Source organism: Bacillus hominis (genome assembly GCF_018332515.1).
Lineage (GTDB): Bacteria > Bacillota > Bacilli > Bacillales > Bacillaceae_G > Bacillus_A > Bacillus_A hominis.
Map to the genome: position 1 here is coordinate 1 of NZ_BOQD01000064.1, position 40,978 is coordinate 40,978.

A 40,978-nucleotide genomic window follows, 5' to 3' on the forward strand; every position below is an offset into this window, starting at 1 on the left:
CTGTTGCTCCCGTTGGACCTGTTGCTCCTGTTGGACCTGTTGGACCTGTTGGACCTGTTGGACCGAGCTTAGGAACTGTCCCATCGCAACTAAAACAGCATGAATCAACATGTACACCATTTTGATTATTACACCCGCAATATCCATTTGTGTTATTGCGCCCAAAAGACATGTTGATCCCTTCCTTCTTGTTCAATATTTTAAATACATTCAACTAATTTAAAAGCATCTATCTAATAAAAAATCGCTTTTTATTTCCCCTATCAACTCTATCCGATCTAAGACAAACCTTTTATAAACAAAGGTTTACTCCTGACATTCTAATAATTATTACATGCAATATTTTCTCCTTTCGCTTGTACTTTCGCCTTCTTCATTAAACGAATTTCCTCTCCTTCAATCTTGATACATTCATGTATTTCAATGCAACATATCGAAATCCGTATAAATCGTTATTTTTCGTCTAAATTTTAAAAATATATTGACACTTAAAATATCCTCATAGTATGATTTGGTTGTTGTAATTGATAACGATTTTCAATATCATTTATTGCAAATGAAAATTATCTATTTGGGGGCAGAAGATGAAGAAAATTCTTAGCATTTTCATGGTAGTTCTTCTATTCGTTGTCGGATGCGGGCAACAGAAAGAGGAGAAAAAAGAAACAAAAACGGACAATAAAAATCAAGCTATAACAATTAAACATGCTGAAGGGGAAACAAAGTTAGATAAACCAGCAAAAAAAGTTGTTGTACTTGAGTGGGTATATTCAGAAGACTTATTAGCACTTGGTGTTCAGCCAGTAGGGATGGCAGACATTAAGAATTATAATAAATGGGTAAATACAGAAACAAAACCAAGTAAAGATGTTGTAGATGTAGGAACACGTCAACAACCGAATTTAGAAGAAATTAGCCGTCTAAAACCAGATTTAATTATCACTGCATCATTCCGTGGTAAAGCTATTAAAAATGAATTAGAACAAATTGCACCAACAGTTATGTTTGATCCATCAACAAGCAACAACGATCACTTTGCTGAAATGACAGAAACATTTAAACAAATTGCAAAAGCTGTTGGAAAAGAAGAACAAGGTAAAAAAGTATTAGCTGATATGGATAAAACATTTGCTGATGCAAAAGAAAAAATTGAAAAAGCAGACTTAAAAGATAAAAATATCGCAATGGCACAAGCATTTACTGCTAAAAACGTACCAACATTCCGCATTTTAACTGATAATTCTGTAGCTTTACAAGTTACAAAAAAATTAGGTTTAACAAATACTTTTGAAGCTGGAAAATCTGAGCCAGACGGTTTCAAACAAACAACTGTAGAATCATTACAAAGTGTACAAGATTCAAACTTTATTTACATTGTAGCTGATGAAGATAACGTCTTTGACAGTCAATTAAAAGGTAACCCTGCTTGGGAAGAATTAAAGTTCAAAAAAGAAAACAAAATGTATAAATTAAAAGGTGACACTTGGATCTTCGGTGGCCCTGAATCTGTAAAATCATTAGCAAAACAAGTAGCAGATGTAATGACAGCGAAGAAGTGATTAAGCGATGAATAACTTACAACATACACTTCGAGCAAGTCTTGTATTCGGAGGAGGAGGAGCTCTCTTGCTCCTCCTTTTCTTTATTCATATTGGACAAGGACAAGCAAACATTTCCTATAGTATGATTATCGATGCTCTTATTTCACCGAACCAATCACTAGAGCATCAAACTTTAATCATGCTTCGATTACCTAGAGCTGTGGTCGCCATTTTAGCTGGAGGTGCTCTTGCTGCATCCGGAGTAATTTTACAAACTTTAACGAAAAATCCTCTTGCTGAAGCAAGTACAATGGGAATTCATTCTGGTGCATATTTCTTTCTAGTAACAGCTACTATTTTTTTACCGAAAGGATTACAAATTAACTCTCTTCTGTTCACATTTATCGGTGGTGCAATCACTGCTTTATTTGTGTACCGTATTTCTGGTGGAAAAAAGGGCACTCCACTTCGTATGGCTTTAGCTGGTATGGTCGTTACATTAATGCTTTCAGCTTTTACTGGAACGATGCAACTTTTCTATGAAAATGAAACAGCCGGTTTATTTTTATGGGGAGCTGGATCCCTTATTCAAAATAACTGGAACGGTGTTCAATTCGCATTTCCATTCATTGTTTTTTCTTTCCTAGTTTTACTATTCATGTCACGTAAGCTTAATATCCTCTTACTCGGCGATGATGTAGCTGTTTCACTTGGAGAGAAAACAGCAGTAACACGGTTTATCGCGTTCATCGCTACAATTTTTTTAACAGCAGTAATTGTAACTGTTGTTGGACCGATTGGCTTTGTCGGCTTAGTCGCACCACATTTAGTGCGCCTTATTGGTTATCGTCAACACTTTACACTTCTTCTCTCCTCTTTCTTATGGGGAGCAATATTATTGCTAGGAGCAGACGTTGTTGGTAGATTAATAGATCCAACTGGTGCCGAACTTCCTGTCGGAGCAGTTACAGCAATGATTGGATCACCTTGGCTTATTTATTTAGTGTATCGAATGATGAAATCAAAACAATATATGAATGATAATGGTGCGAATGCAGCTGGAGCTAGTTCCCGCTACTACTCTTATAAAAAGGTAATTATGATATCTATCACACTTTGCATTGTAACGATTGCTCTTGGCGTTACAATCGGTAGTAACTCTTATATCGAAAGTATAACCAACGCCTTAACAGGCCAATTAACACAATTCGATAAAAATATGATGATGAATCTTCGCTTACCAAGAATGCTCGTTGCCGCTATCGCTGGAGCATGTCTTGCGATAAGCGGACTTGTTTTCCAAGGCATATTACGAAACCCACTTGCTGATCCATCTATTATCGGAATTTCGTCTGGAGCGGGTGTAGGAGCTTTAACAATTATGTATGTCTTCCCTACACTTCCTGGTTTCTTCTTACCAATTGGTGCATTTATCGGCGGGCTACTTGCAGTTGGAATTGTCCTCTTTTTCTCATGGAAATCAGGATTTAGTCCAACAGCTCTTGCCTTAATTGGAATCGGAATTTCAGCGCTTGGCTCGGCAATTATTCAACTCTTTATCGTTAGAGCGAATTTGAACGTCGCTGCTGCTTTAACTTGGCTATCAGGAAGCACATACGCAAGAGGTTGGAATCACTTAGAAAATATCATTCTATACCCATCACTCATTCTCGTACCAATTATATTTTTCTTAATGAAACAACTTGATGTTCTTGTGCTTGGCGATGATTTAGCAACAGGACTTGGACAGCCTGTAAATAAAACACGCCTTGCTCTAATTGTTTTAGCGACACTACTTGCATCAGTCAATATCGCTGCTGTCGGTACTATTGCCTTTTTAGGCCTTGTTGCACCGCACTTAGCGCGAATCGTTGTTGGTATGAATCATCAAAGGCTATTCGTTTGTTCAGCTCTATTTGGAGCAATCCTTCTGCCTATTGCAGACTTACTCGGACGAACGATTGCATATCCGAAAGAAATTCCTTCTGGTCTTGTTGTCGCGGTACTTGGAGCGCCATACTTCTTATGGCTGATGAGGAAGAGTGGGAAGAATGTTAATTAAAAACCAGTTTCATTATATGAAGCTGGCTTTTCTATTATGGCATAAAATTAATATAAGCTTTGTACATAAAACATATAAAAAATGAATAGATCGATTTTCTGACACTTTTACAAATATTTTCTAATTATTTTTACATTGTAGCAATATGTAATGAAATTTTTTCTATCAAAAGGGAATAAATCAAGTATCTCGAACTTAACCTATGAACATAACTAGGAGGGATAAACATGTACCAAACAATTGAAGGCTTTTTACAATCATGGAAATACGAGGCTGATTCTACTCAGAAGATGCTAGATGCATTAACAGATGAATCTTTATCACAAGAAATTGCACCTGGGCACTGGACTTTAGGACGAGTTGCTTGGCATATCGTTACGGCAATTCCAGTTATGCTATCTGGAACAGGACTAAAATTTGAAGAAGAAACGAAAGATTATCCTGTGCCAACTTCAGCAAAAACAATTGCAGATGGGTATCGTAAAGTAAATGCTGCTTTTGTTGAAGCACTTCAAAGTGAGTGGACAGATAAAGATTTAGCAACTATTAATGACTTCTTTGGCCGTCCTATGCCGAATTCTGCATTTTTAATGACACTCATTAATCATCAAAATCACCACCGCGGACAAATGACTGTTTTAATGCGACAAGCTGGCTTAACAGTTCCTGGCGTATACGGTCCTGCAAAAGAAGAATGGGCTGCCGCTGGAATGGAAGCTCCTAAAATGTAACGACAGAAAAAGACAAGGTGTTTACGCACCTTGTCTTTTTCTGTAACTTGTTTCATGTGAAACTATTTCTTGCTAAATGGTTGTTTAATGGAAAAAATAAGTTAAAATAAATACATATTATGAGGAGGGCAACCAAATTGAATACAAAAAATAAAAAAATAGCTATGGGAACTGTTTTACTAACTTCTATTATTGGAGTTATCAGTGTATCTATTTATTTCACATATTATGGTACCCCTTGGGGAAAACAAACAGCAATTACAGAATCAAAAAATTATATTACAAAATACTTTAATCTAGACGCGAAAGTCAAAAATACTTCTTACGATTCTAAAATGGATAACTATGCAATCGCCTTTGAAACAAGTGAAGATGGAGAGTTTACTATCGAATATAAAAGTCCTAATAACTTTAACATTTCTCCAGAAGTTCAAGAATATTTAAGTAAACACTACAAATTTAAAGAGTAGTAACGAAGCATACATATGCAAAAAAGAGTTGGTGTAACGCCAACTCTTTTTTCTTATTCTTCTCACACTGTTACATCTTCCCTCTCTATATTTTTAATTCCGTAATAGGCAATCGCAACTCCAATCGCTGCAAATGCTAGTTGAAGGGGAAGAAAGGTCGCTATAGGAAATATTGGTGGGTTATTAATTGCAATTAGTACAACGATAATAGACGAAACAATAGTAGTTGGCACTGAACGTTTACGCATTCCGAAGTATAGAGGAATTAAGCTTATTCCAGCAGTGGCAATGGCTAAAGGAACGAGATTTATCCCTTCTTGAATCAATTGATCTACTGTAAATGGATTAGAAAGAATCGAAAAATAACTATCTATTCCAATGAAAATTCCTACTACAAAAATATTAGATAAAATAACTGTTATGAATGTTACTATTGCTGCAATAGCCAACTTACTAATCATTATTTTCTTTCGATTAATTGGATAAGAAAACATCAATAATATTGTTTTGTTTTTATATTCATCAATTATTAACTTAGCTATTAGTACAGCACCAAAAATAATAAATGTTGCTCTTACTATTGCACTAGCCATTAACAAAATCGCCTGCGGATCCCTTATTTCTGGATCTCCTTCTATTTGAGAAACGATGCTAACAAAGATCAATAATGCCAGTATGACGAGATTTGCAATAACCGCTCTCTTCACATACCATCCGATCTTAAATTTTTTCAGTTCTAGCTTCATAAGACGTAGCATTATGGTCCTCCTCCCGGTTAAGACTTAATCAATATAGATTGCCCCTGTTTCACTTAAAATCTTCACTTCGTTTGTTGCATCACCAATGGTTCCTTCTTGTATCTTTTCTGTATTTTTATCTTTCTTAGCTCGTTGTTTTTTTAAGATTGCTTTACGCCACATCAACCTTGTCGATTTTACGATACGACAGATAACTAATAAAAATCCCTAATAAACAGAGCACTATTGGGATAGCTATAAAATTATAAAAACTTACTTGATTGTTTCCAATGTTACTGTTCATTATCATCCCGATTATTACTGCAGAAGTAATCGTTGTCGGTGTCGATTTCTTTCTCATTCCAAAGAATAAAGGAATTAAACTTATACCAGATATCATAAATGCACTTATAAAAGTAGTCGGAACGGTAGCTATTATTTCGCCCATCGTAACAGGCGTTTCAATTACTCCCATCATTGGATTCATAAAAAATATGAGCAAACTAATAATGAAAGTAGCGATAATCATGCTCACAAAGCAAAAACTAAAAACAATTGTTAATTTCGCCCTCATTAACATTTTCCTTTGCAGTGGGTACATAAACAATAATTGCATTGTTTTGTTCTTATACTCATCAATTACTAAACGTGATAAAATGACCGAACTAAAAATAAGAAATGTCATCCTAATAAAGATGTTTGCTAAGGTCATATATTTTGTAAAATCAGTGAGCGCCGCATCTCCTTCACCTTTCGCTCCCAACCCCATAAGACTTACCGCTGCAAAAATTGCTATAATACAAATTGCTACCCCTTTAAAATAACTAGATAGTTGATGTTTCTTCCATTCGAGCTTCATTAATCTAAGCATATTCTTCCATTCGAGCTTCATTAATCTAAGCATACAAACCACGCCTCCATTACTAATATAACTGTCTCTATGCTACTAACATTCTAATTCCAGCAGTAATTACGCTTAATACCCCTATTACTAGAAAAATTAAAACCCATTTCCGTTCTGGCTTTTTATAATATAAGATGCCGCTTATGAGTATTACGATAAATCCAGCTATAAGATTTAGTATTAATGCATTCATGATCATATCCCCCTCGCTGAAGTTACATTAAGCGTGTATGCCTTCTCCATCCATTACGTTTAAGAAATATTCTTCTAACGAACTATGTTTCTTATTAATACTTTCAATTTCTACATCGTTCATAATCAGTGCTTTTGAAATGGCTTGCTGCGTCACCGCCACTTCATACACACGAATCATGTTTCCACTCATTATTTTGTAATTTTTTATACCGATTTTATCTTCTAAAATATAAGCTGCATGTTTCACATCAGGAACAGTGATTTCAATGTACTCTGTTTGTTTTCCATTAATACTCTTCATTGAAACTTCTTTTATTAGTTTCCCATTTTGAATAACACCAATTGTATCTGCCATTTGTTCCATCTCGCCTAAAATATGACTAGAAACTAATAAAGTAATGCCATATTCTTTGCAAAGCATTTTAAATAAATCTCGTAATTCTTTAATACCAATTGGATCTAAACCGTTAATTGGTTCATCTAAAATAAGTAGCTCTGGCTTTGTCATAATCGCTCTTGCAATACCGAGTCGTTGTTTCATCCCTAATGAAAAATCTTTTACTTTTTTATTGTCTATGCCGTGCAGTTTCACTAAATTTAAAGCATGATTAATTGCGTTCTTATCGTAATACCCCATATATTCACAATGTAAATCCAGATTTTCCTTCGCCGTTAATTTATCATAAAAGATTGGATATTCAATAATTGTCCCCATTCTCTTTAATACTTCATAGGATGTGTCTGTTAACTTCTCACCGAAAATTTCAATATCACCGCTCGTCGGTTTTATTAAATTTGTCATCATTTTCATAATCGTCGTTTTACCCGCACCATTCGGTCCTAAAAAACCATATATCTCTCCTTTTTTCACATGCATATTAACACTAGAAATAACTTCTTTCCCTTTAAACACTTTTGTTAGCTGGTTCGTTTTTAATATATATGTCATGTCACTTTCCCCTTTCGCACCGCTCTATATTTCTATAATAGACAACGGAAATCTCTTTTTTCTTACCCGTTCCTTACAAATTCCTTACGTTCAAAAAAGCTTGTAGAATCTACTTCTCTACAAGCTAAAACTGCATCTTTGTTAATACAACTGTAAAAATTGTTTTTTCATACGGCTTACTAGAAAGATGAATTTCTCCATCCATCGCTTCCACAAGTCTTTTCGTAATCGTTAACCCTAGACCGCTTCCTTGGTACAATCTATTTCTCGAATCTTCAAGTGTGTACATACGCTCAAACACTTTATCAATATGAGATTCATCAATTCCTTTCCCTTTATCCCATACGTCTATATACACACTCGTTTCATCATCTCTTAACGTCATACCGAGTGTCTTTCCATCGTCTCCATATGTAATCGCATTTGATATTAAATTATTCAACACTCTGCCTAATACGTCTACATTTCCAAGTGCATATATATTTCTTTCTGGTATATCGATATGAACATGAAAACCTTTCGTCGTCACTAAATCATAAAAAGATAAAATCTTTTCGCGACAAACTTCATTCATATTTACTTTTGTTATCTCGATTGCCTTGTCACCAGATTCTAATTTTGCCAAATCAAAAAACTTATGAATCAGTTCCATCACTTCTAGTGTTTTTACATGCACTTTTTCAAGTAATATTTGCTGCTCTTCTTCATTTATCGTTTTATCCTTATTTAACATTTCAGTATATCCAAGAATAACGGTTAGTGGTGTTTTTAAATCATGTGAAATATTTGAAAGCATTTTTCTCATCGAAATTTCTACTTTCGCATGATCTGCATTCGTTTTCTGTTTAGCATCTAATAATTGATTAATTGCTACTAATAACTTTTGTAATTCTAGATCATCTGTCATAATTAATAGCTTCTCACCAGTTTGTTCTTTTACAATTCGATTTAACTTCTCATACGTGTAGCGTAAATTCCTACTACTATTTTTCCTAATTTTATATTGCACGTAAATAACGATCAGCAATATAATAATCACCACTGTTAAAAATACAACCATACTACATCACTTCCAACTTATAGCCGATGCCCCATAATGTTTTAATATATTCTGGATTAGATGGATCACTTTCAATTTTCTCACGTAATCTTCTCATATGAACATTAATAACATTATCATCACCATAATATTCTTCATTCCAAACAAGCGTATATATTTGCGCTTTCGTAAAAACACGATTTTGATTCTTCACGAATAGCTTTAAAATCTCAAATTCTTTTAAAGTAAGTTTAAGCTGTCTTCCCTTTTTCTCCACAGTAAAATTAATTGGGTCAATTATTAAATCACCAATCTGAATGGCCTCATCTTTTGATTCCACAGCTGAATACTTTGTAGACCTCCGAATACCCGCTTTTACACGTGCAGCTAGTTCAATCATAGAAAACGGCTTACAAATATAGTCATCTGCTCCAAGTCCTAATCCAACAGCTTTATCAACATCTGTATCTTTTGCCGACATCATTAAAATCGGAACAGCACTCTTCTCACGAATAATTCTTACAACCTCTAATCCATCTAACTTCGGCATCATAATATCAAGAATAATTAAATCAAATGATGATTTTAAAAAGGATGATACGCCTTCTTCACCATCAGATGCGATTGTAATTTGAAAGCCTTCTTTTACCAAGTACTTTTCAACCATCTCTTGAATTGAGATATCGTCTTCAACTAATAAAATATGATGTGACATATATCTATCCCCTTTTTTACAAACATTAACAATTCAATTGTATCGTAACGAATGAATGCTGGAAAGAATTATATGAATTTTCAAACCAACTTCCCTTCCTTCCTTAACAATGATATGATGAAATTCACTACTATTGTTCATAATTAACTTTATATAAAGGAGACTTATCATGTCAGAAAACAAAAAAGTAAGCTTAGCTGATTTAATGCGCGAACAACTTGCGAAGAAAAAGCAAGGAAATGGAAACAGTTCAAATAATGGAAATCAAAGCCAAGCAACGAAAAAATTACAAAACCAACAAACGAAGAAAACAAACAACCAACGTAGACGTACAGGTGTATAAATGAACGGGCAAAAACGATCTAACATCGCATCAGGTCTTGAAGTTGATATTGTGTTAAAACAAGATCAACGAACTGGCAAATTAACACGTGGAATTGTAAAAGATATTTTAACTAACTCACCTTCTCATCCGCACGGTATTAAAGTACGATTGCAGGACGGGCAAGTTGGTAGAGTCCAAAATATCGTTCAATAAGAAAAAGGAGCTCAAGTAAACTCGAGCTCCTTTTTCTTTATTAACCTTTAATTTTCTCGATGAAAACTACTTTTAAATAGTCTCCTTCTTTAAACTGATCAATTGTACGAAAATCTTCCGGTAAAGAATGTTCTTCTAATATTTTATACTTACCGTTCATTTCTTTAAATGCAGTATCGATAAAGCCTTTAAACTTTTTCATATCGAATGCACTGCAATTTGTAGAAGCCACGATAATACCGTTATTTTCTGTAATGGCAATTGTTTCTTTTAATAAATTTTTATAATCTTTCGCTGCACTAAATGTATATTTTTTCGAACGTGCAAAACTCGGTGGATCTAGTACAACCATATCAAATTTCATCTTTTTCTTAGCTGCATATTTAAAGTAAAGAAATACATCTTCTACAATAATATCTTGTGCTTCGTAATCAATTTCATTTACACTAAACTGCTCAATCGTTTTACTTAAACTACGATTTGCAAGGTCAACACTCGTTGTTTTACTTGCGCCGCCAAGCGCTGCAAATACAGAGAAAGCCCCAGTATAAGAGAACATATTTAAAACAGTTCTTCCTTGTGCATACTTATCGCGAATTTGTTTTCGAACGTTACGCTGATCTAAAAATACACCAACCATCGCCCCGTCATTTAAATATACTGCAAAGTTCACACCATTCTCTTTTACGATAAGTGGGAACTCACCGCGCTCTCCTGCTACGAAATCATCACCTTCAATGTATTTCCCTTTCGTATCAAAACGCTTTTTCTCATAAATACCTTTAAAGTTTGCTACTTTTTGAAGCGCCGCTATGATTTCATCTCTAAAAGTATAGATTCCTTCACTATACCAGCTCACTACATAATAACCATCATAATAATCGATGATTAAACCGCCAAGGCCATCACCTTCGCCATTTAGGGCACGGAATGCCGTTGTGTCATTTGACTTATAAAAATGTTTTCGTTTATGTAAAGCAGATTTTATTTTACTTTCAAAGAAATCCTGATTAATTTGCTCTTTCTCTTTTCTCGTTAAAATCCAGCCATACCCTTTATTTTGTTTTCCATAATAGCCTTTTCCGATAAATTGGTTCTTCTCATCTACTACTTTGATGATTGTCCCTTCTTCACGTACATCATTTAAATTTTGAATTGCATCTTTTAAAATAAGTGGATATCCACTTTTAATTTCTTTTATAAACTTCGGTTTTATTTTTATAGTTACTTCAGATCGCATGTAATGTCTTCCTTTCCATTTGAATGCTTTCTATTAATAGGAAGCATTTAAAAAACGAGGCTGAAAAACAGCCTCGTTTCACTATACCATATTATTGCTTTGCTAGTACAACTAGCTCATTTCCTAGCATAACTGCTATTTATTTATATAAAAACTATAATTATAATTGACAACGATAATGAAATTCATTATCATTTAAAGTATATGAAACGATGAAAATAATGGTAGATTTATAGGAGGAATAAAGAAATGATTATTGTTACAAATACATCTAAAATTACGAAGGGTGACGCACATAAATTAATTGAGCGCTTTAATAAAGTAGGTAAAGTTGAAACGATGCCCGGTTTCTTAGGATTAGAAGTTCTTCTAACTGAAAATACAGTTGATTATGACGAAGTGACGATTAGCACTCGTTGGAATGCAAAAGAAGATTTTCAGGGTTGGACGAAGAGCACTGCCTTTAAAGATGCACATTCACACCGCGGTGGATTACCAGACTTTATTATCGATAATAAAATCTCATTCTATGATGTTAAAATTGTCCGCATGCCAATTGCTGCGGCTCAATAAATTCGGTTTTAGTAATTGGTATAGAAGTATGAGAAGTAATACATCTTCTCTACTTCTATACCTTTTCTTTTTTCAACTTCTTTTCACCAACTTCGCATGCACGACTAGTCTACCAGCCTCTGGATCCAGTGCATAATCACACGTTGAAAGTGTTAAAATTTGATCATCCGCTGTCACTTTTGTATCTGGTTTATAGAGTGACCTATCCTTAATTTTTTCTAGAAAAGATGCATAGTCTTCATCGCTTCCAAAATCCGTTTCAATATAATAGAAATCAGTTGTCGTTGTATATACTGAAAATACTTCTACATCGTATCCTTCAAACAAAGTATCGTAATACAATTTACGATGAGACATAAAAAAATCTTCTTCTAGCATTTTTTTAAGACTCCCAAACATAGAACCGTCTTTCATACGATGTCCGTATAAAATCGTATTTCGATTTTGCGATTTCATATCGTTGCGATGATCCATAAAAATACTGCCTGCCCTCATATCCTCGCCTTTATAATTACGATACAAATAGTAATCATTATCTTTCGCTTGAACAATCGGATAATTAATTTGCGTATCATCCATCGTAATCCATCCAACTATTTCTGGATTAATTTTTTGTAAAGCTTGAAACTGCGCACGTACTGCTCCATCTGATGACTTTTCTTCCATCGGACTCCTTTGATAAATATCTTGCGCTTCAGCCATTACTTTTCGATTTTCATAGTAATCCATAAACATCCCGCCTAATTCATATACGGAGTAGAAAAAGATGCCTAAAAAAACAACTGTAAGTATTCTTTGAAAAAAGGAATTCTTTTTCTTTTCTTTCTTGCCGCTCAAATTATCACCTCAAAACGGATTTCCAAAGGGATTTAGCCGCCTATCAAATCCCCATTGGTACCATATACAACCCTGTATCTTCATCGTATTTCACAACGACCTCTACGCCATATATGTTCTTAATCATATCTTCTGTTACAACATCATTTGGCGTACCTTTCGTAACTATTTCTCCATCTTTCATAACGATAATATGATCGCTATAACGGATCGCTTGATTAATGTCATGTAATACCATAACAATCGTTAAACCATGTACTTCATTTAACTCTTTCACTAACTCTAATATTTCAAGCTGATAGTAAATATCTAAATACGTCGTCGGTTCGTCTAAAAACAGCATGGGCGTATTTTGCGCTAAAGTCATCGCAATCCAAACACGTTGCCTTTCTCCACCAGATAATGCATGTATTGGCTTATCACGCTTATCTTGCAGTCTCGTACACGTCAATGCTCTTTCGATTGCTTCGCTATCCTCGTCAGTTTGTGTAGAAAAAATATTTTTATATGGCATACGCCCAAAACTCGTCAATTTTTCAACTGTAATATCTGCTGGCGCCTCATTTTGCTGATGAACGACCGCTAGCTTTCTAGCAAATTCTTTCGGCTTATACTGACTAATAGCTTTCCCATCTAGCATTACTTCTCCACTACGGGGATTATGATTTCGCGACATAACACCTAGTAATGTTGATTTCCCACAACCATTTGGACCAATAATTGTTGTAATTTTTCCAAGCTCTATTTCACTACTAACAGACTTTAAACGATCCGTTACATTATCATAAGAAAAGGTTACATTTTTAATTTCCATGAACTCGATCACTCTTTCTAAGCAAGAATATTAAGAACGGACCACCGATAACTGCCATAATCGTTGCCGCTGGAATTTCATTAGGCGGTACGATAAGCCTGCCAATTGTGTCCGCTGTTAAAATTAATAACGCACCTGCAAGGGCTGAAAATGGAATAAGTACTTTATGATCTGATCCAACCAATTGCCTTGAAATATGCGGGATAAGTAACCCAACAAAAGCGATAACGCCCGCAATTGCAGTTGATACAGCTGCTAAAAGCACAGCAATGGCAGAAATGATAAGGCGTACCCTCGTCACGTGAAGTCCAAGGTTTTTAGCCGTTTTATCTTGTAAAGATAATAAATTACACCATGCCCCTACAAACAGTGCAAGTATAAGGCCAATTGATCCATATGTAACAAGTACTTCCACATCGCTCCATGTCTTCATTGTTATATTAGATGTTGTCGTCTGTTTAATACTTTTAATAAAATATCCGCAAATCGTAACGAAAGATTCATTTAAACCAGTAAACATCGCATTAATCGCAATACCGATTAAAATGATGCGTAGCGGACTTAAACCTGATTTCCAAGAAAACGAATAAACGAGATAACAAGCAAACGCACCGCCTAAAAATGCGAATAGTGGTGTCCAGAAAAAGAACTGAGGAAATAGCGTAATAATAACAAGCGTCATAAAACTGGCCCCCGAAGATATCCCGATAACCCCAGCATCCGCAAGTGGATTTTTCATAACTGCTTGGAAAAGCACACCAGAAACAGCAAGTGCTGCTCCAGTGAAAAGTGCAATAATAATGCGCGGGAAACGTAAATCTTTAATGACTTCAACATCTTCATTTGTCCCTGTAAATATACCTTGTAAAAGATCAATGACACCTATTTCTAAACTACCTTTCACAGCAGATACAGTAGTCATAATAACTAGTAATACTGTGACGATGAAGAAACTCCAAAATTTTTTATTCATCTCAATCTTCCTTTATCTATACATGCATCATGGATACATCATTTTCTTTAATTCATCTAGAGCTTCAAGAGCCGCTAAATTCCCTGTTGTTCCAAATAAACGCTCTTCCAAATCGTAAACTCTATTATTTTTAACTGCGGCAAAATGCTTCCAAATATCATTCGTTTTAAATTCCTTATCAAACATTTTCACAACTTCATCTGGCATACCATGTGCTGCACGTAAAATAATATCTGGGTCAGCTTTTTTTAAATACTCTGTGTTAGAAGCTAAATACTCTACTTTCTCACCTTGCACGATATTTTTACCACCTAGTTGTTTTACTAAATCCCCAATATATGAGTGTTCTGTCGCAACTAAATAACTTCCAGGCACTCCAAGTAAAATAAGGACTGTCGGTTCTTTCTTCCCTTTTACTTGTTTTTGAATGTCTGCAACCTTGTTATCAAACTTTGTTACAACTGCTTCAGCCTGTTTCTCACGCCCATATTTTTTACCGAGTTCTGTAATTGAGTTTTGCATGTTTTTTAAACTCGTTAAATTTAAAAAGTTTGCTTTAATGCCCGCTTCATTAAAAACTGGCTTCAACTCATATTCAAGCGTCGTAACAGATAATACTTCTGATGGTTTCATTGATTTTACTTTTTCCATATCAGGGCTCATCGGATTTCCAACATCCGGTAAGCCTTTATAACGCTTCGGTAATGTTTTATAACTAGTCGGAACACCAATTAAATCTACTTCTAACGCATCCATAATTTCAGTCACGGCGACTGTAGTTGCAATAACACGTTCCTCACTACTACTCTTTACCTTTTTCGCCGTTTCTTTTTTTGGTGATGAGCACCCAGCTATACTAAATAAAAGAATGATAGCCATTAATACACTCGCGATTTTCTTCACTCTCAATCACCACTCCTTTCAGTACAATATGAAACGAGTCTTGATGCATGAAACCATGCATCAAGACTCCAAATTTTACAGTCTACCCGCTCTATATTTACGAACTAATAAAGCAAGTGAACCTAATAGTAGCACCATGTATAAACCAAGTTGTGCTGTATCTGCAGTTTTTGAGTTTTTCTCTTTTTTTACATCATTCTTCACATTTTCATTTTGCTTCTTACCGTCCGCATTTCGGTTAAAATCAGGATTACTGATTGTTTTTACATTGTCTACTTTCGGTGTAATCACTGGATTTTTCGGTTCATTCTTCGGATCGTTTTTCGGATCCTCTTTAATAGTTCCTACTGCACCAATATTATTTGTATCAAATTGAATTTGCACGTCGTAGAAATGATGGTAGTTCATTGAATCGATATCTACTTTTGTTTTCGCATTTAATTTCGCAAATAAATCATCGATTTCAAACTCTACTACTCTCGTATCTGCATTTTTATCTTCACTCACTACTTTTGCATCAACAAATGCACCAGCATTTTCTGTTTGGAACTTCGTAATCCACGCACTATTTTTCAGTGTCATCGCAACATATTTTTTGCCATCTTTCACTGTTAATCTTGCTGGCTTTACAACGTATTGATTCATCATTGAAATCTCATCCGTTTTATCTTTTAACACTTTAAAAGCAACATCATATTGACCGTCTTTTAAATTTTTCGGATCAACTGTTGTGTGTCCATTTTGATTGTTATTTCCACCTTGGTTATTGTTTCCACCTTGGTTGTTGTTTCCGCCTTGGTTGTTGTTTCCGCCTTGGTTGTCATTTCCGCCTGGAATGTTGTTTCCATCTTGATTACCTAAAGCTTTAATACTACCTTTATCAAATGCAAATTGAATATCATAGAAATGATGGTAGTTCATCGCATCGATATCTACTTTCACTTTTGCATTTAGCTTTTTCGATAAATCATCTACTTCCACTTCTACTACTCTTGTATCTTGCTCTTTATTTGTACCTAATACTTTCGCATCGACAAACGAACCATTCTTTTCAAACTCAAACTTTGTAATCCATGAGCTATTCGTTAATGTGAAGGATACATATTTCTTACCATCTTTCACTTTCAATACACCTGGGCTCTTCGTATATGTGTTCATCATTGAAATTTCTTCTGTTTTATCTTTTAGCACTTTAAAACCGATACTGTATTCACCGTCTTTAAGAGCATTGGGATCAATTATTGTGTTATTGTCTTGATTGTTATTTCCGCCCTGGTTGTCATTTCCTCCTTGGTTGTTGTTTCCGCCTTGGTTGTCATTTCCACCTTGGTTGTTGTTTCCGCCCTGGTTGTCATTTCCACCTTGGTTGTTGTTTCCACCTTGGTTATCTACTGGCTGAATGCTACCTTTATCAAATGCAAATTGAATGTCGTAGAAATGATGATAATTCATTGAATCAATATCCACTTTCACTTTTGCATCTAATTTTTTCGATAAATCAGCTACTTCTACTTCCACTACTCTTGTATCAGCCTTCGTATCTGTATTTAATACATTTGCATCAACAAACGCACCATTTTTCTCAAACTCAAACTTTGTAATCCATGAGCTATTCGTTAATGTGAAGGATACATATTTCTTACCATCTTTCACTTTCAATACGCCTGGGCTCTTCGTATATGTGTTCATCATTGAAATTTCTTCTGTTTTATCTTTTAGCACTTTAAAACCGATACTGTATTCACCATCTTTAATTGTGTCAGCATCCGGTTGTTTATCTCCATCCGGTTGTTTCTCTTCATTTTTAATTTGTTCAAGTTTATCTTGTTCAAATACAAGTTGTACGTCATGAGTTTGCTTGTAACCTTGTGATGCCACTTCAATAAATACTTTTGTATTTAGTTTTTTAGATAAATCATCCACTTCAAATTCTACTACTCTTGTATCTTTTTCTTTATCTTCACTCACTACTTTTGCATCAACAAATGCACCATCTTTTTCCGTTTGGAAATTTTTAATTAATGAGCTTCTTTTTAGCGTTACAATTGCTTTTTTCTTACCATTCTCTACTTTCAATACCCCTGGATTTTCCATGTAAGTATTCATTTTAGATTCTTCATCTGTTTTATCTTTTAACACTTTAAATGGAATGCTGTACGCACCATCTTTAATTGTGTTAGAATTTGGTTGTTGATCTGAGTCAGGCTTTTGGTCGGGCTTCTGACTTGGATCCGGATTTTCATTTGGATCTGGCTTATTAGCTGGGTCCTCTTTTTCATCTGGTTTTTCTACATGAATTGGTGTAATGCTATTTTGATCGAATGAAATACGAATGTCATAGTAATGATGATAATTAAAAGCATCAATATCAACTTTTACTTTTGCATTTAATATTTTTTCTAAATCTTCTACATCAAATTCTACTACTCTTGTATCATTTTCTTTATCTTCACTCACTACATTTACATCAACGAATTGGCTACCTTTTTCTGTTTCAAACTTCGTAATCCATGAACTATGTGTTAACGTAAAGGATACTTTCTTTTTCCCATCCTTCACTTTCAAAGTCCCCGGGCTTACAGAATATTGATTCATCATTGATTCTTCATCTGATGTATCTTTCAAAACTTTGAAACCGATTGAATATTCACCGTCAGCTAATTGGGTAGCTGCTTGAACTGCAAGTGGTTGTAGCGTTGATACGAATGTAAAAATCGTTAGAAACATTGCAACAACAATCTTAAGATACCTGTTCAATGGAATGACTCTCCTTTTTAAAATTTATTTACTTAACTTCACTTTACGAACTAAGAAAACACCTGAGATTAAAACTAACGCTGCAAATAATCCAATGCGTGCATCATCACCTGTTTTTGGGTTATCTGTTTTTTCAGCCTTGCCACTCTCATTTGTTCCTTTATTTGCGTCTTTGTTTGTTTCTTTACTCTCTTCTTTCTTTTGCTCTTCTTTTATTTGTCCATCTTTTTTAGTTTGATCATCAGTTTTTGTTACAACAGCTGCATTGTTATCGCCGCCTACAGCTTTTACGTTTGCATCAAATGCAAAACGAATTGTGTAATGATGGTCGTAGTTTGCACTTGGTACAACAACATGAATTTTTACTCCTAACGGTTTAGATAGATCATCAACTTTAAATTCAACTGTTCTTTTATCTGCTGCTTCGTCCTTGCTAATTACTTTTGAATCAACGAAATTACCATTCTCTGGTGCTTTAAATTCTGTAATCCAAGCACTATGATTCATTGGAACTTGTACTCTCATCTCACCATTTTTTACAATTAACTTAGCTGGTTTTTCAAAATAATCATTTGCCATTGAAGCTGAATCATCTTCCGCCTTTTTGATAACGTAGTTAATATCGTAAGTACCGTCAGCTAATTTTGCTGAAGCTTGTCCAGATGGCATTACGAGAAAAGCTAGCATACATACTAACGTTATAATAAATGCGGGTAATACTGAAAACTTTCTCATTTTGCTTACTTCCTCCTTGTTTATCTTTCGTTTTATAATTTGAAAATGATAATTATTCTCAATTTATAAGAAAAAAAATAATCTCTTCTACCTTTATTTAATTGTCATTACTTTATGTAATATAAGTATCTTTGATTATCATTCTCACTAGAGGTCAAAAAATATAATATCCCTCAATATTCCCTATAAAAAGCACTCTAAAATAATTTAATCACTTTACTGATTATCATTCTCAACAGACTACAAAAAAAATAAACTACCTATTCTATTGTTCTATCACCCCTTCTTCCAAAAATGATATAGTCATAGAAAACCTCTTCCCTTGCTCCCGTCACTTCCCTTCCAACATTTCCATAACTAAGTCAATCTTAGCCTACTCATAATTTTTTTGTCAACTATATTACGTATATTTTTTTTAATATCTGAATTTCTCTATGTATGACTTTTTCTACAAAAAAAGAGACTTTCTATTATAGAAAGCCTCTTTTCTCTATTTTTCTACAGCAACTTCTTGTTTCTTGAACATAGAAATTACATAACCAATCGCTACACCAACTATAGCGGGAATTAACCAGCCAATTCCTACACTGTATAATGGTATCTTATCTAAAATAGGTGCTAATGCTGCAATTTGAAGGTTTGCATTATGCAATCCATCAAAGAAACTGATTGCGAACGCTCCTACAATACCGCCTACATACATCGCTAATGGAAGACGAACGTAATTTTCAACAAGTGATAATACGATAAGTACGATACCAATTGGATAAATTGCAATTAAAATTGGTAATGCTAATGCGTTTAACTGAGTTAAACCAAGATTCGCTACCATAAATGCTAATACACAGAAAATAAAAATGACTTTTTGATAAGAAAGCTTCGGTAATAACGAAGAGAAATATTCCCCACAAGCTGCAACAATACCTACAGAAGTTGTTAAACATGCTGCTGTAATCGCGATACCTAGTAATAAAGTTCCGTAACTTCCAAATAAATGATTCACAACGTTTGTTAAAATAATTCCTCCGTTTGCTCCCATTCCAAGTGAAACACTAGAAGCTCCAAGGTAAGCAAGTGCTAAATAAACAAGAAGTAAGCCAAGTGCTGCAATAAATCCTGCAAAGATTGTTACTTTCGCAATACTGTTCTTATTTGTAATCCCTTTTGCTTTTAAAGCATTGATCACAACATTTCCGAATACAAGTGCTGCAAGTCCATCTAAAGTTAAATATCCGTCAATAAAACCTTTAAAAAGAGGAGCACTATACGCTTCTGTAGGAGCACCAAACTCTCCCATGGGAGTCATAATTGCTTTCGCTACAATAATTGCTATAACAGCTAACAAAATTGGTGTTAATACTTTACCAATACGCCCTACTAATTTCGAAGGGTTTAAAGCTAAATAGAAAGTTACTGCGAAGAAAATAAATGTAAAGATAACAAGTGGATATGATTGACCAACTACCTCACTTGGTAAAAACGGTGCAATGCTCATCTCATAAGCAACTGTTCCTGTACGCGGTACACTTACAAATACACCTAAACATAAATAAATTACTGTGATAAACACTAGTGCGAATAATGGATGCACACGTCCAGCTAGCTCATTAATATCTCCTTTTAGAGCTATAACAATAACCCCTAATAAAGGCAGCCCCACACCTGTTACGATAAAACCAAACAACGCGATCCATACATCTGTTCCAGCACCTTGTCCTAACGCTGGTGGGAAAATCATATTACCCGCACCGAAAAATAGTGCAAATAACATTAAACTTATTGCAAACATCTCAGAAAACTTTAAAGATGATTTCATTTCTACTAACCTCCTAATTAATTATTTTATTAACAAAATATTCCGAATTTAAAACCGTCACATATCCTCTTTCAAGCATACTTCCCTATAAAAGAACGCAAAAAACACCCGTCCCTAACAAAGGGACGAGTGCTGAAATCGTGGTTCCACCCTTATTCTAATAAAATGAATTTATAACGAAATAAGCTCATTTTATAGCTCGTGTAAATTGATAACGGTTTTATCCGCCAAGAATTACAATGCATCATGCAGTTCACTCTTGAAGTTTAGAGGTGGTAAGTATATCTTTCCGTATTAGGAAGCTCACAGCCTAAGGCTTCCCTCTCTGAAAATCGTAAAAAATATCTCATGTCCTCATCATTACTTTTATTAAATATCTTGTCGAAACTTGTTGTTTTTTATTATATGGGCTATTTTTAAAAAAATCAATAGTTTTATTTTTTCTGACAAAAAAATATAGGGAGAAAACTTTTCTCCCTATAACTGCCCTATTAATATTTCTAATTCCTCAGTTGTAATGTCTCGCCATTCTCCTACTCCAAGCTCATTTAGCTCTATATTCATAATGCGAACTCGCTTCAACTTTGTTACAGTAAACCCAAAAGCACGGCTCATTCTACGAATTTGTCTATTCATTCCTTGCGTTAAGACGATGCGAAATGTAGATTGATCGACTCTCATCACTTTACATGGCTTCGTCATACCATCTTTAATCTTTACACCGCTGGACATCTCATCAATAAACCAATCAGTAAAAGGCTTATCGACCGTAACAACATATTCCTTCTCATGCTCATGATCACCATGCAAAATCTGATTAGCAATAGAGCCATCATTCGTTAATAAAATAAGTCCTTCCGATGCCTTATCTAATCGCCCAACAGGAAAGATTCGCTCTGGATAATTGATATAATCAATAATATTATCTTCAATATGATCGGCTGCTGTACAAGTAATTCCGACTGGTTTATGAAAGGCTATATACACTTTTTCTTTCTCTTCTTTTGCAATAACCTGTCCATCAATCGTCACAACATCACCATCTCTCACAAGTGCACCGTGCGTACATATTTCGCCGTTAATCTTGGCACGTCCCGCTTTAATGAGACGGTCTGTTTCACGTCTTGAGCAGGATTTTGCTTCGCTTATGTATTGGTTGATTTTCATGTTTTATTCCTTTTCATATATATTAAAAGCGTCAATCTATGGCAATATCATTATGCCACGATTGACGCTCCTTCACTTCGCAAAAACAACTAAATAAATAACCCCAATCACCAAAAATATTCCACAACAAGCTAACAATACTTTTGCAAGTTTGTCCATAAACATATAATGGTTTCCCCTTTGTTTCGTTGTTTTCTATTTTAATTCGACAACTGTTACGCCTAGGCCTCCCTCGCCCATGTCACCGTAACGGTAATTCTTCACGCCGCGGTGCTTCTTCAAGTAATCTTGTACACCTTGGCGAAGTGCTCCTGTACCTTTACCATGAATAATCGATACGCGGGGATAGCTTGCAAGCTGTGCATCGTCTAAATATTTTTCAACGCGCATCATTGCATCTTCATAACGTTCCCCGCGAAGATCAAGCTCTAACGAAACGTGGTAATCTCTACCCTTCACACTTGCGACTGCTTTTTTCTCTGTTTGCTTCGGTGTATTAATGTATTCCATATTGGATTCTTTCACTTTCATCTTCAGAATACCGATTTGTACGTTCCACTCTGTATCACTTACTTTTTTAAGCAATTGACCTTTTTGACCGAACGTTAATACTTTTACTTCATCGCCTGCGCGTAATTGTTGTTTTGGCGCTGTATTTTTCACGTTTACTTTTTGTTTCTTCACAAGCTCTGGCGCTGCCCCTTCTAGGCGGCTCTTCGCTTCAATAAGCTCATGGTCTTTCACATTTACAAGCTGTGCTTTACGCAATTGACGAAGTTCATGAATAATGCCTTCTGCTTCTTTCTTCGCAGCTTCGACTTTTTCTTCCCCTTCTTTTTGCGCTTTTAATAATTTTTCATCGCGCTCATCGTTAAATTCAATAATTTGACGCTGTAATTCACGATGAAGTTTTTCAGATTGCTTACGATATTCTTCCGCTTCTTTTCGTTCGCTCTCTGCATTTTTTTGGCTTTCTTCTAGCTTTGCAATCATATTTTCGATTTTGTTCGTATCTGTACTAATATGGTTACGAGCGCGATCAATAACGCGATCAGACAAACCAAGACGCTTCGAAATTTCAAAGGCGTTACTACGTCCTGGTACACCGATTAATAATTTATATGTTGGACTTAATGTATTCACATCGAACTCAACGCTCGCATTAATAACTTGCTCACGGTTGTATCCGTATGCTTTTAATTCTGGATAATGCGTCGTTGCAACAACGCGTGCACCACGGTTGTACACTTCATCTAAAATAGAAATCGCTAGTGCAGCCCCTTCTTGCGGATCTGTCCCAGCACCTAATTCATCAAATAGAACTAAACTTTCAAAATCAGCCCGTTCTAAAATATCTACAATGTTCACCATATGAGAAGAGAATGTACTTAAATTTTGTTCAATCGATTGCTCATCACCAATATCAGCAAAGATGTTTTTAAATACACATATCTCTGATTCATCCATTACCGGAATATGAAGACCAGATTGCGCCATTAAGACACAAATACCGACTGTTTTCAGTGTAACTGTTTTACCACCTGTATTCGGTCCTGTAATAACAATCGTTGTGAAATCTTTACCGAGCATAATATTATTTGGCACAATAATTTCTGGATCAATAAGCGGATGACGTGCTTGTTTTAAATCCATGTAACGTTCATTATTTACGATTGGCTTCGTTGCTTTAATTCGCTTCGCATAAAGAGCTTTTGCAAAAATGAAGTCCAAGTTCGCAATAACCTCTACATTCGATAATACAGTATCGGCTTCTATTGCCACTTCTTCTGTTAGCATCATTAAAATGCGTTCTACTTCTTGTTTTTCTTTCACACGTGCTTCTTGCAGGGCGTTATTTAATTCCACAATTACTTGCGGTTCAATAAATAATGTTTGCCCAGATGCAGATTGGTCATGAACAATACCGCCATATACACCGCGATATTCTTGTTTCACTGGAATTACGTAACGATCGTTACGAATTGTCACAATCGCATCCGATAACATCTTCTGTGCATTCGAAGAACGTGTCATGCTTTCTAACTTCTCACGAATACGGCTTTCCGCAGTACGAATTTGGTTACGAATACCACGTAGTTTATCACTTGCGCTATCAAGTACTTCGCCACCATCGCCGATACAATTCGTAATTTTCTTCTCTAAATCATATAAAGATATAATTTGTGCAACATGTCCTACTAGAATTGGAAGCTCTACACCATTCTCAACCATATCTTCAATAAATCGTTTCATCTGGCGGCTACCATACATCGTACTTGCGATTTCAATTAACTCATGCGGACTTAACATACTTCCAATTTTCGCTCGTTTTACATTTGAACGAATATCAGAAATTCCCCCAAGTGGTACATGTCCTTTTAAACGGATTACTTTCGCTGCTTCATCCGTCGTTTCTTGCAGTTCCACAATTTCTTCAAAGTCTGTGCTCGGCACTAAATTCTTCACTTTATCACGACCAAGTGAAGATGCTGTATGTTCAAGTAATTGTTCTTTTACTTTATTGTATTCTAATACACGCAACGTTCTTTCTAACATGTTGCTGGTCCCCCTTGTGTTACTTATTACGTTTAATATAGTCTAATAAACGTTCAATATCCCATGTGTTAATCACGTTATCTTTTTGAATCCACCCTTTACGTGCTGCTGCTACACCTGTTTCCATATCTTCTAACATTTCAAGTGTATGAGCATCCGTATTAATTGCTACTTTTACACCAGCATCTTGTGCTTGCTTTAATAATTTCGCACTTAAATCTAGACGGTTTGGATTCGCATTTAATTCTAAAACTGTATTTGTTTCTTTTGCGAGTTCAATTAATAAATCTGTATCTACATCGTAACCCTCACGGCGTCCAAGAAGACGTCCTGTCGGATGGGCAATCATTGTGACATGCTTATTCTCAAGCGCAGTGCGCAGACGTTTCATAATCTTTTCACGGTCTTGTGAGAAACTAGAATGAATAGCTCCAATTACGTAATCAAGCTCAGCTAATACTTCATCATCGAAATCAAGCGAGGCATCTGGTAAAATGTCCATTTCGATTCCGCGTAAAATTGTAATGTCTGGATATTTTTCATTCATACGTTCAATTTCTTTCGCTTGCTCGCGAAGACGCTCTTTCGTTAAACCGTTCGCAACTTTCAAGTATTGTGAATGATCGGTAATTGCCATAAATTTATATCCACGAGCACGGCATGCTTGTACCATTTCTTCAATTGAAAAAGCACCATCACTCCACGTTGTATGCATATGTAAATCACCTTGTATGTCAGAGAACTGAATTAAGTTCGGATACTCTTTAATTAATTCAATTTCTTTTCCATCTTCACGCACTTCTGGTGGGATGAATGGAAGACCGAAATGAGCGAAGAATGCTTCTTCCGTTTCAAATGTTTTCACTTCACCTGTTTCTAAGTTTTCTACACCGTACTCACTAATTTTCTCGCCTTTATCTTTTGCGATTTGGCGCATTTTTACGTTATGATCTTTTGATCCTGTGAAATGGTGAAGCGTTGTAATAAACTCTTCTGGTTTTACTAAGCGGAAATCGATTGAAATATCATATTCATATTGAAGACGAACAGAAACTTTCGTATCACCGCTCGCAATCACTTCAATCATATTATCGAACTGTAGTAAATGCTCACGTACTGCTGCTGGTTCTGTCGTTGCAATAATGAAGTCTAAATCCTTCACTGTCTCACGAACACGGCGTAAGCTACCAGCACGAGAGAAACGAACTACCTCAGCGATATTCGACAATTTCTCCTCTATTTCCCCGGCAATAGGCAATACCATCGCAATTGGCAAACGCTCGGGACGAGAGCCTACTTGATCGATTGCTTCTAATATTTTCTCTTCTGTTTTTTTACCGAAACCAGCTAAAGCTTGTACTTTATTTTCCTCACAAGCAGCTTTTAACGTCTCCATATCAATAACGCCTAGCTCTTTATATAACTTAGCTACCTTCTTACCACCAAGGCCCGGTAGTTTTAATAATGGTAATAAACTACTTGGTACTTCTTTTTCAAGTTCTTGTAATACTTCAGATGTTCCCGATTCTATATATTCTTGAATAACTGCTGCCGTTCCTTTTCCGATGCCTGGAATCTTTGTGAAATCTTCAATTTCAGAAAGACTACGATCATCACTCTCTAGCGCTGCCGCCGCTTTACGGAATGCAGATATTTTAAATGGATTCGTACCCTTTAATTCCATAAATAGGCCGATTGTCTCTAGTAATTTAATAACTTGTTTTTTATTTACTTTCATGATTCTCCCGCCTTTCGTTCATAGAAAAAAACTCCTCTTTCTGAAAAAAGAGAAGTTACACTCTGCTACCTGTCTGCCATAGCTCCTTCACCTTTTCAGAAAGAATCGGTGTATCGTCTACAATTATTTTGCTAATTGATGATTTTTGTAATGGTGTTTGTATTTGTTCAATTGGAAGGATTGTTCCAACAATAATTAAGACAAACAGAATGATATACACTTCTAAAAAGCCAAGAAGTGCCCCAGCAACCGCATTGACTTGCTTTAAAACTGGGATTTCTGCGAACATATTCAGTAAATTACCAAGTAGTGAAAGTGCGATTTTTGTAATAATAAATAATACAATAAACGCAAGTGCTTGATAGAAGACACCCTCAATATTATTCGCATCTATCCATTCTGGAACAGAAACATTCTTATCAAATGGATACGGAATAATTTTCGCAAGTGCTGGCGCTAAATCTTTACAGTACCAGTATGCAACGAGGTATGCGATAATAAAGCTTGTTAACTTTACAAGTTGCAAAATAAATCCTCTGCGTAAACCGAGGAAAAACCCCATAACAAGCAATAAAATGATAATAATATCAATCATGTTATTCAATTCCTTTTTGTGTCATACTTTCTTTCAATTTCTCATGTTCTTCTTTTAATTTTATGTAATCGTGTATGACGTTTATCGCCGTCAATACCGCTAGTCTACTCGTATCAAGCGAAGGATTCTTGGCATTGAGTTCGCGCATTTTATCATCCACAATCGCTGCTACCATGCGGATATGACTTGTACTTTCATCGCCAACAACTGAATATTGTTGACCATATATTTCTACATTAATTCGACTTTTATTTCCCTTTTGTTGTGACAACTCACCGGCCTCCAATCACGTACAGAATCCTAAAGTTTATCATACCATGAACCATCATAATATGGAAACAGAAAGAACAATCCGATATGATAAAAATAACAATATAAAAAAAGGGGCGACCATTTTGTCAAATTCTATCGTAATACAAACAAGTTCTACAGTAATTGAAGACATGAAACAACAATATAAACAAGCGCTTAGCCCAAAAATTCCGCAAGGCGGTATCTTTATGGCAAAGGTGCCATCTTGCACGATTACAGCGTATAAATCTGGAAAAGTAATGTTCCAAGGAGGTCGTGCTGAAGCAGAAGCTTCTCGTTGGCAAGCTGTCTCTCAAACACCAAAATCAGCTGTGAAAAAATCGGTCAATTCACATCGTTATGCGCCGCCCGCTTCCATCGGTACAATGTCTATTCTAGGATCAGACGAAGTAGGTACTGGTGATTACTTCGGACCGATGACAGTAGTTGCTGTATATGTGGATGCGAAGCAAATTCCACTTTTAAAAGAACTTGGTGTAAAAGACTCCAAAAACTTAAACGATGCTCAAATTGCTGAGATTGCAAAACAACTCCTTCACGTTGTTCCTTATAGCTCTCTCGTTCTTCATAATGAAAAATATAATGAGCTATTTGATAAAGGAAACAACCAAGGTAAACTGAAGGCTTTACTGCATAATAAAGCCATCACAAACTTATTAGCTAAAATTGCACCTACAACACCTGAGGGCATCTTAATCGACCAATTTACACAGCCTGATACATACTATAAATATTTAGCGAAACAAAAACAGGTACAACGTGAAAATGTTTATTTCGCTACAAAAGGTGAAAGCGTCCATTTAGCAGTAGCCGCCGCTTCCATTTTGGCTCGTTACTCATTCGTAAAACAATTTGACGAGCTAAGCAAAAAAGCTGGTATGCCACTTCCAAAAGGTGCTGGTAAACAAGTTGATATTGCCGCTGCTAAATTAATCCAAAAAGTCGGTAAAGAAAGACTGCCTGAGTTTGTGAAGCTGCATTTTGCTAATACAGAGAAGGCGTTTCGCTTATTGAAAAAATAACTACTTTTTAGTATCGACATGATTTTCATGAACTAAACAAGGCGAAAAGAATTGAATTCTTTTCGCCTTTTATGGATCTCACACGTTCCTATTTTTGTCGTATTTCTTCGATATACCGATATATTTCCATTTCGGCCGATATCCGTTTATTTACTATTCACATAAAAAAGGAATCCCTTTTTATGTTTAACTTCGCTTCTGCTTCTTATTTGATGAAGGTACTTTATGAGAACCCGTTTCATGCGTAGTCGTTCCTTGTCCTTCCACTTCTGAAGAACCTAAGCTTGATCTAGAATGGTCTGTTTTCACTTTCTTACTCATTACAATCACCCCCAAGATTACTTTTTACTTAAGGGTAAAAAACTATTCAACATAACCATATGAACAAAAGCTCTTTTACTCTCTTATCTGTTTTTCACTAATGTCCCATAGACGTTTTGCGGCATCTTTATCCAAGGCAACTTCAGACGTTTTTCCTATTTGCTTGTCGGCATAGTAACAGCCACTATGGTCAATGAATCCATTTGATTCTGCTAGCCATATTAAAGTTTCCGCACCTTCCTCGGGTGTACGAGAGAAAGGTTTCATTGCTGCCATAGTTAATCGAGCAACCAGACCATTGTCCTGGTTAAAATTCGTATTCACTAGCCCCGGGTCAAAGCTATAAGCACTAACACCCGTTCCCTCCAACCGCTGTGCCAATTCAGAGGTGAATAAAATGTTAGCTAGTTTTGTTTGTGCATAACGCATTGTAGGACCGCCCATGAACTTCTTAACACCACGATACAGTTGTTCTGCATCTAAATCACCGAAATCAATTCCCTTTTTAGCCATTTTGTGACCGTGAGATGCGGTGGTGATAACACGGGCAGGAACACTTTCCTTTAAACGCTCCAACAACAAATTAGTGAGTAAAAATGGACCTAAATGATTTACCGCCCAAGTCATCTCCAAACCGTCCTCCGTAAGCCGCCTTGTTTGAAATAAAGCACCCGCATTATTCACTAATATATCAATTCTCGGACACCTTTCTAAAATTTCAGTAGCTACCCGGCGTATAGATTGTTGGGAAGCCATATCAGCAAAAAATATATCTACCACTGTATTCCCATTCGTTAAATTTTCAATTTGAGTCATAACATCATTCGCTTTTGCTTCGTTGCGTGCAATGATTCCTAGTTTGGCACCGCGTTCTGCAAATGCCTTAGCTGCCGCTAATCCAATACCACTTGTTGCACCAGTGATTACTATATACTTGTCACGTAATGTCCACTTTGTATGACTTGGAATTCCCCCCATTGGGCCAAAACCCCTTTCTTATAAATGTCGCATTCGTTTTACTTATATATGAAGTGGGAGGGGAACTATGAACAACATCTTTTCCAAGCTTGAAATCCTTTATAAAATTTGAGTTCTGGTTACACCCTTTTCCAATAAAAAAAGCGAGAGCAGTTGCTCTCGCTTTTTTTATCTTAAAACTCCGAAGAACCTGGAGTTCTTGGGAATGGAATTACGTCACGGATGTTAGCCATACCAGTGATGTACATTAGGAAGCGCTCGAAACCTAGACCGAATCCAGCGTGTTTTGTACCGCCGTATTTTCTAAGTTCTAAGTACCACCAGTAGTCCTCTTCGTTCATACCTAATTCTTTAATTCTGTCTACTAAAACATCCATTCTTTCTTCACGTTGACTTCCGCCGATTAATTCGCCGATGCCAGGAACTAGAAGGTCAGTAGCTGCTACTGTTTTTCCATCTTCGTTCATACGCATGTAGAATGCTTTAATGTCTTTCGGATAGTCAGTTACGAATACAGGGCGTTTGAAGATTTCTTCTGATAAGTATCTTTCGTGCTCTGTTTGTAAGTCAATACCCCATTCTACTGGGTATTTGAAGTCAGCACCTGATTCTTGAAGTACTTTAATTGCTTCTGTATAAGTGATGCGACCGAAGTCAGAGTTAATTACGTTGTTCATGCGCTCTAGAACTGTTTTATCAACGAAGCTGTTGAAGAATTCCATTTCTTCTGGTGCATGCTCTAGTACGTATTTCATTGCATATTTCAGCATATCTTCTGTAAGATCCATTACATCGCCTAATTCAGCGAATGCAATCTCAGGCTCAACCATCCAGAACTCAGCTGCGTGGCGAGTTGTGTTTGAGTTTTCTGCACGGAATGTAGGTCCGAATGTGTACACATCACGGAACGCTAGTGCATAAGCTTCAGCGTTAAGTTGTCCACTTACTGTTAAGTTTGTTTCTTTACCGAAGAAGTCTTTTGATTCGTCAACTTGTCCGTCTTCACCTTTTGGTACGTTGTTTAAGTCTTGTGTTGTTACGCGGAACATTTCGCCTGCACCTTCTGTATCACTACCAGTGATAATTGGTGTGTGAACATGTACGAAACCACGCTCTTGGAAGAACTGGTGAATCGCAAATGCTGCGATAGAACGTACACGGAACGTTGCAGAGAATGCATTTGTTCTTGGACGTAAGTGAGCGATTGTACGTAAGTATTCAAACGTATGACGCTTCTTTTGAAGTGGGTAATCAGAATCTGATAAGCCCTCGATATCAATTTTTTCTGCTTTAATTTCAAATGGTTGCTTCGCTCCAGGCGTTGCAATTACTTTACCTTCTACTTTAACTGAAGAGCTAAGTGGAAGCTTTGCAATTTCTTTGAAGTTCTCTAATTCTGTATCGAAAACGATTTGAACACCTTTGAAGAAGCTACCGTCGTTTAATTCGATGAAACCAAATGCTTTTGAATCACGTAAGTTACGAATCCAACCTGATACTTGTACTGTTTGATCTGCGTATTTATCTGTATCTCTATACAGACTTTTTACTAATGTGTTTTCCATAGTAAAATTCTCCTTTGCTGACATATTTAAATACAAAAAAACCTTTCATCCATAAAGGGACGAAAGGTTAAACTTCGCGGTACCACCCAATTTGTCATAAAGACCAACTTTAACTCGTATGTAATACATACTTCCCGGTTTGTAACAGGCCGGATTCCCGTCTAAGTCTACTCTTGAATACAAGTTTCAATTTCGGTTAGCAACTCCAAGGTGTTCTTCACATATACCGCCTCATCAGGCTCTCACCGCCCCTGACTCGCTTTGGATTATAGTATATACTACTTTTCCTTATCATCGTCTTTCGTTTTGTTAAACTAAAATTAATGTACTACATTCGAGGGAAAGATGCAAGATACCTTGATATATATCGGCGATTTTTATAATATATCGAATTACCGATAACACTCGACAACCGCTCCAATAAAAAAATTGCCGGAATTAAATCCGGCAATTTTCAATTACTTACGTAACTCCGCACCAAATTTCTCTTCTACCGCTGTTAATACACGGCTATGTGCTTCTGTTACTTCTTCGTCTGTTAATGTACGTTCTGCATCGAAGTAGTTCATAGAGAATGCAAGTGATTTCTTGCCTTCTTCCATTTTTTCACCTTCGTATAAGTCGAATAGTGTTACTTCTTTCAGAAGTTCTCCGCCAGCTTCAGCAATTACTTGCTTCATTTCACCAGCTTTTGTTTCTGTTGTTACTACAACAGCCATGTCACGTGTCATAGATGGGAAACGTGGAATTGCTGAGTAATAAGTTTCTTCCACGTCTGCACCGAATACTTTTGCAAGAGATAGTTCGAATACGAATGTATCTTTCACATCTAATTGTTTTTGCGCTTCAGGGTGCAATTGACCGATGAATCCAATTACTTCGCCATCTAATACAATGTCAGCTGTACGGCCTGGGTGCATACCTTCACGTTTTGCTGGTGCATATGCGATTTGGTTTGCAACGCCAAGTACGTCGAATAATCCTTCAAGCACACCTTTAACAACGAAGAAGTCTACAACTTTCTTCTCACCTTGCCATGCATGGTGAAGGGCAAGACCTGTCATAACACCCGCAAGATGTTGTTCTTCTTTCGGAAGTTCCCCTGCTTCTGTCGGTAAGAAGATAGAACCTACTTCGTATAAAGCAACACTGTCGTTTTTACGCGCAACATTGTATGAAACTGCTTCTAACAATTGTGGTACTAGGCTTAAACGAAGTTGGCTACGCTCTTCACTCATTGGAAGTGCAAGGTTTACAGGAGCTTTTTCGTTCGGCTCAACCATATATTGTTTCGCTTTGTCAGCGCTTGTTAATGAATACGTGATTGCTTCATATAAACCAGCGCCTTCTAGGAAGCGACGTACTTTACGACGTTTCGTTTGAGCTGATGTTAATTTACCACGAGTCATCGTTCCAGAAGGCAATGTAACTGGAATGTGGTCATAACCGTATAGACGACCCACTTCTTCTACTAAGTCTTCTGAAATTGTAATATCAGGACGACGTGCTGGTACATTCACATGGAATGTGCCTTCTACTTCTGTGAATGGGAATTTCAAGTTTGTGAACATTGTACCCATTTCACTTGCAGAAATATCTGTACCTAATACACGGTTTACTTTCTCAGCTGTAACAGATACTGTACGCTCTTGTACTTGTAAGTTATCAGCTTCTACTACGCCTTCAAGCGCTTCTCCGCCAGCGTATTTCGCCATTAAAGCAGCTGCGTGTTGAATCGCTTCGAATGTACGTGTTGGGTCGATTCCTTTTTCAAAACGTGCACTTGATTCACTACGAAGACCTAAGTCTTTTGATGTACGGCGCACTGTTTGACCTGCAAAGTATGCAGACTCAATTAGAACGTTTACTGTATCGCTATCAACTTCAGAATCAGCTCCGCCCATTACACCAGCAACCGCTAAAGCTTTTGTGCCGTTTGTAATTACAAGATGGTGCTCTTGTAACGTACGCTCTTGATCATCTAACGTTTGAATCTTTTCGCCTTCTTTCGCTAGACGAACAACGATTTCTTTTGAACCTAATTTATCGTAATCGAATGCATGTAACGGTTGACCGTATTCCATTAAAATGTAGTTTGTAATATCAACTACATTGCTAATTGGACGAATGCCAGCTGCCATAAGGCGCGTTTGCATCCACATTGGTGATGGACCAATCTTTACGTTCTTCACCATTTTCGCAATGTATAATGGGTTTTCTTCTTTCGCTTCTACACTTACAGAAATGTAGTCAGAAGTTTTTTCTGCTGTTTCTTGTAAGTCGATAGCTGGAAGTTTTACTTCACGGCCATAAATAGCAGCTACTTCATATGCAACACCTAACATGTTTAAGCAATCTGCACGGTTTGGTGTTAAACCAAGCTCAAGTACTTCATCATGTAAGTTTAAAATTTCAAGTGCATCTGCACCAACTTCAGCGTCACTTGGGAAGATGAAGATACCATCTGCATATTCTTTTGAAACTAATTTCCCATCAATGCCAAGTTCTTGAAGAGCACAAACCATCCCATGAGAAGCTTCACCGCGTAGTTTCGCTTTTTTAATTTTGAAGTTACCAGGAAGTACAGCGCCAACTTTTGCAACTGGTACTTTTAAACCTTTTGCAATATTAGCAGCTCCACAAATAATTTGTACTGGCTCTTCTTCACCGATATCGATTAAGCATTTGCTTAATTTGTCAGCTTCTGGGTGTTTTTCACATTCTAATACGTGACCAACTACAACACCTTTTACACCTTTATTTAATACTTCAACGCCTTCTACTTCAATACCACTTTTCGTGATTTTGTCTGCTAGTTCTTGTGCTGTTACATCTTTAATATCTACATACTCTTGTAACCAACGATATGATACGAACATATTTATCCTCTCCTTCCCTTACGCTCGTTTGAATTGTTGTAAGAAACGTACATCATTTGTATAGAAATGACGAATGTCATCAACGCCGTATTTCAACATTGCGATACGCTCTGCGCCCATACCGAATGCGAAACCTTGATATTCTTTTGAATCATAACCAGCCATTTCAAGTACGTTCGGATGAACCATACCTGCGCCTAAAATTTCGATCCAGCCAGTTCCTTTACAAGTGCCGCAACCTTTGCCGTGACACATCATACAAGAAATATCCATCTCTACAGATGGCTCTGTGAATGGGAAGAAACTTGGACGAAGACGGATTTCACGGTCTTCACCGAACATCTTTTTCACGAATACTTGCAGTGTACCTTTTAAATCACTCATACGAATGTTTTTATCAATGACAAGACCTTCAATTTGCATGAACTGGTGTGAATGTGTCGCGTCATCGTCATCGCGGCGATACACTTTACCAGGACAAATAATTTTAATTGGGCCTTTTTCTTTATTATTTTCCATCGTACGTGCTTGCACAGAAGATGTATGTGTACGTAGTAACGTTTCTTCTGTAATGTAGAATGTATCTTGCATATCACGTGCTGGGTGATCTTTCGGTAAGTTTAGTGCCTCGAAGTTGTAGTAGTCTTTTTCTACTTCTGTTCCTTCAGCTACTTCATAACCCATACCGATGAATACATCTTCAATTTGTTCAACAACTGATGTTAACGGATGGTGACAACCTGTTTCAACAGGACGACCTGGTAATGTTACATCAATTGTTTCAGTAGCTAATTTCGCCTCAATTACTGCTTTTTCTAAGTTGCCAATTTTGTCTTCTAGACGCGTTTGAATCGCTTCACGTACTTCATTTACTAATGCTCCCATACGTGGACGCTCTTCTGCTGATAATTTTCCCATGCCGCGTAATACTTCTGTAATTGGGCCTTTTTTCCCTAAATACGCTACGCGTACGTCGTTTAAGCCCTTTAGCTCTTTCGCTTCTTCAATAAGCTCTAACGCTTTTTGTTTTAGCTCTTTTAAACGTGCTTCCATTTGGAACCCTCCTAATTTTAAAAATAAAAAAACCTCGCTCCCAAAAAGGGACGAGGTAAATTCGCGGTACCACCCTAAATTGACAGAACAAGTCTGCCCACTCATTAGTTATAACGATCAATTCTGACCGGAACGCCTTTACATATAAATGGTCCTGGCGTCAACTCCAGAGGTGAATTCACTTCCGTCTACCATAAGAATGCTTTCAGTCTACGGCACTCTCTCCCTATACGGCGATTTTGTAAGCTACTCTTCTCTATCAACGTTTTTCGTTATTTAACTTTTATTGTATGTTCATTACAAACATATACTTCAACTTATTATAAGAAGTTTTTTATTTGTTCGCAACTGGGCTTTGTAAATAATACGTTAAAATCCCTGCTGCAACCGCAACATTTAATGATTCTGCCCCGCCGTAAATCGGAATATACAAGTTTTGATCACTTTTCGCAAGAATTTCTTGGCGTACGCCGCTTCCTTCATTTCCTACAATTAATGCAAAACTTCCTGTCGGTGTTACTTCACCAAATGGAACTCCATTTTCAAGAGCCGTTCCATATACAGGGACGTTATTTTCTTTTAACTTGTCTACCCACTCTTCTAAGTTCCCTTTTACAATCGGTAAGTGAAAAATAGAACCTTGTGTAGAGCGTAGTACTTTACTATTATAAACATCAACGCACCCTTCTCCAAGCACAACGGCATGAATACCAGCTGCATCAGCTGTACGAATAATCGTTCCCAAATTACCTGGGTCTTGAAGGCCGTCTAATAAAAGAAACTTCCCATCAGTAAGAGCTACTTCTTTCTCATGTTTCTCACAAACAGCAAATACGCCTTGCGTCGTTTCTGTTTCGCGAAGTACTTTTACAATTGCTTCAGGCACAATATACATTTCAACATCATTAACTGTCCAATCTTTCGGAAGATCTGTCTGATCTGAAACGATAAGTTCTGTTACAACTCCCGCCTTTAACGCTTCCTCTACTAAATGGAATCCTTCTACAAAAAATAAACCTTTTTTATCGCGCTCTTTTTTCGTCTGCAGCTTTTTCCACTGCTTCACACGCGGGTTTTGTACTGAATCAATGTTTTTCATAATATGTATTTCCCTCTCTTCTTGTCTTATCATTATAGCCTATTTCCCATACATATTTACATAAAAAAGAACAAAAACTAACGTCAGTTTCAATTCTGAAGAAGAGGTGAAGATAATGAGTTTTAATTTACGTGGCGCTGTGTTAGCGAATGTATCTGGAAATTCACAAGACCAATTACAAGAAACGATTGTCGATGCAATTCAAAGCGGTGAAGAAAAAATGCTCCCAGGTCTTGGCGTTTTATTTGAAGTCATTTGGAAAAATGCTGATGAAAATGAAAAACACGAAATGTTAGGAACACTGGAGCAAGGATTAAAAAAATAAACAATAAAAGGTCACCTTAGAAAAAACTAAGGTGATTTTTTTATGCCCACAAAATTTTTCTTCTCCTAAACATTTCTACTTTACTAAAAGCTAATTGATGGAGTACAATGTTCAAAATACATTTAAACCGATTGATTTTCTTCATATACATCAATGGACAAAAGGAGTGAATGTTTTATGCACCGTATTACGCTTGAACAAATTTTTAAACATCACATTACACAAAAATATGTAAACCGTTCTGGAATGGTCCACGCGATTGCTGTCGCTTACCATGCGTTTCACTTAGCTAAAAAGCATCACGCCTCAGTCGATGCTGCGACAAAGGCTGGTTTCCTTCATGATATCGGACATCACACATGGTACAGTGAGGGAGAATGGGACTATGACTTGTATAAAAAGAATGATATACATGCGATTAAAGGAGCGGAAAGAGCTCATAAATTGCTTATTAGATTAGGGGAACACCCAAAACTAGCAAAAGAAATTTCTGTTGCAATTCTTCTGCACACTGATTCTTTCCTACTAGAACAAACGCTTGAAAGAACACCTCTACAAAACGTTATTAAGTGGGCAGATGAAGCCGATGAAGAGCCAGGCGGAGCACACCATTATAGAACGATTTCTTATGAAAAAGCACTAAAAGCAATGCAACAGTTAGATCGATTGGTAGAGCGTGAATTGCAAATAGAGCAATCGAAATCGAATAACAAAACAGAACATAGTTACCAATGAGAAAGAGGCATCACTACAGAGTGATACCTCTTTTATTATTTTCCCCTAAAAAACACACGGAATATTTCAAATTTGAATCTTGTATGTAATATTTAAACGTAACATTCCAAATTCAAATCAACTATAATTTTATATATAAATATAAAGAGGTGATTTGAACATATGCAACCCGCTACACAAATTCCACACGAACAGAAAAACTCCATGTCATGGTTACAATTTCTTGGAGTTTTATTCATTCTCTTTCCGTGTCTCTCATTAATAAATATACTCTTTACATTTTTACCTATTGAGTTATATGGCTACATTAACCCAGATACAAATAAACCTTTGCTTGAATCTATAGAAAATGTAAGTTATGAATTAGTTGCCCTACTTTTACTAATCGTATATATCATGAAATATAAACCACTGAAAGAACTAGTATTACCTACATTCGATTTTCGAGTTTTAAAATCTTTTCAGATGTACATCTATGTTCTCATTTATTATGTACTCACCCTGTTTGTAGATATGTTTGTATTAGATAAATTATTTCCTTCATCCGTACAAGAACAGTCTGATGCATTGCAACTTTCAACACTAGAGCACTATCCACTTCTCTTACTTCTAGCTGGTGGGATTTTTGCACCTATTTTTGAAGAGCTTGTATGCAGAGGTATTCTTCTTCGTTTTTTCGAAGAGAAGTTTACCTTTTGGCCAGCTGTAATTCTCTCAAGTTTAATTTTCGGGATTGCTCATACGTACTCTGTGGGAATTATGGTTAGTGCATTTATGACGGGATTATTCGCTTGTTTATTGTACAAACAAACTAAATCTATTATTCCAGCTATACTATTACATATTTTGACTAATATAATCGCCTTTTCAACGTAAAGAAGAGGTATCATCACGATACCTCTTTCACTCTTTTATAACAACGTCAAACTGTTGGCAGCTCATGTCTATGCCTAATTTATTTTTCATTCGTTAAGGAGTTATTACACATGGAATCTACCGGATTATTTATTTGGCTTATCTTAGCCCCTATTTTATTGTTATGTGAAATCATCGTTGGTATTTTTTTAATTGCTGCCGGAATTAAATATCGTAAATTACTTACCATTATAGCGGGATTAATTAGCGTATTATTTATCGTTGTTCCTATCATTTGTATAGGAACCGGAATAGATTTAGAGCAGAAACTCCCAATTTCAGGAACTTTATATTGGAGCTTCTTCCTTTTAGCTGGCCTATTAGCTATTATAAGCGGGAGACAATTAACACATATTCGTTCTATGGGGATAATTTTGTTTATAACGGGATTATGCTCTTTGACTGCTTATCATCTTTTATATTTAACTACATGAAAACATAAAAAAGCAGGGAAATTAATTCCCTGCTTTTTTATTTCGTTTATTGCCTGATGGTAAGAAGAAAGATAACACCCAAGCAATACCTGCTAATATTGTTGCAATTAAGAAGGCATCGTTAATACCGTTAATTGCAGATAGCTTTGAAATTTGTCCGAATAATAGTTGCGTGCTCATCGCATCTCCTGCTTGAGCTGACCCGGCTAATGCCGCTAAGCTTTGGCCCATACCGTGTACTTTATCAACTAAAATTGGGTTTGACGTTGTTAACATATTGCCGTAATCCGCTACGTGAGCAGTAGTTTGTTGCGTCATAAGTGTGATTAATATCGCTGTTCCAATTGAACCAGCTACTTGTCTTGACGTATTTTGCGTTGCTGTACCGTGAGAAATTAATTTCATCGGCAGTGCGTTCATACCGGCTGTCATAATTGGCATCATAATGAATGACATACCAATTGAACGTATAATATAATCCGTCATAATAACGCTATACGGTGTATCCATTGATAACGTTGTAAATTTATATGTCGCAAATGTTGTAATGGCTAATCCGACAATTGCTAACGGACGAATACCATACTTATCAAATAGTTTACCTGCAACTGGTCCCATAATTCCCATAATTAATGATCCTGGAAGTAATAATAAACCTGATTCCATTGGTGTAAAACCACGAATGTTTTGCAAGTATACTGGAAGTAATAACATACCTCCGAATAATGCCATCGTTACGATTGCGTTAATTACTAATGTGAAAGTGAACGTTGGATATTTAAACACTTGTAAATCAAGCATTTTATTGTCCGTTGTTAGCTCTCTCCAAATAAATACAGCTAAACCAATGACACCGATGATAAGTGTTATAACAACTTCTGCACTAGTCCAGCCATTATTTCCAGCTTCACTAAATCCGTACAGTAAGCTACCTAGTCCAATACTTGAACTAATAACACCGAATACATCTAACTTTGTTTTAGACACCGGCTGTGCTAGTGTAAAGAATTTTAAAGATAAGAACGTAATAATTAAACCGATCACAAACATACCGTAGAACATTAAGTTCCAGCTATAATTTTCAATTACCCAACCTGTTATAGTTGGTCCGATAGCTGGTGCTAAAATCATTGCTACCCCTAGTAATCCCATCGCTGCTCCGCGCTTATGAGGAGGGAATAATGTCATGAAGATATTCATACCAACTGGCATTAAAATACCTGCACCGACCGCTTGAATAATGCGGCCCGTCATCATCATTGTAAAGTTACCTGATGTAGCACAAATGATAGATCCTACCGTGAAGAATAACATTGCGGCTACGAATAATTTACGATACGTAAATCGTGAAACTAAAAAGGCACTAATTGGTACTAAAATTCCGTTTACAAGCATGAAGCCTGTAATTAACCATTGGGCCGTTGAAGTTGATACGTTAAATTCGTTCATTAACGGAGGCAATGCAACATTAATGATCGTTTGATTTAAAATAGAAATGAACATACCAAGAATTAATACAGTTACAACTGCCTTTACATTCACATTCTCTATCGGCAATTGTCTCTTCAGCATTTCTTTTTCCTGTTTTACTTGCTCTTGCTTCCCTGTTTCTAATTCCACTACGTTAGAAGCTTCTGTTTCTTGTTCTTGTTTAATTTCTTTCTCTACTGTTTCTACCTTACTTACTTCTATTTTACTTGCGGCTGGGACTTGTTCTTCTCCCACGTTCGTTTTTTTCTTTCGTAAAAGACGATTTACAAGGAAGAAGACGATTATACAAAATAGTGCATATCCTACAATTGTAATTGAGGACATCTCATCTCCCCCTTACTTATGAATACGAACTGACACATTCATTCCAGGAACAATATTTACTGATTTACTATGGTCTAGAGAAATTTTAACTGGTACAACTTGCTTTACTTTCGTATAGTTCGCTGTTGCGTTACTTGATGGTAACATTGAGAATGTATTTGCTGTTGTTAATCCAACTTGTTCTACTTTTCCTGTTAACGTTGTATCTGGGTATGCATCTACATACACATCTACTGTTTGGCCTTTTTGAACATCATCAATAGTTGTTTCTTCAATGTTTGCTGTTACCCATAAGTTATTCATATCAAATGCGTAAGCAATTGGGCTACCTGCTCCAACGAACGCATTTGTTGTTGCGTTTGATTGTACAAGCGTTGCATTTTGCGGAATTGTTACGTCTACTGTTTGTTCTCCATTTGCCGCCGCTACAGTAACAGCACCTAATTTATCGTTCTCATTGTAATTTTTTCCTACTTCAGCTTTCCAGTCGGTTAATTTACCTGCTACTGGTGACGCAATTGGAATTACCTTTCCGTCAATTTTTGCATTGTCTGTTTTTAAATAGTTTTCTGTTTGATTGTAATAGTAATAACCGCCAATACCGCCGCCAACTAATACAATCAATGTGATAATGTTGATAATTACCATTCTTCGAAACTGATTCATTGCATTCCTCTCCTTATATCGCATATAATTTTTTTCTAAACTATTTACATCCTTATTGTTTATATTGTTTAATTGTTAATTATATTAACTTTTAAACAAAAAAATCACACCATCTGCAGTGTAAACTGTAATTCGTCTGCCTGCGAGCGGTGCTGATTACTGAAGGACTATCGTTTATAATTATAAATAATTATTTTGAATCTACAACCGACAATTTAAGTATGAAATGTCGGTTAAACAACAATATAATATAAATGTGTTGTTTAAGTGTGAA

The 40,978-nt window shown here is 36.2% G+C and carries 40 protein-coding genes, 1 pseudogene and 3 other annotated features; of the genes and pseudogenes, 12 read left to right on the top strand and 29 right to left on the bottom strand.

The annotated features are described in order from the left end of the window. A pseudogene (locus KI356_RS08180) lies at window positions 1–172 on the bottom strand (BclA C-terminal domain-containing protein); the annotation flags it as partial. Between the two features lie 412 nt (window positions 173–584). Between KI356_RS08180 and KI356_RS08185 the strand changes: the two are divergent. From KI356_RS08185 to KI356_RS08200, 4 genes are all read left to right on the top strand, one after another. After that, window positions 585–1,559, top strand: coding sequence for an ABC transporter substrate-binding protein (locus KI356_RS08185; protein ID WP_212935213.1), 975 nt, complete (start codon window positions 585–587; stop codon window positions 1,557–1,559). Window positions 1,560–1,566: 7 nt separating this feature from the next. Then, a complete protein-coding gene (fhuB, locus tag KI356_RS08190; RefSeq protein ID WP_212935214.1) occupies window positions 1,567–3,603 on the top strand; it encodes a Fe(3+)-hydroxamate ABC transporter permease FhuB in 2,037 nt (678 codons plus the stop codon). A gap of 227 nt (window positions 3,604–3,830) precedes the next feature. Further along, on the top strand, window positions 3,831–4,334 hold the full coding sequence (locus KI356_RS08195; RefSeq protein WP_212935215.1) for a DinB family protein: 504 nt from the start codon (window positions 3,831–3,833) through the stop codon (window positions 4,332–4,334). Window positions 4,335–4,471: 137 nt separating this feature from the next. Next, window positions 4,472–4,804, top strand: coding sequence for a YfjL-like protein (locus tag KI356_RS08200; RefSeq protein ID WP_212935216.1), 333 nt, complete (start codon window positions 4,472–4,474; stop codon window positions 4,802–4,804). A 62-nt stretch (window positions 4,805–4,866) separates the two neighbouring features. Here the strand turns inward: KI356_RS08200 and KI356_RS08205 are convergent, their stop codons facing one another. The 7 genes from KI356_RS08205 to KI356_RS08235 form a co-directional block, all read right to left on the bottom strand. Next, complete coding sequence (locus KI356_RS08205; protein ID WP_212935217.1) at window positions 4,867–5,562, bottom strand: ABC transporter permease; 696 nt, start codon at window positions 5,560–5,562, stop codon at window positions 4,867–4,869. A gap of 24 nt (window positions 5,563–5,586) precedes the next feature. Beyond that, window positions 5,587–5,724: a hypothetical protein gene (locus tag KI356_RS08210; RefSeq protein WP_164881558.1), complete on the bottom strand. Its 138-nt coding sequence runs from the start codon at window positions 5,722–5,724 to the stop codon at window positions 5,587–5,589. After that, window positions 5,714–6,412 (bottom strand): ABC transporter permease, encoded by a 699-nt coding sequence (locus KI356_RS08215; protein WP_212935235.1) that lies wholly within the window; start codon window positions 6,410–6,412, stop codon window positions 5,714–5,716. Before KI356_RS08215 ends, KI356_RS08210 begins: the two co-directional genes overlap by 11 nt. 67 nt (window positions 6,413–6,479) lie before the next feature. Next, window positions 6,480–6,638, bottom strand: coding sequence for a hypothetical protein (locus tag KI356_RS08220; RefSeq protein ID WP_212935236.1), 159 nt, complete (start codon window positions 6,636–6,638; stop codon window positions 6,480–6,482). Between the two features lie 27 nt (window positions 6,639–6,665). After that, window positions 6,666–7,589, bottom strand: a complete 924-nt coding sequence (locus KI356_RS08225) for an ABC transporter ATP-binding protein (protein ID WP_212935218.1) — start codon at window positions 7,587–7,589, stop codon at window positions 6,666–6,668. 124 nt (window positions 7,590–7,713) lie between these two features. Continuing rightward, window positions 7,714–8,649, bottom strand: a complete 936-nt coding sequence (locus KI356_RS08230; protein WP_212935219.1) for a HAMP domain-containing histidine kinase — start codon at window positions 8,647–8,649, stop codon at window positions 7,714–7,716. Between the two features lies 1 nt (window position 8,650). Then, the gene (locus KI356_RS08235) at window positions 8,651–9,343 is read right to left on the bottom strand and encodes a response regulator transcription factor (RefSeq protein ID WP_128280787.1); all 693 of its coding nucleotides are present in this window, start codon (window positions 9,341–9,343) and stop codon (window positions 8,651–8,653) included. A 169-nt stretch (window positions 9,344–9,512) separates the two neighbouring features. Here KI356_RS08235 and KI356_RS08240 point away from each other — a divergent pair, with 169 nt between their 5' ends. Together KI356_RS08240 and KI356_RS08245 are read left to right on the top strand one after the other, a co-directional pair. Further along, a complete protein-coding gene (locus KI356_RS08240) occupies window positions 9,513–9,686 on the top strand; it encodes a hypothetical protein (RefSeq protein WP_002122890.1) in 174 nt (57 codons plus the stop codon). Then, window positions 9,687–9,881 carry a YwbE family protein gene (locus tag KI356_RS08245; protein WP_002122891.1) on the top strand — a complete coding sequence of 65 codons (195 nt, stop codon included), beginning with the start codon at window positions 9,687–9,689 and terminating at the stop codon, window positions 9,879–9,881. It abuts the gene before it with no gap. A gap of 40 nt (window positions 9,882–9,921) precedes the next feature. On the opposite strand, the gene KI356_RS08250 is transcribed toward KI356_RS08245, so the two are convergent. After that, entirely contained in the window at window positions 9,922–11,121 is a 1,200-nt protein-coding gene (locus KI356_RS08250) for a class I SAM-dependent rRNA methyltransferase (protein WP_212935220.1), read from the bottom strand. A gap of 249 nt (window positions 11,122–11,370) precedes the next feature. On the opposite strand from KI356_RS08250, the gene isdG reads away from it, so the two are divergent. Further along, a complete protein-coding gene (gene isdG, locus KI356_RS08255; RefSeq protein ID WP_002112144.1) occupies window positions 11,371–11,694 on the top strand; it encodes a heme oxygenase in 324 nt (107 codons plus the stop codon). Window positions 11,695–11,766: 72 nt separating this feature from the next. Here isdG and srtB read toward each other — a convergent pair whose 3' ends face one another. From srtB to zapA, 12 genes are all read right to left on the bottom strand, one after another. After that, entirely contained in the window at window positions 11,767–12,531 is a 765-nt protein-coding gene (gene srtB, locus KI356_RS08260; protein WP_212935221.1) for a class B sortase, read from the bottom strand. Window positions 12,532–12,574: 43 nt separating this feature from the next. Next, window positions 12,575–13,345, bottom strand: a complete 771-nt coding sequence (locus KI356_RS08265) for an ABC transporter ATP-binding protein (protein ID WP_212935222.1) — start codon at window positions 13,343–13,345, stop codon at window positions 12,575–12,577. Continuing rightward, window positions 13,335–14,318: a FecCD family ABC transporter permease gene (locus KI356_RS08270; protein WP_002122898.1), complete on the bottom strand. Its 984-nt coding sequence runs from the start codon at window positions 14,316–14,318 to the stop codon at window positions 13,335–13,337. The genes KI356_RS08265 and KI356_RS08270 overlap by 11 nt, the downstream gene beginning before the upstream one ends. 27 nt (window positions 14,319–14,345) lie before the next feature. Continuing rightward, window positions 14,346–15,227, bottom strand: coding sequence for a heme ABC transporter substrate-binding protein IsdE (gene isdE / locus KI356_RS08275; RefSeq protein ID WP_212935223.1), 882 nt, complete (start codon window positions 15,225–15,227; stop codon window positions 14,346–14,348). Window positions 15,228–15,296: 69 nt separating this feature from the next. Then, complete coding sequence (gene isdX2, locus KI356_RS08280; protein ID WP_212935224.1) at window positions 15,297–17,978, bottom strand: NEAT domain-containing hemophore IsdX2; 2,682 nt, start codon at window positions 17,976–17,978, stop codon at window positions 15,297–15,299. Between the two features lie 24 nt (window positions 17,979–18,002). Beyond that, window positions 18,003–18,713 carry a heme uptake protein IsdC gene (gene isdC / locus KI356_RS08285; protein WP_128280782.1) on the bottom strand — a complete coding sequence of 237 codons (711 nt, stop codon included), beginning with the start codon at window positions 18,711–18,713 and terminating at the stop codon, window positions 18,003–18,005. 490 nt (window positions 18,714–19,203) lie between these two features. Continuing rightward, the gene (gene brnQ6, locus KI356_RS08290) at window positions 19,204–20,529 is read right to left on the bottom strand and encodes a branched-chain amino acid transport system II carrier protein BrnQ6 (protein WP_212935225.1); all 1,326 of its coding nucleotides are present in this window, start codon (window positions 20,527–20,529) and stop codon (window positions 19,204–19,206) included. Window positions 20,530–20,647: 118 nt separating this feature from the next. Further along, window positions 20,648–20,899, bottom strand: a binding site (T-box leader). A 107-nt stretch (window positions 20,900–21,006) separates the two neighbouring features. Next, window positions 21,007–21,696 (bottom strand): 23S rRNA pseudouridine(2604) synthase RluF, encoded by a 690-nt coding sequence (locus tag KI356_RS08295; protein WP_212935226.1) that lies wholly within the window; start codon window positions 21,694–21,696, stop codon window positions 21,007–21,009. 195 nt (window positions 21,697–21,891) lie between these two features. Continuing rightward, complete coding sequence (locus tag KI356_RS08300) at window positions 21,892–24,252, bottom strand: endonuclease MutS2 (RefSeq protein WP_212935227.1); 2,361 nt, start codon at window positions 24,250–24,252, stop codon at window positions 21,892–21,894. A 19-nt stretch (window positions 24,253–24,271) separates the two neighbouring features. Then, window positions 24,272–25,990 (bottom strand): DNA polymerase/3'-5' exonuclease PolX, encoded by a 1,719-nt coding sequence (gene polX, locus KI356_RS08305; protein WP_212935228.1) that lies wholly within the window; start codon window positions 25,988–25,990, stop codon window positions 24,272–24,274. 55 nt (window positions 25,991–26,045) lie between these two features. Beyond that, a complete protein-coding gene (locus KI356_RS08310; protein ID WP_002122915.1) occupies window positions 26,046–26,585 on the bottom strand; it encodes a CvpA family protein in 540 nt (179 codons plus the stop codon). Between the two features lies 1 nt (window position 26,586). After that, window positions 26,587–26,856, bottom strand: a complete 270-nt coding sequence (gene zapA / locus KI356_RS08315; RefSeq protein WP_002122916.1) for a cell division protein ZapA — start codon at window positions 26,854–26,856, stop codon at window positions 26,587–26,589. 124 nt (window positions 26,857–26,980) lie between these two features. On the opposite strand from zapA, the gene rnhC reads away from it, so the two are divergent. Then, window positions 26,981–27,919, top strand: coding sequence for a ribonuclease HIII (gene rnhC, locus KI356_RS08320; RefSeq protein WP_212935229.1), 939 nt, complete (start codon window positions 26,981–26,983; stop codon window positions 27,917–27,919). Window positions 27,920–28,105: 186 nt separating this feature from the next. Here the strand turns inward: rnhC and KI356_RS08325 are convergent, their stop codons facing one another. The 6 genes from KI356_RS08325 to KI356_RS08350 form a co-directional block, all read right to left on the bottom strand. After that, the gene (locus tag KI356_RS08325; protein ID WP_002122927.1) at window positions 28,106–28,240 is read right to left on the bottom strand and encodes a YuzL family protein; all 135 of its coding nucleotides are present in this window, start codon (window positions 28,238–28,240) and stop codon (window positions 28,106–28,108) included. A gap of 75 nt (window positions 28,241–28,315) precedes the next feature. Continuing rightward, window positions 28,316–29,218, bottom strand: a complete 903-nt coding sequence (locus KI356_RS08330) for an SDR family oxidoreductase (RefSeq protein WP_212935230.1) — start codon at window positions 29,216–29,218, stop codon at window positions 28,316–28,318. Window positions 29,219–29,391: 173 nt separating this feature from the next. After that, a complete protein-coding gene (gene asnS, locus KI356_RS08335) occupies window positions 29,392–30,783 on the bottom strand; it encodes an asparagine--tRNA ligase (RefSeq protein WP_128280776.1) in 1,392 nt (463 codons plus the stop codon). Between the two features lie 52 nt (window positions 30,784–30,835). Continuing rightward, window positions 30,836–31,087, bottom strand: a binding site (T-box leader). Between the two features lie 154 nt (window positions 31,088–31,241). After that, complete coding sequence (gene pheT / locus KI356_RS08340; RefSeq protein WP_212935231.1) at window positions 31,242–33,662, bottom strand: phenylalanine--tRNA ligase subunit beta; 2,421 nt, start codon at window positions 33,660–33,662, stop codon at window positions 31,242–31,244. An 18-nt stretch (window positions 33,663–33,680) separates the two neighbouring features. Beyond that, window positions 33,681–34,715, bottom strand: a complete 1,035-nt coding sequence (gene pheS, locus KI356_RS08345) for a phenylalanine--tRNA ligase subunit alpha (RefSeq protein WP_098499732.1) — start codon at window positions 34,713–34,715, stop codon at window positions 33,681–33,683. 43 nt (window positions 34,716–34,758) lie between these two features. Then, window positions 34,759–34,987: a binding site (T-box leader), on the bottom strand. A gap of 62 nt (window positions 34,988–35,049) precedes the next feature. Then, complete coding sequence (locus KI356_RS08350; RefSeq protein ID WP_002122936.1) at window positions 35,050–35,847, bottom strand: TrmH family RNA methyltransferase; 798 nt, start codon at window positions 35,845–35,847, stop codon at window positions 35,050–35,052. An 82-nt stretch (window positions 35,848–35,929) separates the two neighbouring features. Between KI356_RS08350 and sspI the strand changes: the two genes are divergently transcribed. The 4 genes from sspI to KI356_RS08370 all read left to right on the top strand — a co-directional run bounded on the left by sspI (window position 35,930) and on the right by KI356_RS08370 (window position 38,223). Further along, window positions 35,930–36,139, top strand: a complete 210-nt coding sequence (gene sspI, locus KI356_RS08355) for a small acid-soluble spore protein SspI (protein WP_000009511.1) — start codon at window positions 35,930–35,932, stop codon at window positions 36,137–36,139. A gap of 177 nt (window positions 36,140–36,316) precedes the next feature. Continuing rightward, complete coding sequence (locus tag KI356_RS08360) at window positions 36,317–36,874, top strand: HD domain-containing protein (RefSeq protein WP_128280774.1); 558 nt, start codon at window positions 36,317–36,319, stop codon at window positions 36,872–36,874. Between the two features lie 162 nt (window positions 36,875–37,036). Then, a complete protein-coding gene (locus KI356_RS08365) occupies window positions 37,037–37,750 on the top strand; it encodes a CPBP family intramembrane glutamic endopeptidase (RefSeq protein WP_212935232.1) in 714 nt (237 codons plus the stop codon). Window positions 37,751–37,860: 110 nt separating this feature from the next. Then, a complete protein-coding gene (locus KI356_RS08370) occupies window positions 37,861–38,223 on the top strand; it encodes an ammonia permease (RefSeq protein WP_212935233.1) in 363 nt (120 codons plus the stop codon). A 21-nt stretch (window positions 38,224–38,244) separates the two neighbouring features. Here KI356_RS08370 and KI356_RS08375 read toward each other — a convergent pair whose 3' ends face one another. Both KI356_RS08375 and KI356_RS08380 read right to left on the bottom strand, forming a co-directional pair. Beyond that, window positions 38,245–40,038 carry a DHA2 family efflux MFS transporter permease subunit gene (locus KI356_RS08375; protein ID WP_212935234.1) on the bottom strand — a complete coding sequence of 598 codons (1,794 nt, stop codon included), beginning with the start codon at window positions 40,036–40,038 and terminating at the stop codon, window positions 38,245–38,247. Window positions 40,039–40,050: 12 nt separating this feature from the next. After that, the gene (locus tag KI356_RS08380; RefSeq protein WP_128280770.1) at window positions 40,051–40,704 is read right to left on the bottom strand and encodes an HlyD family secretion protein; all 654 of its coding nucleotides are present in this window, start codon (window positions 40,702–40,704) and stop codon (window positions 40,051–40,053) included. Window positions 40,705–40,978: the final 274 nt, after the last annotated feature.

Bases quoted from the DNA above. Each gene is read 5' to 3' on its own strand.
- KI356_RS08185 (WP_212935213.1), top strand. From the start codon at position 585: ATGAAGAAAATTCTTAGCATTTTCATGGTAGTTCTTCTATTCGTTGTC.
- fhuB (WP_212935214.1), top strand. From the start codon at position 1,567: ATGAATAACTTACAACATACACTTCGAGCAAGTCTTGTATTCGGAGGA.
- KI356_RS08195 (WP_212935215.1), top strand. From the start codon at position 3,831: ATGTACCAAACAATTGAAGGCTTTTTACAATCATGGAAATACGAGGCT.
- KI356_RS08205 (WP_212935217.1), bottom strand. From the start codon at position 5,562: ATGCTACGTCTTATGAAGCTAGAACTGAAAAAATTTAAGATCGGATGG.
- KI356_RS08210 (WP_164881558.1), bottom strand. From the start codon at position 5,724: ATGTGGCGTAAAGCAATCTTAAAAAAACAACGAGCTAAGAAAGATAAA.
- KI356_RS08215 (WP_212935235.1), bottom strand. From the start codon at position 6,412: ATGCTTAGATTAATGAAGCTCGAATGGAAGAAACATCAACTATCTAGT.
- KI356_RS08220 (WP_212935236.1), bottom strand. From the start codon at position 6,638: ATGAATGCATTAATACTAAATCTTATAGCTGGATTTATCGTAATACTC.
- KI356_RS08225 (WP_212935218.1), bottom strand. From the start codon at position 7,589: ATGACATATATATTAAAAACGAACCAGCTAACAAAAGTGTTTAAAGGG.
- KI356_RS08230 (WP_212935219.1), bottom strand. From the start codon at position 8,649: ATGGTTGTATTTTTAACAGTGGTGATTATTATATTGCTGATCGTTATT.
- KI356_RS08235 (WP_128280787.1), bottom strand. From the start codon at position 9,343: ATGTCACATCATATTTTATTAGTTGAAGACGATATCTCAATTCAAGAG.
- KI356_RS08240 (WP_002122890.1), top strand. From the start codon at position 9,513: ATGTCAGAAAACAAAAAAGTAAGCTTAGCTGATTTAATGCGCGAACAA.
- KI356_RS08245 (WP_002122891.1), top strand. From the start codon at position 9,687: ATGAACGGGCAAAAACGATCTAACATCGCATCAGGTCTTGAAGTTGAT.
- KI356_RS08250 (WP_212935220.1), bottom strand. From the start codon at position 11,121: ATGCGATCTGAAGTAACTATAAAAATAAAACCGAAGTTTATAAAAGAA.
- isdG (WP_002112144.1), top strand. From the start codon at position 11,371: ATGATTATTGTTACAAATACATCTAAAATTACGAAGGGTGACGCACAT.
- KI356_RS08265 (WP_212935222.1), bottom strand. From the start codon at position 13,345: ATGGAAATTAAAAATGTAACCTTTTCTTATGATAATGTAACGGATCGT.
- KI356_RS08270 (WP_002122898.1), bottom strand. From the start codon at position 14,318: ATGAATAAAAAATTTTGGAGTTTCTTCATCGTCACAGTATTACTAGTT.
- isdC (WP_128280782.1), bottom strand. From the start codon at position 18,713: ATGAGAAAGTTTTCAGTATTACCCGCATTTATTATAACGTTAGTATGT.
- brnQ6 (WP_212935225.1), bottom strand. From the start codon at position 20,529: ATGAAATCATCTTTAAAGTTTTCTGAGATGTTTGCAATAAGTTTAATG.
- KI356_RS08295 (WP_212935226.1), bottom strand. From the start codon at position 21,696: ATGAAAATCAACCAATACATAAGCGAAGCAAAATCCTGCTCAAGACGT.
- KI356_RS08300 (WP_212935227.1), bottom strand. From the start codon at position 24,252: ATGTTAGAAAGAACGTTGCGTGTATTAGAATACAATAAAGTAAAAGAA.
- polX (WP_212935228.1), bottom strand. From the start codon at position 25,990: ATGAAAGTAAATAAAAAACAAGTTATTAAATTACTAGAGACAATCGGC.
- KI356_RS08310 (WP_002122915.1), bottom strand. From the start codon at position 26,585: ATGATTGATATTATTATCATTTTATTGCTTGTTATGGGGTTTTTCCTC.
- KI356_RS08325 (WP_002122927.1), bottom strand. From the start codon at position 28,240: ATGAGTAAGAAAGTGAAAACAGACCATTCTAGATCAAGCTTAGGTTCT.
- KI356_RS08330 (WP_212935230.1), bottom strand. From the start codon at position 29,218: ATGGGGGGAATTCCAAGTCATACAAAGTGGACATTACGTGACAAGTAT.
- asnS (WP_128280776.1), bottom strand. From the start codon at position 30,783: ATGGAAAACACATTAGTAAAAAGTCTGTATAGAGATACAGATAAATAC.
- pheT (WP_212935231.1), bottom strand. From the start codon at position 33,662: ATGTTCGTATCATATCGTTGGTTACAAGAGTATGTAGATATTAAAGAT.
- pheS (WP_098499732.1), bottom strand. From the start codon at position 34,715: ATGGAAGCACGTTTAAAAGAGCTAAAACAAAAAGCGTTAGAGCTTATT.
- KI356_RS08350 (WP_002122936.1), bottom strand. From the start codon at position 35,847: ATGATAAGACAAGAAGAGAGGGAAATACATATTATGAAAAACATTGAT.
- sspI (WP_000009511.1), top strand. From the start codon at position 35,930: ATGAGTTTTAATTTACGTGGCGCTGTGTTAGCGAATGTATCTGGAAAT.
- KI356_RS08360 (WP_128280774.1), top strand. From the start codon at position 36,317: ATGCACCGTATTACGCTTGAACAAATTTTTAAACATCACATTACACAA.
- KI356_RS08365 (WP_212935232.1), top strand. From the start codon at position 37,037: ATGCAACCCGCTACACAAATTCCACACGAACAGAAAAACTCCATGTCA.
- KI356_RS08370 (WP_212935233.1), top strand. From the start codon at position 37,861: ATGGAATCTACCGGATTATTTATTTGGCTTATCTTAGCCCCTATTTTA.
- KI356_RS08375 (WP_212935234.1), bottom strand. From the start codon at position 40,038: ATGTCCTCAATTACAATTGTAGGATATGCACTATTTTGTATAATCGTC.
- KI356_RS08380 (WP_128280770.1), bottom strand. From the start codon at position 40,704: ATGAATCAGTTTCGAAGAATGGTAATTATCAACATTATCACATTGATT.